61 protein-coding genes (2 of these 61 running past the window's edge) are annotated in these 55,858 nt (G+C 50.0%); 23 read left to right on the top strand and 38 right to left on the bottom strand.

Features of this window, described 5'->3' with window-relative positions; genetic code table 11:
- The 3 genes in view from ctaD to CWI84_RS03310 are tightly spaced (at most 12 nt apart) and all read left to right on the top strand, a layout consistent with a single transcriptional unit that may run on beyond the window.
- Nucleotides 1-279: the end of a cytochrome c oxidase subunit I gene (ctaD, locus tag CWI84_RS03320; RefSeq protein ID WP_126841152.1), read on the top strand. The gene continues 1,311 nt to the left of window position 1, outside the view; 279 of the gene's 1,590 nt are visible here — the last part of the coding sequence; its start codon lies off the left edge, out of view; the stop codon is at nt 277-279.
- A 5-nt stretch (nt 280-284) separates the two neighbouring features.
- Complete coding sequence (locus CWI84_RS03315) at nt 285-851, top strand: cytochrome c oxidase assembly protein (RefSeq protein WP_126841151.1); 567 nt, start codon at nt 285-287, stop codon at nt 849-851.
- Nucleotides 852-863: 12 nt separating this feature from the next.
- Entirely contained in the window at nt 864-1,739 is an 876-nt protein-coding gene (locus CWI84_RS03310; protein ID WP_126841150.1) for a cytochrome c oxidase subunit 3, read from the top strand.
- Nucleotides 1,740-1,758: 19 nt separating this feature from the next.
- On the opposite strand, the gene CWI84_RS03305 is transcribed toward CWI84_RS03310, so the two are convergent.
- Nucleotides 1,759-1,974: a DUF2909 domain-containing protein gene (locus CWI84_RS03305; RefSeq protein WP_126841149.1), complete on the bottom strand. Its 216-nt coding sequence runs from the start codon at nt 1,972-1,974 to the stop codon at nt 1,759-1,761.
- Between CWI84_RS03305 and CWI84_RS03300 the strand changes: the two genes are divergently transcribed.
- Genes CWI84_RS03300 through CWI84_RS03280 form a run of 5 tightly spaced genes read left to right on the top strand, consistent with a single transcriptional unit; the run spans nt 1,952 to nt 5,778 of the window.
- Nucleotides 1,952-2,689, top strand: coding sequence for an SURF1 family protein (locus tag CWI84_RS03300; protein ID WP_126841148.1), 738 nt, complete (start codon nt 1,952-1,954; stop codon nt 2,687-2,689). The genes CWI84_RS03305 and CWI84_RS03300 overlap by 23 nt on opposite strands.
- Entirely contained in the window at nt 2,686-3,228 is a 543-nt protein-coding gene (locus tag CWI84_RS03295; protein ID WP_126841147.1) for a hypothetical protein, read from the top strand. The genes CWI84_RS03300 and CWI84_RS03295 overlap by 4 nt, the downstream gene beginning before the upstream one ends.
- Nucleotides 3,229-3,237: 9 nt before the next feature.
- Complete coding sequence (locus tag CWI84_RS03290) at nt 3,238-4,230, top strand: COX15/CtaA family protein (RefSeq protein WP_126841146.1); 993 nt, start codon at nt 3,238-3,240, stop codon at nt 4,228-4,230.
- A 12-nt stretch (nt 4,231-4,242) separates the two neighbouring features.
- On the top strand, nt 4,243-5,148 hold the full coding sequence (gene cyoE, locus CWI84_RS03285; RefSeq protein WP_126841145.1) for a heme o synthase: 906 nt from the start codon (nt 4,243-4,245) through the stop codon (nt 5,146-5,148).
- Between the two features lie 12 nt (nt 5,149-5,160).
- Complete coding sequence (locus CWI84_RS03280) at nt 5,161-5,778, top strand: SCO family protein (RefSeq protein ID WP_126841144.1); 618 nt, start codon at nt 5,161-5,163, stop codon at nt 5,776-5,778.
- Here the strand turns inward: CWI84_RS03280 and CWI84_RS03275 are convergent.
- Nucleotides 5,775-6,824: a polysaccharide deacetylase family protein gene (locus CWI84_RS03275; RefSeq protein WP_126841143.1), complete on the bottom strand. Its 1,050-nt coding sequence runs from the start codon at nt 6,822-6,824 to the stop codon at nt 5,775-5,777. The two genes, CWI84_RS03280 and CWI84_RS03275, sit on opposite strands and share 4 nt — an antisense overlap.
- 51 nt (nt 6,825-6,875) lie before the next feature.
- On the opposite strand from CWI84_RS03275, the gene CWI84_RS03270 reads away from it, so the two are divergent.
- On the top strand, nt 6,876-8,192 hold the full coding sequence (locus CWI84_RS03270) for an MATE family efflux transporter (RefSeq protein WP_126841142.1): 1,317 nt from the start codon (nt 6,876-6,878) through the stop codon (nt 8,190-8,192).
- 1 nt (nt 8,193) lies between these two features.
- Here CWI84_RS03270 and CWI84_RS03265 read toward each other — a convergent pair whose 3' ends face one another.
- From CWI84_RS03265 to CWI84_RS03255, 3 genes are all read right to left on the bottom strand, one after another.
- The gene (locus CWI84_RS03265; RefSeq protein WP_126841141.1) at nt 8,194-9,567 is read right to left on the bottom strand and encodes a DUF4397 domain-containing protein; all 1,374 of its coding nucleotides are present in this window, start codon (nt 9,565-9,567) and stop codon (nt 8,194-8,196) included.
- Nucleotides 9,568-9,686: 119 nt separating this feature from the next.
- Entirely contained in the window at nt 9,687-10,265 is a 579-nt protein-coding gene (gene nfuA / locus CWI84_RS03260; RefSeq protein ID WP_126841140.1) for a Fe-S biogenesis protein NfuA, read from the bottom strand.
- 99 nt (nt 10,266-10,364) lie between these two features.
- Nucleotides 10,365-11,048, bottom strand: coding sequence for a ComF family protein (locus CWI84_RS03255; RefSeq protein ID WP_126841139.1), 684 nt, complete (start codon nt 11,046-11,048; stop codon nt 10,365-10,367).
- Nucleotides 11,049-11,091: 43 nt separating this feature from the next.
- Here CWI84_RS03255 and bioH point away from each other — a divergent pair, with 43 nt between their 5' ends.
- Complete coding sequence (gene bioH, locus CWI84_RS03250; RefSeq protein WP_241968716.1) at nt 11,092-11,865, top strand: pimeloyl-ACP methyl ester esterase BioH; 774 nt, start codon at nt 11,092-11,094, stop codon at nt 11,863-11,865.
- Here the strand turns inward: bioH and mutM are convergent.
- Nucleotides 11,862-12,674: a bifunctional DNA-formamidopyrimidine glycosylase/DNA-(apurinic or apyrimidinic site) lyase gene (gene mutM / locus CWI84_RS03245; RefSeq protein ID WP_126841137.1), complete on the bottom strand. Its 813-nt coding sequence runs from the start codon at nt 12,672-12,674 to the stop codon at nt 11,862-11,864. The genes bioH and mutM overlap by 4 nt on opposite strands.
- Nucleotides 12,675-12,686: 12 nt before the next feature.
- Nucleotides 12,687-13,181 carry a hypothetical protein gene (locus tag CWI84_RS03240; protein ID WP_126841136.1) on the bottom strand — a complete coding sequence of 165 codons (495 nt, stop codon included), beginning with the start codon at nt 13,179-13,181 and terminating at the stop codon, nt 12,687-12,689.
- A 91-nt stretch (nt 13,182-13,272) separates the two neighbouring features.
- Between CWI84_RS03240 and CWI84_RS03235 the strand changes: the two genes are divergently transcribed.
- The gene (locus CWI84_RS03235; RefSeq protein ID WP_126841135.1) at nt 13,273-13,902 is read left to right on the top strand and encodes a 2OG-Fe(II) oxygenase; all 630 of its coding nucleotides are present in this window, start codon (nt 13,273-13,275) and stop codon (nt 13,900-13,902) included.
- Nucleotides 13,903-13,971: 69 nt separating this feature from the next.
- Here CWI84_RS03235 and rpmG read toward each other — a convergent pair whose 3' ends face one another.
- The 3 genes from rpmG to radC all read right to left on the bottom strand — a co-directional run bounded on the left by rpmG (nt 13,972) and on the right by radC (nt 15,242).
- The gene (gene rpmG, locus CWI84_RS03230) at nt 13,972-14,127 is read right to left on the bottom strand and encodes a 50S ribosomal protein L33 (protein ID WP_092592986.1); all 156 of its coding nucleotides are present in this window, start codon (nt 14,125-14,127) and stop codon (nt 13,972-13,974) included.
- 12 nt (nt 14,128-14,139) lie between these two features.
- Nucleotides 14,140-14,376: a 50S ribosomal protein L28 gene (gene rpmB / locus CWI84_RS03225; protein ID WP_126841134.1), complete on the bottom strand. Its 237-nt coding sequence runs from the start codon at nt 14,374-14,376 to the stop codon at nt 14,140-14,142.
- 191 nt (nt 14,377-14,567) lie between these two features.
- A complete protein-coding gene (gene radC, locus CWI84_RS03220; protein ID WP_126841133.1) occupies nt 14,568-15,242 on the bottom strand; it encodes a RadC family protein in 675 nt (224 codons plus the stop codon).
- A 102-nt stretch (nt 15,243-15,344) separates the two neighbouring features.
- On the opposite strand from radC, the gene coaBC reads away from it, so the two are divergent.
- The 3 genes from coaBC to slmA are packed head-to-tail and all read left to right on the top strand — an operon-like array spanning nt 15,345 to nt 17,646.
- Nucleotides 15,345-16,556: a bifunctional phosphopantothenoylcysteine decarboxylase/phosphopantothenate--cysteine ligase CoaBC gene (coaBC, locus tag CWI84_RS03215; protein ID WP_126841132.1), complete on the top strand. Its 1,212-nt coding sequence runs from the start codon at nt 15,345-15,347 to the stop codon at nt 16,554-16,556.
- 19 nt (nt 16,557-16,575) lie between these two features.
- Entirely contained in the window at nt 16,576-17,031 is a 456-nt protein-coding gene (gene dut / locus CWI84_RS03210) for a dUTP diphosphatase (protein WP_126841131.1), read from the top strand.
- Nucleotides 17,032-17,043: 12 nt separating this feature from the next.
- A complete protein-coding gene (gene slmA, locus CWI84_RS03205; protein WP_126841130.1) occupies nt 17,044-17,646 on the top strand; it encodes a nucleoid occlusion factor SlmA in 603 nt (200 codons plus the stop codon).
- A gap of 1 nt (nt 17,647) precedes the next feature.
- Here slmA and gpsA read toward each other — a convergent pair whose 3' ends face one another.
- From gpsA to CWI84_RS03190, 3 genes are read right to left on the bottom strand one after another with little or no spacing between them, the layout of a single operon-like run.
- Nucleotides 17,648-18,652: an NAD(P)H-dependent glycerol-3-phosphate dehydrogenase gene (gene gpsA / locus CWI84_RS03200; RefSeq protein ID WP_126841129.1), complete on the bottom strand. Its 1,005-nt coding sequence runs from the start codon at nt 18,650-18,652 to the stop codon at nt 17,648-17,650.
- A gap of 12 nt (nt 18,653-18,664) precedes the next feature.
- Nucleotides 18,665-19,168 carry a protein-export chaperone SecB gene (gene secB, locus CWI84_RS03195; RefSeq protein ID WP_126841128.1) on the bottom strand — a complete coding sequence of 168 codons (504 nt, stop codon included), beginning with the start codon at nt 19,166-19,168 and terminating at the stop codon, nt 18,665-18,667.
- A gap of 42 nt (nt 19,169-19,210) precedes the next feature.
- Entirely contained in the window at nt 19,211-19,639 is a 429-nt protein-coding gene (locus tag CWI84_RS03190; protein ID WP_126841127.1) for a rhodanese-like domain-containing protein, read from the bottom strand.
- A 161-nt stretch (nt 19,640-19,800) separates the two neighbouring features.
- Here CWI84_RS03190 and gpmI point away from each other — a divergent pair, with 161 nt between their 5' ends.
- Genes gpmI through CWI84_RS03175 form a run of 3 tightly spaced genes read left to right on the top strand, consistent with a single transcriptional unit; the run spans nt 19,801 to nt 23,251 of the window.
- A complete protein-coding gene (gene gpmI / locus CWI84_RS03185; RefSeq protein WP_126841126.1) occupies nt 19,801-21,339 on the top strand; it encodes a 2,3-bisphosphoglycerate-independent phosphoglycerate mutase in 1,539 nt (512 codons plus the stop codon).
- Between the two features lie 8 nt (nt 21,340-21,347).
- Nucleotides 21,348-22,487: a murein hydrolase activator EnvC family protein gene (locus CWI84_RS03180; protein WP_126841125.1), complete on the top strand. Its 1,140-nt coding sequence runs from the start codon at nt 21,348-21,350 to the stop codon at nt 22,485-22,487.
- Nucleotides 22,487-23,251, top strand: a complete 765-nt coding sequence (locus CWI84_RS03175; protein ID WP_126841124.1) for a divergent polysaccharide deacetylase family protein — start codon at nt 22,487-22,489, stop codon at nt 23,249-23,251. Before CWI84_RS03180 ends, CWI84_RS03175 begins: the two co-directional genes overlap by 1 nt.
- Here the strand turns inward: CWI84_RS03175 and CWI84_RS03170 are convergent.
- The 5 genes from CWI84_RS03170 to ftsY form a co-directional block, all read right to left on the bottom strand.
- Complete coding sequence (locus CWI84_RS03170; RefSeq protein WP_126841123.1) at nt 23,213-23,464, bottom strand: YkgJ family cysteine cluster protein; 252 nt, start codon at nt 23,462-23,464, stop codon at nt 23,213-23,215. The two genes, CWI84_RS03175 and CWI84_RS03170, sit on opposite strands and share 39 nt — an antisense overlap.
- A 2-nt stretch (nt 23,465-23,466) precedes the next feature.
- Nucleotides 23,467-24,327, bottom strand: a complete 861-nt coding sequence (gene rpoH / locus CWI84_RS03165; RefSeq protein ID WP_126841122.1) for an RNA polymerase sigma factor RpoH — start codon at nt 24,325-24,327, stop codon at nt 23,467-23,469.
- A 194-nt stretch (nt 24,328-24,521) separates the two neighbouring features.
- Nucleotides 24,522-25,511, bottom strand: coding sequence for a permease-like cell division protein FtsX (gene ftsX / locus CWI84_RS03160; RefSeq protein ID WP_126841121.1), 990 nt, complete (start codon nt 25,509-25,511; stop codon nt 24,522-24,524).
- Nucleotides 25,508-26,188, bottom strand: a complete 681-nt coding sequence (gene ftsE / locus CWI84_RS03155) for a cell division ATP-binding protein FtsE (protein WP_126841120.1) — start codon at nt 26,186-26,188, stop codon at nt 25,508-25,510. Before ftsE ends, ftsX begins: the two co-directional genes overlap by 4 nt.
- Complete coding sequence (gene ftsY, locus CWI84_RS03150; protein WP_126841119.1) at nt 26,185-27,366, bottom strand: signal recognition particle-docking protein FtsY; 1,182 nt, start codon at nt 27,364-27,366, stop codon at nt 26,185-26,187. Before ftsY ends, ftsE begins: the two co-directional genes overlap by 4 nt.
- Nucleotides 27,367-27,493: 127 nt before the next feature.
- On the opposite strand from ftsY, the gene rsmD reads away from it, so the two are divergent.
- Together rsmD and CWI84_RS03140 are read left to right on the top strand one after the other, a co-directional pair.
- Entirely contained in the window at nt 27,494-28,069 is a 576-nt protein-coding gene (gene rsmD, locus CWI84_RS03145; protein ID WP_126841118.1) for a 16S rRNA (guanine(966)-N(2))-methyltransferase RsmD, read from the top strand.
- Nucleotides 28,066-28,377 (top strand): DUF1145 domain-containing protein, encoded by a 312-nt coding sequence (locus CWI84_RS03140; protein ID WP_126841117.1) that lies wholly within the window; start codon nt 28,066-28,068, stop codon nt 28,375-28,377. The genes rsmD and CWI84_RS03140 overlap by 4 nt, the downstream gene beginning before the upstream one ends.
- Here the strand turns inward: CWI84_RS03140 and CWI84_RS03135 are convergent.
- Together CWI84_RS03135 and CWI84_RS03130 are read right to left on the bottom strand one after the other, a co-directional pair.
- Nucleotides 28,325-28,933 carry a YjaG family protein gene (locus CWI84_RS03135; protein WP_126841116.1) on the bottom strand — a complete coding sequence of 203 codons (609 nt, stop codon included), beginning with the start codon at nt 28,931-28,933 and terminating at the stop codon, nt 28,325-28,327. The two genes, CWI84_RS03140 and CWI84_RS03135, sit on opposite strands and share 53 nt — an antisense overlap.
- Nucleotides 28,934-28,993: 60 nt before the next feature.
- Nucleotides 28,994-29,590: a YhgN family NAAT transporter gene (locus tag CWI84_RS03130; protein WP_126841115.1), complete on the bottom strand. Its 597-nt coding sequence runs from the start codon at nt 29,588-29,590 to the stop codon at nt 28,994-28,996.
- Nucleotides 29,591-29,674: 84 nt separating this feature from the next.
- Here CWI84_RS03130 and CWI84_RS03125 point away from each other — a divergent pair, with 84 nt between their 5' ends.
- Entirely contained in the window at nt 29,675-30,625 is a 951-nt protein-coding gene (locus CWI84_RS03125) for a threonine ammonia-lyase (RefSeq protein ID WP_126841114.1), read from the top strand.
- Here the strand turns inward: CWI84_RS03125 and CWI84_RS03120 are convergent.
- The 4 genes from CWI84_RS03120 to CWI84_RS03105 form a co-directional block, all read right to left on the bottom strand.
- Nucleotides 30,607-31,029, bottom strand: coding sequence for a VOC family protein (locus CWI84_RS03120; protein WP_126841113.1), 423 nt, complete (start codon nt 31,027-31,029; stop codon nt 30,607-30,609). The two genes, CWI84_RS03125 and CWI84_RS03120, sit on opposite strands and share 19 nt — an antisense overlap.
- Nucleotides 31,030-31,044: 15 nt before the next feature.
- On the bottom strand, nt 31,045-31,260 hold the full coding sequence (locus CWI84_RS03115) for a hypothetical protein (RefSeq protein WP_126841112.1): 216 nt from the start codon (nt 31,258-31,260) through the stop codon (nt 31,045-31,047).
- Between the two features lie 177 nt (nt 31,261-31,437).
- Entirely contained in the window at nt 31,438-32,601 is a 1,164-nt protein-coding gene (locus tag CWI84_RS03110) for a cystathionine gamma-synthase (protein WP_126841111.1), read from the bottom strand.
- Nucleotides 32,602-32,630: 29 nt separating this feature from the next.
- Nucleotides 32,631-33,596 carry a PLP-dependent cysteine synthase family protein gene (locus CWI84_RS03105; RefSeq protein WP_126841110.1) on the bottom strand — a complete coding sequence of 322 codons (966 nt, stop codon included), beginning with the start codon at nt 33,594-33,596 and terminating at the stop codon, nt 32,631-32,633.
- A 124-nt stretch (nt 33,597-33,720) separates the two neighbouring features.
- Here CWI84_RS03105 and ltaE point away from each other — a divergent pair, with 124 nt between their 5' ends.
- Nucleotides 33,721-34,740: a low-specificity L-threonine aldolase gene (gene ltaE / locus CWI84_RS03100; protein ID WP_126841109.1), complete on the top strand. Its 1,020-nt coding sequence runs from the start codon at nt 33,721-33,723 to the stop codon at nt 34,738-34,740.
- Nucleotides 34,741-34,744: 4 nt separating this feature from the next.
- Here the strand turns inward: ltaE and CWI84_RS03095 are convergent, their stop codons facing one another.
- The 6 genes from CWI84_RS03095 to CWI84_RS03070 all read right to left on the bottom strand — a co-directional run bounded on the left by CWI84_RS03095 (nt 34,745) and on the right by CWI84_RS03070 (nt 41,436).
- Nucleotides 34,745-36,295 carry a YifB family Mg chelatase-like AAA ATPase gene (locus CWI84_RS03095; protein ID WP_126841108.1) on the bottom strand — a complete coding sequence of 517 codons (1,551 nt, stop codon included), beginning with the start codon at nt 36,293-36,295 and terminating at the stop codon, nt 34,745-34,747.
- A 70-nt stretch (nt 36,296-36,365) separates the two neighbouring features.
- Nucleotides 36,366-37,409, bottom strand: coding sequence for a PepSY-associated TM helix domain-containing protein (locus CWI84_RS03090; RefSeq protein ID WP_157980989.1), 1,044 nt, complete (start codon nt 37,407-37,409; stop codon nt 36,366-36,368).
- Nucleotides 37,403-39,490: a TonB-dependent receptor gene (locus CWI84_RS03085; RefSeq protein ID WP_126841106.1), complete on the bottom strand. Its 2,088-nt coding sequence runs from the start codon at nt 39,488-39,490 to the stop codon at nt 37,403-37,405. Before CWI84_RS03085 ends, CWI84_RS03090 begins: the two co-directional genes overlap by 7 nt.
- A gap of 68 nt (nt 39,491-39,558) precedes the next feature.
- The gene (locus tag CWI84_RS03080) at nt 39,559-40,299 is read right to left on the bottom strand and encodes a ferredoxin--NADP reductase (protein ID WP_126841105.1); all 741 of its coding nucleotides are present in this window, start codon (nt 40,297-40,299) and stop codon (nt 39,559-39,561) included.
- Between the two features lie 22 nt (nt 40,300-40,321).
- Complete coding sequence (gene dkgB, locus CWI84_RS03075) at nt 40,322-41,122, bottom strand: 2,5-didehydrogluconate reductase DkgB (protein WP_126841104.1); 801 nt, start codon at nt 41,120-41,122, stop codon at nt 40,322-40,324.
- A gap of 53 nt (nt 41,123-41,175) precedes the next feature.
- Nucleotides 41,176-41,436: an accessory factor UbiK family protein gene (locus tag CWI84_RS03070; RefSeq protein WP_126841103.1), complete on the bottom strand. Its 261-nt coding sequence runs from the start codon at nt 41,434-41,436 to the stop codon at nt 41,176-41,178.
- Nucleotides 41,437-41,527: 91 nt separating this feature from the next.
- Here CWI84_RS03070 and rep point away from each other — a divergent pair, with 91 nt between their 5' ends.
- A complete protein-coding gene (gene rep / locus CWI84_RS03065; RefSeq protein ID WP_126841102.1) occupies nt 41,528-43,555 on the top strand; it encodes a DNA helicase Rep in 2,028 nt (675 codons plus the stop codon).
- Between the two features lie 10 nt (nt 43,556-43,565).
- Here rep and CWI84_RS03060 read toward each other — a convergent pair whose 3' ends face one another.
- Together CWI84_RS03060 and CWI84_RS03055 are read right to left on the bottom strand one after the other, a co-directional pair.
- Entirely contained in the window at nt 43,566-46,169 is a 2,604-nt protein-coding gene (locus CWI84_RS03060) for a bifunctional diguanylate cyclase/phosphodiesterase (RefSeq protein ID WP_126841101.1), read from the bottom strand.
- Between the two features lie 202 nt (nt 46,170-46,371).
- A complete protein-coding gene (locus CWI84_RS03055; protein WP_241968715.1) occupies nt 46,372-46,806 on the bottom strand; it encodes a c-type cytochrome in 435 nt (144 codons plus the stop codon).
- Between the two features lie 83 nt (nt 46,807-46,889).
- On the opposite strand from CWI84_RS03055, the gene dinB reads away from it, so the two are divergent.
- Nucleotides 46,890-47,960 (top strand): DNA polymerase IV, encoded by a 1,071-nt coding sequence (gene dinB, locus CWI84_RS03050; protein ID WP_126841100.1) that lies wholly within the window; start codon nt 46,890-46,892, stop codon nt 47,958-47,960.
- Nucleotides 47,961-47,964: 4 nt separating this feature from the next.
- Here dinB and CWI84_RS03045 read toward each other — a convergent pair whose 3' ends face one another.
- From CWI84_RS03045 to CWI84_RS03020, 6 genes are all read right to left on the bottom strand, one after another.
- Entirely contained in the window at nt 47,965-48,399 is a 435-nt protein-coding gene (locus CWI84_RS03045) for a DUF4399 domain-containing protein (RefSeq protein ID WP_126841099.1), read from the bottom strand.
- Between the two features lie 61 nt (nt 48,400-48,460).
- A complete protein-coding gene (locus tag CWI84_RS03040) occupies nt 48,461-50,353 on the bottom strand; it encodes a methyl-accepting chemotaxis protein (RefSeq protein ID WP_126841098.1) in 1,893 nt (630 codons plus the stop codon).
- 76 nt (nt 50,354-50,429) lie between these two features.
- Nucleotides 50,430-51,797: a TrkH family potassium uptake protein gene (locus CWI84_RS03035; RefSeq protein WP_126841097.1), complete on the bottom strand. Its 1,368-nt coding sequence runs from the start codon at nt 51,795-51,797 to the stop codon at nt 50,430-50,432.
- A gap of 17 nt (nt 51,798-51,814) precedes the next feature.
- Nucleotides 51,815-52,468 (bottom strand): potassium channel family protein, encoded by a 654-nt coding sequence (locus tag CWI84_RS03030; protein ID WP_126841096.1) that lies wholly within the window; start codon nt 52,466-52,468, stop codon nt 51,815-51,817.
- A gap of 15 nt (nt 52,469-52,483) precedes the next feature.
- Complete coding sequence (locus CWI84_RS03025) at nt 52,484-55,198, bottom strand: bifunctional diguanylate cyclase/phosphodiesterase (protein WP_126841095.1); 2,715 nt, start codon at nt 55,196-55,198, stop codon at nt 52,484-52,486.
- Nucleotides 55,199-55,285: 87 nt separating this feature from the next.
- A protein-coding gene (locus CWI84_RS03020) for a YebC/PmpR family DNA-binding transcriptional regulator (protein ID WP_126841094.1) crosses the window boundary here: on the bottom strand, nt 55,286-55,858 show its 3' portion. 150 nt of this gene lie beyond the right edge of the window; only the last 573 of its 723 coding nucleotides appear in the window; its start codon lies off the right edge, out of view — the gene reads right to left on this strand; its stop codon occupies nt 55,286-55,288.

The raw sequence follows: 55,858 nt of genomic DNA, 5'->3' as shown, positions 1-55,858 counted from the left end.
GTACTGTTTTTCCCAATGCACTTTGTTGGCTTAGCCGGCATGCCTCGCCGAATTCCGGATTACTCGGTCCAGTTCGCTGATATCAACCAAATTGTCAGTATCGGCGGATTTGCCTTCGGCCTGTCACAACTCATCTTCCTTTGGGTCGTTATTAAATGCGCCCGAGGCGGTGAGAAGGCGGCAGCAAAACCGTGGGAAGGTGCGGAAGGTTTGGAATGGACTATCCCATCACCAGCGCCTTATCACACTTTTGAAAAGCCACCTAAAATCGAAGGCTAAACGTTATGGCGCAGCAATCAAATAACCGTAAGATCATCTTCCGCCTGCTACTGGGTGTAGCAGGCATGTTTGCCTTCGGATTTGCGCTGGTGCCGCTGTATAACGCCTTCTGTGATGCAACGGGCTTCAATGGTCGAACGAAAAATGAGGCGGTTGCCTACACCGCGAGTCATGTAGACAAATCGCGAACCGTAACCGTGCAGTTCCTCACACATAATGCCAAAGGGATGCCTTGGCAGTTTAAGCCTGATATTAAAGAGGTGCATGTTCATCCAGGAGAAGTGAAGTTGGTCACCTTTTACGCGGCCAACCCGACTGCTAGGCGAATGGTGGCTCAGGCTGTACCATCGATTGCCCCAGCAGAGGCATCGCTCTATTTAAATAAAATTGAATGTTTCTGCTTCAATCAGCAGCCTTTGGCAGCAAACACCGATGCCGAAATGCCGGTGCAATTTTATTTAGACCCAGAAATTCCAGAACATATCACTACCTTAACCCTGTCATACACGCTGTATGATATGACAGCCGATGCAAACGCTACCACGGTAGCGCAGACGACAACATCAGAATAAGGAAACGTCGTTATGGCAGAAAATTCAAAATATTACGTTCCAGCCTCAAGCCCCTGGCCAATTATGGGCGCTATTGGTCTTGGTTTGATTGCGTTCGGTGCTGGGCACACCGTGTTAGATGTCACGAAAAACACTGACGGTTATGGCAGCAATATTTTAACCGCCGGCATATTAGTCATTTTGGTCATGCTGTTCGGTTGGTTTCGCGACCAAATAAATGAATCCATGTCGGGTAAGTTTAACCAGCAGCTCGGGCGCTCTTATCGGCAAGGAATGAGCTGGTTTATCTTCTCTGAGGTGATGTTCTTCGCCGCCTTCTTCGGTGCTTTGTTCTATGCCCGCAACGTCGCTGTACCTTGGTTAGCTGGGGCAAGCAACAACGCGATGACCCACAGTGTGTTATGGCCTGAATTTGTTGCGCAATGGCCACTGGTAGAAACGCCTGGCGGTACTACTACGGAAGCGATGGGTTGGTACGGATTGCCGGCAATCAACACCGTATTGTTGTTACTTAGTTCGGTGACCTGCCACATGGCGCATATTGCCCTAGAGAATAATCGCCGTGGGCGGTTAAAACTGTTCCTGGGCGCTACCATTTTATTGGGTGGTGGCTTTTTATTCCTACAAGGGTCTGAATATATCCATGCCTACCAAGAGCTTGGCCTGACTTTGCAGTCTGGGGTATACGGCAATACCTTTTTCCTGCTTACGGGTTTTCACGGTATGCACGTAACGTTAGGAACACTGATGCTGATCATCATGTTCTTACGCATCATGAAAGGACACTTTACGCCGCAAAGCCATTTCGCCTTTCAAGCAACAAGCTGGTATTGGCACTTTGTTGATGTGGTTTGGGTGTGCTTATTCGTGTTCGTTTACGTGTTATAGAAAATGGCAATCCCCGCTCTTAGTAGGGGCGGGGATGCAATGGTAAAAAGCCAGTACTGGCAGCAATTAATAGGAGAATTAACACAATTGCTGAAATCATAACTCGCCGACCTAAATAACGAGACATCGGCGGCTTATTGGGATCGTTCCGTAGCATAGAAAATAGTGCGCGAAATAAATTAACCACCATAAAAAGCAGTAGCGCGACAATAATGACTTTAAACAGAATTAACATAGCGGTTCCTTTTATTGCGACAGCAATTACTTTGCTCGCAATCGTCGTACTGGTCAAGTTAGGCTTTTGGCAGCTCGATCGTGCGCACCAAAAGCAGCAACTGTTTGCCGATTTCGAGCACGCCTCGCAACAACAACCTGAAAGTCTTACCTCGCTTGAACAGCCGCAACGTTATCAGTCAGTTGCAGTCTCTGGACACTTCGACCCCACGCATTATTTGTTACTCGATAATCAAATTTTCAAAAGCCAGGTCGGTTATCAAGTGATCGGTGTCTTTACCCCAGACGTTGGCAACCAGAAGCTGTTGGTCAATTTAGGCTGGGTGGCTGCTCCCGCGTCACGCCAGCAGCTCCCGCAAGTAACCATTCCATCGCAACAAATGCAAATCAGTGGTTACGCTTATTCGCCTAGCGACAACGTATTTGCCAAACAAGTTATTCAGTTTGCCGGTAAGCCTTGGCCACAACGGATACAAAAATTGGACATTCCGTCGTTGCAAAAGCAGCTCCAACAACCCTTAGCCGCATGGGTGTTGTTGCTGGATCAGCAATATCCTTGGGCTTGGCCGCGGGAGTGGCGTCCACAGGTTATGCCTGCAAGCCGACATCAAGCTTATGCCATACAGTGGTTTTCTTTAGCCGCTGCATGCGCCATTATCTATATTCTTGCATTACGAAAATATTATTTTAAAAAACAACAAGAGGGGTCGGAATGAGCTCCCGTAAAAGCGCACGCATCGCCATGCTTAGTGTTATTGGCATATTTATCCTGCCTGCCGTATTGGCGTGGTTTTTTCTCAATCAACACTGGTATGCTGCGAAAACCAATAAAGGCAAACTGCTGGATCCGCCAGTCACACTGGCAACGGCTGAGGCAGCCTCCCTTCCAGAAGGCTGGCGAGTGGTGTATTTACAACCCGAGCAATGCACCACCGCATGCCAAAATACATGGTACACCCTGCACCAACTCGACGTTGCACTCGGAAAAGAGAGTGATCGGCTCACTCCTGTCGTGGTTAGTCGCAGCGATACGCACGCGCTCGCAGAGCAGTTCTCTAATGTCACAGCATTGAATAATACGGCGCTGGCCAGCCGTCTTGGGGATATCGCTAACATGCCATTGGTCGTCATCGATCCACTGAATAACGTTATTCTTAGCTACCCCATTCATGCCGATAAACAAGCCATGATATTGGAAGGCAAAAATCTCCTAAGCGATATTCGCAGGCTCTTGAAATTATCTAAGGTTGGGTGAGGACCGCTTATGAAAACATTGGTTAAACTAAGTCTCGTTCTCGCCTTTTGCGTTATCGTACTGGGCGCTTATACGCGGCTGACAGATTCCGGACTGGGCTGCCCAGACTGGCCCGGTTGCTATGGTTACATGAGTGTCCCAAGCCAGCAGCAACATGTTGAGGAAGCGCAATTACGCTTCCCAGACAACCCCATTGAACACCACAAAGCTTGGAGCGAAATGATACACCGCTATTTTGCTGGTAGCTTAGGCCTGCTGATTGCGATTATCGCTTTGTTGTCATGGCGTAAGGCTATGCGAGCAAATGCTCTACAACGGCAACCATGGAAATTACCGACAGTGCTGTTAGCGCTGGTGCTATTTCAGGCCGCATTGGGGATGTGGACCGTCACTCTCAATCTGCAGCCACTGGTAGTGATGGGCCATTTACTTGGCGGCTTTACCACGTTCTCGCTGCTGTATTTACTCCATCTGCGCCTCAGCGACTATCGCTTAGCCGGTGGAGATCCCTATTTACGCAAGTATCGTGGCTTAGCAGCCCTGACTCTGGTCGTGGTCTTCGGCCAAATTGCCCTAGGCGGTTGGGTGGCAGCTAATTATGCCGCGCTGGCTTGCACAGAATTACCTTTTTGTGAGGGTAATTGGTGGCAGCAATTGGACATTAGCGGTGCCTTTAGTGTGCCGACAGCAGAGTCGTACCAATACGGAACCCATGATTACGGCGAGCGCATGACGATGCACATTGCCCACCGAATCGGCGCTATTATCACTACCCTGCTGGTGTTAACACTGGTAATAAAATCATGGCGTCATGCAATATCTCAGTATTTCCGTCAGCGGCTCTTATTGATCACGCTATTAATTTTATTGCAGGTCAGTTTAGGCATCAGTAATGTGTTATTGAGTTTACCTTTGCCTATCGCCGTCGCCCACAACGCTGTAGCCGCGCTATTGCTGCTGTCGCTGGTCGGGCTCAACTACAACCTTTCACGCAAGGCCTAACTGGAGGTGAACATGCTATCGACAGTATTGGCAAAAGTTCAAAGTGCTAATCCACGCGCAGCAACCTGGCGCGACTATCTTGTTCTCACTAAACCACGAGTGGTTGCCTTGCTGCTAGTCACTGCATTGGTGGGTATGTGCTTGGCATCACCGCAATGGATTGCTTGGCAAGTATTGGTTCCCGGCCTTGCCGGCATCGGTTTAATGTCTGCTTCTGCGGCCGCCGTGAATCATCTTGTTGATCGCCATATTGATGCCCGCATGGCACGCACCTTACGTCGACCATTGCCACAGGGCACACTTTCGCCATTGCGCGTGTTAGTGTTCGCCGCCACCATTGGTAGTATCGGCTTCGCCTGCTTAATGATTTGGGTGAATGCGCTCACTGCTTGGTTAACCTTGGCCAGTATGGTCGGTTATGCAGTGGTTTATACCATGTTCTTAAAACGCGCAACGCCGCAAAATATCGTGATTGGTGGTCTGGCTGGGGCAGCGCCACCGTTGCTGGGCTGGACGGCGGTAACGAATCATATCGACCCAATCGCGATTTTATTGGTGATGATTATCTTTACCTGGACACCCCCTCACTTTTGGGCGCTCGCGGTTCACCGGCAAAAAGATTATGCCAAAGCTGAAGTACCGATGTTACCCGTCACCCATGGTATAGACTTTACCAAGACCTGTATTCTGCTCTACACCATCTTGTTGTTTGTTGTGTGTTTGCTGCCGTACCTTGTAGGCGCTGCGGGTTGGATATACCTAACGGGTGTATCGCTGCTTAATGCTGTTTTCTTGGGTTACGCATGGAAATTAAAGTTTGCGCCAGAGAAGAAAACCGCGTTTAACATGTTTGCCTTTTCGATTTGGCATTTACTAGCACTGTTTATTCTCTTACTTGTTGATCACTACGTGTTGTAAAAGGAGATCACTATGCGCCGCGTTATCGCCGCTGTCGTTGCCTTGTTAGCTATTGCTGCAGGGCTTTTGGCTTACCAATGGTATCCGACGGAGAAGCCAAAGGCGCTGGTCTACGAACCACCGCGAGCACTTTCGCCGTTCAGCTTGGAAGGGACGTTCAAAGATCAGGTGACTAACGACGATCTGAAAGGCCAATGGACCTTGTTATTCACTGGCTACACCTATTGCCCAGACGTCTGCCCCACTACTTTGGCACAGCTCACTTCCATTATTCCGCAATTGGCGCTGCAAACCGAAACCCCGATCAAAGTGTGGATGATTTCGGTCGACCCACAACGCGATACTGTGGATCGTTTAAAAGAATACACCAGCTATTTTGGCAAGCATGTCGAAGGCGTAAGGGCTGACCATAAGGCGTTGTACCCATTCGTTCGCGAGCTCGGCTTGATGTATTCGATCCCCGACCCTGACGCCACCGATTATTTAGTCAATCATAGTGGCGCCATTATTCTGGTGAACCCAGAAGGGAAGCGAGTAGCGATATTTAACCCGCACCCGCAAGAAGGTGAGCTGCCCATCGTGAATATGGACCAATTGATTAACGATTTTGGTTTGATTGTTAACCGTTAATCTGGCCAAGAACCGTCGGTGTCTGGGCGTATCAGTGCGACCGAATGCCAGAAGTAACCGCCATCCGGTGCTGGCGCCGTGCAGTTTATACGTGAACGCCCTAGTGGAATTTCACGGCTGGGACTAACGCTGAAGCTATGATCATCTTGCCACTCAGGTTTCAGCATTTCGCTACCTGCGTAGCATCGCAACCAATATTGGCTCACTTGGTGATCTTTCGCTAACCGCAGGCGAATGGTTGGGCGTGCGTTAGCATGGCTTAATAGGGGATCTTGCGGTTGTTGCGCGACCACTGGCATGGCATGCGTCTGTAATTTAACCTTCAGGGTATCAATACTGGCATACTTACCTGACGCCGGATAACGCGGAATCGCTTGCCGATCGCTCCATTGACTCCACACCCCTGATTGTTGCCCAAAGCTGATATAGCCCCACTGTTCGAGGAGCTGCTCAAGCGCCGTATCGTATTCGCCGTAAGGGTAGGCAAACATCTTCGCTTTACTACCGGAGATGTGCTTTGCAATAGACGCCTGCGCACCGTTGATATCCTCGTCCATGCGCGCCTGCCACTGCGCTGCCGTTTCACCGGCCTGACGACGAATTAAGTGGGCATGTGACTGGCCATGATTAACAATGGTTGCGCCGTTTTGGCTTAAGCGGTCAAGTGTATCCCACCCCATATAGAAGCCCTGATGTTGCTCCAGCAGGTCTGGATTGACAAAAATGGCGTAGGGCATATTAAATTTTTGCAGCAACGGCACTGCGTTGTCGGCAACATTCTGGTAGCCATCGTCAAAGGTAATCACGACGGCTTTAGCCGGTAACGGTTGCTGTTGCTCGAGTGCTTGGTACGCCTGTTCAATGGCAATGACTTGGTAATCGTTATCACGCAGGTACTGCAGGTGTTCGGCAAACTGTTCAGGACTGATCGACGTTACCGCTGGCGTATCAGTACTCACGTGATGATATTGCAATACCACCACATCGTTGGCATACGCTGCTGGCACAAGCAACAACATCATAATAACGCTAATCAACCGACCCATTTAATTGTTCCTCTGTTACACTCGCGTGAGACCATTCTAACAGGAGTCAGCATGAAGCGGTTATTTGGATTTGCGGTTGTCGACCATCGCCATGTTTTTGCGATTGCACTGCCAATGATTATCTCCAATATCGCTGCGCCATTGCTTGGACTCGTCGACACCGCAATTATTGGGCACCTGCCTGAGACCCAATACTTAAGTGCAGTCGCTATTGGGGCGATGGTAATCAATGTGCTGTATTTTCTCGCGGTATTCTTACGCATGGCCACTACTGGCTTTATTGCCCAAGCCTACGGTGCTGGACAATTACGTCAACAACAGCGCTATGTCGTTCACGGCTTAACAATAGCTGCAGTGTTTGGGGTGCTGCTGATTGCATTGCAACCACTGATTATTACTCTCGCTTTTTGGTTGGTCAGCCCTAGCCCAGCACTGGCAAAGCTTGCCCAAGACTACCTGAATATTCGATTGCTTGCCGCTCCTGCGGCACTCGCCAACTTAGTGATTTTAGGCGCACTGTTGGGGCGCCAGCAAAGTCGTTCAGCGATGTTATTGGTGATCATTACCAATGCGGTCAATGTACTCCTTGACGTGGTGCTCATTATTGGACTCAACTGGAACGTGCGCGGCGCGGCATGGGCGTCGATGTGGGCCGAGTGGCTCACTTGTTGCGTCGGGGTCTTATGGTTGTTCCGTAGCCTTAAACTGCATTGGCGAACGCTTCCCAGCTTGAGCCTGAGCTTATTTAAACAAGTGCTGGGGGTAAATGGCGATATTTTTATTCGCAGTTTGGTGCTGCAGTTGTGCATGGCAACGATGACCGGTTATGCCACCCGGTTTGGCGAAACCATGGTTGCCGTGAATGCTGTACTGATGCAGTTTTTATTGCTCATATCGCTGGGCTTAGACGGTATCGCTTATGCCGTAGAAGCACTCGCGGGACAAGCTAAAGGACAAAATCGCCCAGACAGAATTCGTTACTGGTGTAGAATTACTTTACTTTGGTCGCTATTATTCGCCTGCTGCTATGCAGCAATATTTAGCATTGCCGGCGAGCAGATCATCCGGCTACTAACGGACTTGCCGGCGGTTATTGAGCAGGCCGTTGAATATCTTCCATGGATCATGGTGTTGCCAATTATTGCTCACTGGAGTTATTGGTTTGACGGCGTGTACATTGGCTTGTCGCTCAGCAACGGCATGCGCAATACCATGCTGGCAGCAGGACTACTCGGATTTCTTCCCACTTGGTGGCTGACCCAAAGCTGGGGAAATCATGGTTTGTGGGCTGCGCTGACGGTATTTCTTGCCATGCGCGGTATCAGCCAAGCCCTTTGGCTGTTACCGCGCTGGCAACGTTCATTTTAACTTATTGAAAATCATCCAATAACATCAGTTGTGGTGGTAGACCACCGCCATCAGCATCGACTGCAACGGCGGTATAAATGCCACCGGCTTCCAGTGTGATCGGCCCTACAGGTCCGATAGCGGCAGTGTCTGTGCCGGCTGCCGTAACGGTTACGTAGTAATCACCTGGGGTGACTTGAAAAGTACCGGTAGAGACTATGGCGGCTGGGTCAAATGCTACCCCGGCAAATGCTGGGGTCGCGTCGCTGATGTCCGCTGTTTCAGTTAAGTAAATATCGACCTCGCCCGCTGAAGGGGAAGCATGCACAATTTGAAGCTGTGCCGCGGTAGCGATAGCGCGCGTAGTTTCTGGTAACACCTGTAACGTCAAACTGCTGTCTCCAACTGCGCCGACAGCGTAAACACTGTACTGTCCAGCAAGCTCTGTGGTAACAGCGACATCGTTCAATACGGTAGCGCCACCAGCGGCCGCGACATCAACCAGGTGGTCTCCGGCAGCGATATTGACATATGCTGTAGCATTCTTGAACGCGAGGTTAGTGACCGCAGCCGAGGCGGCGTTATCCAGCGTTACATCAACATTAGGTGCGTCTGCTGAGGCATGCGCCACACGGATATCAGAACCTGAATTAGCATCGGGCACGGTAACGCTAGCATCGCCGTCGGCGACGAGTAAGGTCAACGGCGAGTCACCTGCGGCAGTATTATTGGTTGCGGCCACGACATAGTCGCCACCATCCGCTAAGCTCAACGTACCGGAATCATAGATGGCGGTTTGTTCACCGGCCAACGTCACACGAACGCGGTAATCGCCCGCGGTCACCTCAGTGGGTGCCAAATATTCCGAAAACGACAATGTTGCCACCGGGGCGGCATCCGCTAATGCAGTGTCTGGTTGGGTTAAATAAACGTCAACCATTGGCTGATTATAAGCCGCATGGACGACCTGCAAACGGGCGTTGCCTGCGGTTACGTCGGTCACATCCGAAGAAATGATTAGTGGTTCTAATGAGGCATCAGCGACCTGCCCAGCAGCAAAAATTTCGTAACGCTTATTCGCTTCAAAGGTTAAATCGGCTGGACCGATAACGGTACTTGTCGATTGGTCTGGAAGGATGGCATCTACGCTGATGGAGTAGGTACCAGGCGCCGTCTCGAGTAGCGCCGTTGACTGCTGGTAAGCGGCATCCTCAACCAATGTTTGCTCACCCGCAGAGACATTGACGTTAGGGGCATCAGATGATGTATGATGAATGCGAATGTAACTATTCGCAGTGGTCTCCATATCATTGTCGTCATTACCATCAAACCAGTTGCAGGCTGATAATGACAGCGCCGATAGTGTAATAATTGAAAGTTTCGTGATCCCTTTCATGATAAACCTCTTCAGTATTAGTAATGGGCAATTACCGATACGCGAGAGAAAATGCAAAGGGATCACACTTTATTAACAACTAAGTGTAAAAATCACGCAAAGTTGTATAACCTAAAATGCTAGTAGTAAGAGTGCTCACCGCGTTCATGTTCAGTAACATCCCGAACACCTTTGAGCTCACCATCAAAGCGCGTTAACAACTCTTTTTCAATGCCTTCTTTCAATGTTACGTCGACCATGCTGCAGCCGTTACAGCCGCCACCAAATTGCAGTATCGCGTAACCGTCATCGGTAATTTGGTTTACCATAACTTGACCGCCATGATTCGCCAACTGTGGATTAATTTCGGCTTGAATCACGTACTCTACCCGCTCAATCAGCGGTGCGTCGTCGGCTACCTTACGTGCTTTCGCATTTGGCGCTTTAAGGGTTAACTGCGAACCCAACTCTTGTTCTTCAAAATCGATGGCCGCATCTTCCAGAAAAGGCGCGCTGCCAGAGTCAATAACGGCGTCAAAACCGTTGAAAGGTAGACGTTCATCATCAGGTTCAATAGCGTCTGGCGGACAGTAAGAAACACCACACTCTGCATTCGGCATACCGGGATTTACCACGAATACACGAATGTTTGTGCCCTCTGGCTGCTCTGCCAGCAACTTACGGAAATGTCCTTGTGCCGCTTCAGAAATACGAATCATAGCCTACCACCTCAATATTCACATCGACTCAACGCAGAGCCGAACTGTATACTTGACTAAATTACTAGGGTATATATTAACGCATTTTCATTCCGCATGCTAGCAACGCTTTGTCGGTGCGGTATAACACACAGTCCATACCGACACCGCTATTGCGCCCTTCGCTCTCACCGCGGCAACAGCGGCTGCAGCCGTCGCCCCAGTGGTCAACACATCATCCAAGATGGCAACGCGATGGCCTGCGCATGAAATACGGCAATAGATGCTGCGGTGCGCTGCCAGTGAACGTTGCGTCGCTGACAGTTGATGCTGAGGTCGCTCCTCCCGCAACCGCCGCAACCCTGCTCGACGATAGGGTACGCTAACAAGCCGCTCCAGTTCTTGAGCAATAAGGCCAATATGATGGTAGCCGCGCCGATACCAACGCTTAAGACTCATTGGCATTGCCAACAACATGGTTGGCCAAGCTTCAGCTTCTCGCCGATAGCTCGCTTGTAACTGCGCTGCCAATAAATAGGCTAACGGCTTAGCCAACTGTCGGGCGTGACGAAACTTATACTGTGCAATAAGGTCGGCCGTGAGCGGCTGATACCAAAGCGCCGCGTAATAGCTATCGATGTCATCTAAATGAGCCACTAGTCGCCTTGCATTTGCTGGATACAGCCGCGGCAACGCCTGCAAGCAGTCAGCACAAAAACCCAGTTCTGTGTACACCGTGGTCCCACAACACCAACATTGTCCGGCGCCAAGACGATTGGCAAACTGCGATAAGGTCGCTAACATGCTCGCTCCAATAGTGCCTGTAAAGATAAAGAGCAAAAGTATAGTGACTATTTACCGCCACACTCAGGGTCAAGGCGAGACCGTTGTTGTACTCCATGGCTGGGGATTAAATCATCAGGTTTGGCAGCCAATAATGGCGCCGTTAGCCGAATCTCATCAGCTCATCGCCATCGACTTACCCGGCTTTGGCCGCAGTGATTGGCCCACTGGTAAAGCGATATCTTTCGCCAACATGGTGGCGTTGGTCAGTGCCGAAATACCCGCTGGTGCTCACCTCATTGGTTGGTCGCTCGGCGGCTTAATTGCCTCAGCGATAGCATTACAGCAGCCGCGGAACATTGCCTCTTTAACCACTATAGCCTCGTCCCCGAAGTTTCAAGCGGATGAGCAATGGCCAGGCATTGATAGTAAGGTACTGGACAACTTTCATCTGCAACTGCAGCGCAGTTACGACAAAACCATAGAACGTTTTTTAGCGATTCAAGCAATGGGCGATGAGCATGCCAGAGCACAGGTGAAATGGCTCAAACCGTTGGTTTTAGAACAACCAGAACCTAACTTAACAGTATTAGACCAGGCGCTCGACTGGCTGGCCGACGTGGATCTACGAGCGCAACTACCTAATATCTCAGTGCCTTTGCTGCGCTACTATGGTCGCTTAGATTCACTGGTCCCGAATCGGGCGATTGCGGAGATTGATAAGTTGGTTCCGAAATCGGCTAAGCATGTCGATCCCCAGGCATCGCATGCACCGTTCATTTCTGACCCGCAGCAATTTATTGACCGTTGGTTAGCGTTCACTAACCCAACCCGTTAGCGCTGGCAACTAGGGCAGTACACGGTTGTGCGCTGCCCGAGACGAATTTCCTTTAATCGGGTTTTGCATACCATGCACTGTTTTCCACCGCGCCCGTATACCTGCAATTGTTGGGCAAAGTAGCCGGGGCTGCCATCAACTTGGGTAAAGTCTTTAAGGGTGGTTCCGCCGACTCGAATGGCCTCTGCCAACACCTGCTTAATAATAGGGACTAAGCGTTGGTAGCGCGCAAGACTCACCTTCCCAGCCGCTCGCTTCGGATGAATTCCGGCCTTGAACAGTGATTCGTTGGCGTAGATGTTACCCACCCCAACCACGTTGTGATTGTCCATAATGAAAGTCTTGATAGCCTGTGTCTTGCCCCGCGAACGCTGATAAAGCTGGTCCGCGGTAAAATACTGACTGAGTGGTTCAGGCCCCAAATTGGCCAGCAACGGATGCGCTGACAAATCGTCGTCAGCAAATAGCAACGCACCAAAGCGGCGCGGATCATTCAGCCTCAAACACTGACCGCTTTCGAATACGATTTCGATATGGTCGTGTTTCACGCGCGGCGTATTAACCGGCACTACCCGCAGCTTACCTGACATTCCCAAATGCAGAATCAAACTGCCAACGGGGGTTTTTAGCAGTAAATATTTAGCTCGTCGCTCAACCCGTTGTAACCGCTGTTGCTCAACATTGTGAACGCTGACCGGTACCGGCCAGCGTAGCTGTCCATTAAGTACCTGCACTGCGGTAATTTTTTGCCCTTCAATATGTGGCGAAATTCCTAATCGGCTAACTTCGACTTCTGGTAATTCTGGCATCGTGCACCTGCGTTATTGCCCTAACAATTGACTGATATCGGCGGATAAAATGGTATAGGCTTGTTGTTGACGTGGTAACCATATCACCGGGTGTTCAGCTTGAAAAAGTGTGACTTTTACTGGCGCTTGCTCAGCAAAGCGCAGTTCAACATCAGTAATTCTAGCGCCCACTTTTTCCGTTTTGGTGATAGAAAGATTAAGCCAATGCTGCGCAAGATTTTGCGCAGCTTGCTGTGAAACCGAGCAGGGAGCCTGACACACCCAACCCTGCGGTGAATTCAGATATACGCGATCGGCAATCCGAATTTGTTGCAGCCGCACATCGCTCGGCATTAATTGCATCGGCTCCAATTGCTCGGCCTGTTGCGAGACTTTTTGCACGTTTCCCGGCGCGATCACGTAAAACACCACCATCAGCAATAAAATGGCGTAAACCAAAATATTATTCCACGCTCTTTGGCTTAGAGTGATTCCAAAGAAGCGTCGTTTTTCGTCGATTTTTACCATCTGCCAACCTAATAAAAGCAGTTGTCGATAACCTAAGAATACCCTATATTCGCGGCTCGGAAAAAATATCCTGATTTGAGCACATTTCCCCATGGTCACTGCTGAACTTCATCGCCATATCGCTGACGAGTTAGCCAACAATGGTTACGCCATCATTGACGACTTCCTTGAGCATGAACAGGCATTGGGGTTACATCAGTACGCCCTGTCATTAGCCGATCAACACTGGCACCAAGCCGCTATCGGGAGAGCAGAACAACAAGCCATTAATACTATGGTACGGCGCGATCGGATCCTTTGGCTATCGCCGACACAACCCATTGAAGCAGCCTATTTGGCACGTATGAATGCACTCAAACTGGCATTGAATCGTGAGCTATTCATGGGACTATTTGATTACGAATGCCACCTTGCCCACTACCCCAGCGGCGCATTTTATAAAAAGCACCTTGATGCATTCGTTGGCCGTAGTAATCGAGTGCTCAGTACGGTGGCTTATCTCAACCCTGAATGGCACGACAATGATGGAGGGGCGCTTGTTATTTATGACGACCGAGATCAGGTACTGCAGCGAGTGACGCCAAAATTGGGGCGCTTAGTGATTTTTCTAAGCACCCAGTTTGTGCATGAAGTCGAACGCTCGTTTCGCGACCGCTTCAGTGTCACTGGCTGGTTCAGGGTCAATGCTAGCGTCTCAGGCATTGTTGATCCGCCACGTTAAACCCATCGGTAAATTTCAAGCAATAAAAAACCCGGCAAAAGCCGGGTTTTTCGATTCCATTCAGCGAAATTATTTAATTTTCGCTTCTTTGAAGATCACGTGTTTACGAACCACTGGGTCGTACTTTTTGATCTCCATCTTTTCTGGCATGTTGCGCTTATTTTTATCAGTTGTATAAAAATAACCGGTACCAGCAGATGATACTAAACGAATCTTATCGCGCATGATTGCCCTTCCTTACACCTTTTCGCCACGGCTGCGAAGATCCGCAAGCACTGTGTCGATACCTTTCTTATCAATGATACGCATTCCTTTAGTAGAAATACGCAATTTCACCCAACGCTTTTCACTCTCTACCCAAAAGCGGTGAGTTTGCAGGTTTGGCAGGAAGCGACGTTTGGTCGCGTTGTTTGCGTGCGAGCGGTTGTTACCGACTACCGGACGCTTTCCTGTAACTTGGCATACTCGTGACATGTCTTTACTCCAAAATTATTCAAGCTCGCCTGTCGCCCAACTTGGCCTTGCCTTGAAATCCGAGGGCGCATTTTATACAGCAAACCAGCCCGCTAATCAAGCCATTGCGGCGTTTTTTTGATCGCTTCTGATCAATTCGCGGCAATTTTACGCGAAACTGCGTCGTCACGCCAGCCTTATTATCCGTGGTTTTACAATAATCCGCGCTCGGCAAATGAGACGGGATCGCCAGATCCCACAATAAAGTGGTCTAGCAACATCACATCCACTAACGCTAGTGCTTTTTTTAAGCGCTCAGTGACGCGTTGGTCAGCCTGGCTGGGTTCCGCCACACCAGACGGATGGTTATGGGCCAATATCACTGCGGCAGCATTATATTGCATGACTTGTTTTAATACCTCGCGCGGATAAACGGGCGCGGCATTGATGGTGCCCGAAAACAGCTCTTGGTAATGAATCAAACGATGCTGACTGTCGAGTAACAGAATCGCGAATACTTCGCGCGGCTGATGGCGTAATTGCGTGGTGAGATAATCACGCACCATTTTCGGCTCGGTGAAGCCTTCGGAGCGAGTTAGTTGCCATTTCAAGTAACGCCGTGAGAGCTCTAGCACTACGTGCAATTGGTTAACTCTGGCGGGGCCAATGCCGGCATGCTTCATCAGCCTCTCAGCACTCGCCGTGAGTAAGCCTCCAAGACCATCAAAACTGGTCAGCAGCTCCCGGCAAAGTGTGAGAACGTCAGCTTTGCGGTTCCCGGTACCAAGCAAAATGGCCAGCAACTCGGCATCACTTAACGCAGCGCTTCCCTGTTGTTGCAGCTTCTCTCGAGGTCGTTCCGTTGCCGGCCAATCACGTATAGTCATTCTTGCGCCATCCTTTGCTAGGCTAAACCGTCAGTATAGCTGGCGGCTACCCTGAACGGCGCGCTCGTGTTATCTTTACGTTGTCTTGACATAGAGGTTGCTATGAGCCATTTAGCGAACAAAAATATCGTCTTAGGAGTGACTGGAGGCATCGCTGCCTACAAAACACCTGAGTTGGTGCGTCGGTTAAAAGAGCAAGGCGCCAATGTCCGCGTAGTATTAACTCGCGGCGGCCAAGCATTTGTTTCGGAGCTAAGCTTACAAGCGGTGTCAGCAAATCCGGTCAGCACTGACTTATTGGATCCGACAGCCGAAGCCGCGATGGGCCACATTGAATTGGCCAAGTGGGCGGACATCATTATGATTGCCCCAGCAACCGCTAACAACCTAGCAAAACTCGCGGTCGGCATCGCCGATGACCTGCTCAGCACTATCGTGCTTGCAACAACCGCTCCCATTGCCGTTGCTCCAGCGATGAATCAGCAAATGTGGGCGGCAACCGTTGTCCAGCAAAACTTGCAAACATTGCGCCAACGAAATGTGCATATCATTGGTCCTGACAGCGGTTCGCAAGCCTGCGGCGATGTAGGGGCTGGGCGCATGCCAGATCCTTTAGACTTAGTGGCCGCAGCGGTGCAGATATTAGCTCCTAGCCCACAGTTACTTGCTAATAAGCAGGTTGTGATTACCGCGGGTCCGACTCGTGAGCCACTCGACCCGGTGCGTTATCTCAGCAATCGGAGCTCCGGAAAGATGGGTTATGCGCTCGCCAGTGCTGCAGCCGCAGCAGGCGCCTCGGTCACATTGGTCAGTGGCCCAACCCAGCTAACGACGCCAGCTGGGGTCGATAGAATTGATGTAAACACTGCCACGGAGATGTTAGACGCCTGTCAGCGAGTGAGCGCCAAAGCGGATATTTTTATTGGCTGTGCCGCGATCTCAGATTATCGCGCGGCGGCGGTGGCAACGGAAAAGATGAAAAAATCCGAAGACAGCGACGCGTTGTCACTGACCTTAGTCAAGAATCCCGACGTTATTGCCACCATCGCTAAGACCTATCCGCAGCTATTTTGCGTCGGTTTCGCGGCAGAGACGCAACACCTCAAAGACTATGCTCAGCGCAAACTCAAAGACAAGAATTTACAGCTCATTATTGCCAACGATGTCGCCGGCAATAAGGCCTTCGATCAAGACCAAAACAGCGTTACGGCCTACTGGCATGAGGGTGAAAAGGTTTTTCCCGAGCAACCTAAACGGCAACTCGCCGACGGCTTAATCGCGCTTATCAGTCAACTATTTAATCACGCTAACTAGGATGGAAAAGTAAGCACCTATGACCACCATTCAGATGAAAGTTTTAGATCCGCGGATTGGCAGTGAAATCCCACTGCCAGAGTATGCAACAACTGGCTCAGCAGGTATGGACCTGCGTGCCTGTATCGACACCAAAATAACTATCGCACCAGGCCAATGCGAGCTAGTTGGTACCGGAATCGCCATCCATATTGCCGATCCAGGTTTGGCCGCGACGTTATTACCACGGTCTGGACTTGGCCATAAACATGGATTGGTATTGGGTAACTTGGTCGGCTTGATCGATTCAGATTACCAAGGAGAACTTAAGATCTCTGTTTGGAACCGGAGTGAGAAACCTTACACCATCGAGCCCGGTGAGCGTATTGCACAAATGGTCATCGTGCCAGTAGTGCAGGCACAACTGCAACAGGTAGAAGAATTTAGCGCAACTGATCGTGGCGAAGGTGGCTTCGGCCATTCGGGAAGCCAATAAGGACACTTAGGTATGACACAGCAAAAACGTAATCGCCGTGAGGATATCCTACAATGTTTGGCAGCAATGCTTGAAACCGCACCTGGAGAGCGCATTACCACGGCCAAACTTGCCGCCAATGTCGGTGTTTCTGAGGCCGCTCTGTACCGTCACTTCCCCTCAAAAGCGCGGATGTTCGAGGGTTTAATTGAATTTGTTGAAGAAGCGCTGCTTTCACGTATTAACCGCATCATGGACGAAGAAAAGCACACCATCACTCGCTGCCAAATGGTGCTGCAGCTATTGCTGACGTTTGCCGAGCGTAATCCCGGAATCACTCGTATTATGACTGGCGATGCGTTAATGGGTGAGCAACAGCGTCTACGCAGCCGCATGGTGAACTTATTTGAAAAAATCGAAGCGCAATTGAAGCAAGTATTACGCGAGCGCCGTATTCGAGAAAACCGTGGCTTTGCGATTGATGAGGGCGTGCTAGCTAACCTTATTCTTTCTTATGCGGAAGGAAAAATTGCGCAGTTTGTACGTTCTGACTTTCAGCGTAAGCCGACCGCACTATTCGCGGAGCAATGGCAAGCGATTGAACAACAGTTATTAGCAGAGCCTGAGGTCGCTTAGGTTACTCTGTGGTTTTAGCCCGACTCAACAAGTCGATCGCGGCTTGTTGAGGGGCTTTACCCTCATACAAAACCTTGTAGATTTGTTCGCTAATCGGCATCTCAACGCCGTGTCGGTGAGCAAGCGCAACCACTTCCTTAGTATTGCGATAGCCCTCAACGGCTTGACCAATATCGGCCAGTGCTTGTTCTACCGATTTACCTTGCCCCAGCGCTAAACCAAAGCGACGATTACGAGATTGGTTATCGGTACAGGTAAGGATTAAGTCGCCGAGTCCCGCCATACCAGTGAAGGTATCGCGCCCTGCCCCCAACTGCAGACCCAACCGCGTCAACTCCGCCAGTCCGCGAGTAATCAGTGCGGTTCGGGCATTAGCACCAAACCCAATACCATCAGCCATTCCAGCGCCAATGGCAATCACGTTTTTGACGGCACCACCGAGTTGCACGCCGATAAAGTCATTATTGGTGTATACACGAAACGACCGTTCGCAATGCAGCATTTCGGAAAGTTCATCAACGAACTGATTATCGGTGGACGACATCGATATAGCGGTTGGCAGCCCTTGCGCCATTTCTTTGGCAAATGTCGGTCCCGAGAGGACCGCGAGCGGATGTTTATGACCCAGAATATCTTCCGCGACTTCGTATAACAGACGCCCAGTTTCTGGTTCTAAACCCTTGGTTGCCCACGCCACTCGCGCTGAATCGGTAAGTAACGGTTTAATATCCGTCAATACTTTTGAAAACGCGTGGCTTGGCACCACAACAACAATGTTTTTGACATCTTTGACGGCAGCAGCGAGGTCGCTGGTGACCGTCAAGCATGGTGGAAATTCGCAGCCTGGAAGGTAATGCGCATTTTGCCGCTGTTGTTGCATTTGTTTCGCTTGCTCTGCATCCCTCGCCCACAGTACCGTTTGATGGTTTTTTCGGGCAAAACACAAAGCAAGGGCGGTCCCATAAGAGCCCGCCCCCAGAATGGTTACATCTGCTGATGTTGCCATAAAAATGCTAACTTACGCGTCTGCTTGCGCTTTTGCGTCAGCTTCCGCTTGCGCGTTTTGTTGTTCGACATGACGCGCAAAAATCGCATCGAAGTTAACTGGCGCTAGGTTAAGCTGTGGGAAAGTAGAGCGCGTTACCATATTCGCGACGCACTCACGAGCGTATGGGAACAACAAGTTAGGGCAATAGGCACCTAACATGTGCGCACGCTGGTTATCAGGAATTTCACTGCCGATAGTGAAAATACCTGCTTGTTGCACTTCGCACAGGAAAGCAACTTCTTCACCAATTTTGTTCGTTACAGTCAAACGCAGAACGACCTCATAAACGCTGTCTTCAAGCGCTTTATGTTCAACGTTCAAATCAAGACTGATTTCTGGTTTCCACTCTTTACGGAAAATTTCTGGCGCATTTGGGGTCTCGAATGACACGTCTTTGGTGTATACACGTTGAATGGCGAAACCCACTTGTTGTTCGTTGTTCGCTGCACCGTTAGTTTGCTGTTCGTCAGCCATGATCCTACTTCCTATAATTTGTTGCGATAGTTTTACTGTTAGTTATTTTTGAGTGACGGGTAACTTTTCGCTACGCCAGCCATTCATGCCACCTTCGAGGATGGCAACTTGGGTATAGCCCTGTTGCAAAAGTTGCGTGGCCGACGCTTTTGCCGACATTCCTGTTGCACAGACTAATACAATGGGGGCGTCTTTGAAGTTTTCAATAGACCCCAATTGGTTTTCTTTGATTTGCTCCGCACTGACTTGTTTAGCGCCGTGAATATGGCCTTTGCGAAACTCGTCTGTGGAACGCAAATCAACAAACACACCATCACCACGATTGACCCAGACCGTCGCCTGTTGTGGCGACAATACTTGGTATCCTTGCTTTGCAGAGCGCATCCAAACTGCGATCAGCATGATCAGCAATGCCACCCACAAAATACTCATGAATAAGTGGCGGCTAGCAAACTCTAACAAGGCGTCCATTTTTACCCTCTGTGGTCATTTCGATTTTTGGAGATGTGGGGCATGAGTATACCGACCCGAGCGCGAGTTTCCAGCAAAAAATATGGTGGATGCGAGTAATCCGCAAATGCAGTAAACTAACGGGCAAACAGAATCCATCAGTGAGCAATATCGAGGTTGTCATGAGCATGCGGAAAAAACCATTAGTTTTGTTGATCTTAGATGGCTGGGGCCACAGAGAAGCTGCTGCTGATAATGCTATCACTGCAGCCAACACACCGGTTATGGATAAGTTGTGGAACGACTACCCGCATAGCTTAGTCGACGGTTCAGGAATGGCTGTGGGCTTGCCACAGGGACAAATGGGCAACTCTGAAGTTGGCCATGTTAACCTTGGTGCGGGACGTGTGGTTTATCAAGATTTCACGCGCATTAGTAAAGCCATCGAAGACCGCAGCTTCTTCGACAATGAGGTGCTCACCGGTGCGGTGGATAGTGCCTCTCACTCGCAGGCAGCAGTTCATATCATGGGACTACTTTCCCCTGGCGGTGTACACAGCCATGAAGACCACATTATTGCAATGCTCGAGCTTGCTGCCGAGCGGGGTGCGAAAGCCATATACTTGCATGCGTTCTTGGATGGTCGCGATACGCCGCCACGTTCAGCGCGAGCCAGCATTGAGCGCATTGAAGCAGTCTTTGCACGGCTCGGCGTTGGCCGCTTTGCGACAATCTGTGGGCGCTTTTATGCGATGGATCGTGACAACCGATGGGAACGAATCGAAGCCGCTTATAATGCCATCGTTCATGGACAAGCGGAGCAGCACAACGATAGTGCGCTGGACGCCCTAGCCAATGCCTACGAACACGATCAAAGCGATGAGTTTGTGCAACCGACAATTATTGGCGACGCCGTGCAGGTCAATGACCAAGATGCCGTAATATTTATGAATTTCCGCGCTGATCGCGCTCGACAAATGACCAAAGCGTTTATTAATAAAAACTTCGACGGTTTCGACCGGGGTCGCACACCAAAACTCGCGCGCTTCGTCATGCTCACGCAATATGCCGCCGAACTCGCCGCTCCCGTTGCCTTTCCTCCGGAACCATTAACCAATGTTTTTGGTGAATGGCTGGCAAAAGAAAACAAAACTCAATTACGTATTTCAGAAACCGAAAAATATGCGCACGTCACATTTTTCTTTAGTGGCGGTCGTGAAGACGAGTTTGCCGGCGAAAAACGTGTCCTTATCCCCTCGCCGAAGGTCAAAACCTACGACCAAAAGCCAGAGATGAGCTCGGTTGAACTGACTGATGCCATTGTTGAGGCAATAGACTCCGGTGAATACGACGTCATTATCGCCAATTACCCGAATGGCGACATGGTTGGCCATACAGGCAACTTTGCTGCCGCAGTGAAAGCCTGCGAAGCAGTCGATACCGCTGTCGGGCGCGTCGTCGAGGCGGCTCAACGGGTGGGTGGCGAATGCCTCATCACCGCTGACCACGGCAATGCAGAACAGATGAGTGACAATGCAACAGGACAATCACACACCGCACATACCAGCGAGCCAGTGCCGTTCATTTATGTCGGACGTCCAGCGCAAGCTCGAGACGGGATTTTATCTGACGTAGCGCCCACGATGTTACACTTGATGGGTTTACCGCAACCGCAAGAGATGACCGGTAAGCCGCTGATGCAATTGCGCGATAAGGGTTAACAGAACTCATGCGGCAGCTATTGGCGCTGGCCATCTTGTGTAGTTGCAGTGCGCTATTCAGCACTGCCAATGCGCAACAAACTGAGCAAGACAAAGCGGCGACAGAACAGCAATTAGCAGCAATCAAGGCGGCGATTGCTGAGCGCCAGCAGGCAATTGATGCCCGTGAAGCTACACTATCAACCGCCGAACAAGCGCTGCGAAAACTCGAACTTGAGACTGCTCACGCGGCGGCCGCCTTAGCCAAAACACAACGCCAATATAAAGCGATAAGCGACAAAATTGACCAGTTAGCGCAGCAGCAACAGAAATTGCTTAAGCAACAAAAGCAACAAGCTGAGTTGTTGAAGAAACAGGTCTCTAGCGCTTACCAGAATGGTTCCAGTGACTTCCTTAAAATGCTGCTAAATCAACAAGATCCTGCTGATATCGAGAGGATGCTAGGCTACTATCGTTACCTCAACGATGCACGAATGGAAAAATTAGCAGCAATAAAAAAGACCCAACAACAACTGTCTTCCGTAGCCGAGCAATTGGCACAGCAGCAACAGGCTTTGAACCGAGTTGCCGACCAACAACAACAGCAACAACAACAGTTAAAGCAAAAGCAAAACCAACAAGAACAGCGGCTTGCGCAACTGCAAGCACAACAAAAATCTGACAAACAACAACTGCAAGAGTTACAACAGAACCAACAACAGCTTGAGCAGGTATTAGCCGCTATTGTGGCAGCACTGAAAAATGATGTGCAGCTAACCGGTTTAAAACGTCAGCGAGGACGTTTACCGCATCCGACCGATGGCCGTATTCAAAAACTGTTCGGAAAGTCGCGCCAGGGTCCGGTTGATTGGAAAGGTATCGTCATAGCCGGTGAAAATGGCCAACCGGTGACCAGTATTGCCGACGGCCGGGTGCTTTATGCTGACTGGCTACGCGGTTTTGGGTTAGTGATTGTGGTGGATCATGGTGAAGGCTACATGAGCCTATACGGCCATAACCAAGCCATATTGAAGGCTCCTGGCGAAATGGTTCACCAAGGGGAAACCATCGCGTTGATGGGGCAAAGCGGAGGACGCAACAGTCCTGCGTTATATTTTGAAATTCGCTACCGCGGTAACGCCGTGAATCCCTCGTCTTGGTTGCGCTAATGTTACGTACAGTATTACTTTTCAGCCTGCTTTTTTGCGCCACAGTGGTTCACGCAAGCCCAGCAAAACTGGCGATTGTCATAGACGATATTGGCAATCATCGCGCTGACTTGCGCTGGACTGAATTACCCGGCGATCTGACCTTTGCCATCTTGCCTTACACGCCGTTTGCTCACGCCTTTGCAATAAAAGCGCATTTTAGTCGTAAAGAAGTATTACTTCATATGCCGATGGAAGCCGTGCACGGTAATCGTTTAGGACCCGGTGCAATCACTATGGATATGTCGGCGCAACAAATTAAGTTAACCCTGACTCGCGCATTGGAAAGTTTGCCCTACGTCTCTGGCATGAACAATCATATGGGCAGTGAATTCACCCAACATACTCTTTCAATGCAAGCGGTAATGGAAACACTGCAGAATAAGCAGTTATTCTTTTTAGACAGCCGCACGTCGGCCAAAACCATCGCCGAAGATATGGCAAAGCTCTATGGTGTGCCGACCACTCGGCGAAATGTGTTTTTAGACAATCAACGTGACTCGCGCTCACTGCAACGGCAGTTCGATCGAGCACTAGAAATCGCTAAACAGCGTGGACATGCGGTACTTATTGGGCATCCTTACCCAGAAACGCTCAGCTTTCTTCAGCAAGCACTGCCGCAACTGAATAATAGCGATATCGAACTGGTGTATGCCTCCCGTCTCAGCCGTATCGCTGAACCAGGCTCAAGTGGTCTGTTGCTCCAACCGCGTCAACAAAATTAACCCCTGCTCACGGCTGTCACCACAGCTATCTTCGCTCGCATCAAATTGCTCGCACACTTTCGGTCGTGAGGGTAAACCGAATAGCGCACACAAGTGATCATCAGTTAAATGAACGCAATGCACTCCGGCAGGTTTACCGTGCGGCATATCGGGGATTGGGGAGGAAATTGAGGGCGCGATGCAACACGCACCGCACCCTACTCGACATTGCATCTTTAGCTCATTGCTGAGCGAAGCTTTTTCATCGCATTTTGTTCAAGCTGGCGAACGCGCTCAGCGGATACTTGGTATTTTTCCGCAAGGTCTTGCAAGGTGGCTTTATTGTCACCTAACCAACGCGATTGCACGATGTCTTGGCTGCGTTCATCAAGCGCTTTCAGTGCGCCAAGAAGACGGGTCTGATTATACTGCTCGTAATCTTCTTGTTCGATTTCTTGCGCCAAGTCAGAACGCTTGTCTTCCAAATACATCGCGGGTGAATAGTTTTGCCCTTCACGCGCATCGTCGTCGTCTGAACTCAACTCAAATGCTTGGTCATGGGCGCTCATCCGCGCTTCCATTTCCATCACTTCGGACGGACTCACACCGAGCTCATCCGCGACAGTATTGACTTCGTCTTGGCTGAACCAACCCAGACGCTTTTTCATTTTGCGCAAGTTAAAAAACAGCTTACGTTGTGCTTTTGTGGTTGCGACTTTAACTACGCGCCAATTGCGCAACACGTATTCATGAATCTCTGCTTTAATCCAATGTACCGCAAACGATACCAAGCGCACGCCGACCGAGGGGTCGAAGCGTTTTACCGCTTTCATTAAACCAATATTGCCTTCTTGGATTAAATCCGCTTGCGGCAAGCCATAACCCGAGTATGAACGGGCAACGTGCACCACAAAGCGCAAGTGCGACATGATCAGCTCTTTCGCTGATGACAAGTCCCCTTCGTCATGGAGTTTGTGCGCTAGCTCTTTTTCGCGCTCAGCACTCAACATTGGGATGCGGTTTACTGACTGAATATAGCCTTCCAGTCCGCCCCCTTGAGGCACGGATAATGCGACGCTTTGTAATTCAGTGCTCATAAAATACCTCTAACTAAAACCGACACGACATTGACCCAAAATGCACCCAAAAGTTCCCGAAAAGGCGTGCTTAAGAGATAGATGCCTGACCCTTGAGTGTACCAAAATCACTGTCGCTGACAAGAGCCGATCGGAAAAATGATCACAGTGATCTCAGGCTAGCTTGTTTACGTGACAATTTGATGAATGGATGACTAACTCGGTTCTATCATTTTAATGTGGCGACGCACCGCTAGAAACGAACCCAGCAAACCTAAACCGATGGCAAACGCCCACACCACAAGCATTTCCGATAAGGTTAAGCCGGCTAAGTTGAATTGTGATTGGTACAGGTCAGTCACTCTCGTGACCGCGCCTTCAATCCACCACAGTAACAACGATGTCGCACACCACGCGATGACACCGCCGACAAAGCCATACCACATGCCGGTATAAAGGAACGGACGCTGGATAAAGGACGCCGTTGCACCCACCAACTTCATCACGATAATTTCGTCTTTTTTACTCAATATATTAAGCCGAATGGTATTGCTGACAATGAGTACAACAGCTAAACACAACAGCAACGCCAAACCACCGAGAATATCCTGCGCCAATCCTAACAAGGCGTGTAAACGGGTCAGCCATTGCACATCCAGTTTGCCGTAGGCGACTTCCGGATTCTGTTCTAATTCAAACAACAGTCGCTTAGCCGCTTCGGAACTGCGAAATTGTTGCGCCGGGGTGACCAGCAATACATCCGGTAACGGGTTGCTATCTAGTGCGTCTAACGCTTCACCAAACCCCGATTTTTCCCGAAACTCTTGTAATGCCGCGGCTTTGTCTACCCATTCAACAGCGGCTATCTTTTTGTTTAAACGCAGTGTTTGCTGCAGTGTTTGTACCGCTGCGGGTTTGACGCCATCGCGGATAAACACAGTGATTTGTGACGCTTGTTGCCACTCAGCGCTGATGCTTTGCGTATTCTTAACCAGCACATACAGCGTTGTTGGCAAGGTTAAACTTAAGCCCAACACCGCCATGGTCATAAATGAGGCAAATGGATTTCGGGTGAGTTCACCTAAACTGGCGACGCCTTGCTGAACGTGGTGCACCCAATACATAACAAAGCGCCGTGCAGGAGAAAGTTTTAACCGCTGCGAGGCGCCTTTTTCGATCTCCCGATTACGGAACAACAAACTCATGGCTGCGCCTCCGGCTGTAAACCGTCGTCAATCAGCCGTCCCTCACGCAGCGTCAGCGTGCGGTAGCGTAAACGCGCAATCAGTCCGAGATCGTGAGTGGCAATTAACACTGAAACACCCACTTGGTTAAAGGCTTCGAATAGCCGAATAATTTCCATCGATAATTTTGGATCGAGATTTCCGGTCGGCTCATCGGCTAGGAGTATTGGCGGCTTAGTGACCACCGCTCGGGCAATGCCCACGCGCTGCTGTTCACCACCAGACAACATGGTTGGATAGTGTCGCACTTTATCCAGTAACCCCACCTTATCTAAGGCCGCATGCACGCGCTTGCGTGCCTCCTGCACACTGTAACCCTCAATAATCAGCGGCAAGGCCACATTGTCGAACACAGTTTTATCCATCAACAATCGATGGTCTTGAAAGATCATTCCGATATCACGGCGCACATAGGGTACTTGTGAGGCGCTCATTTTGCGCAAGTCGTGGCCGTTGATGAGCACGCGGCCCGTTGTCGGCCGCTCCATTAAACTGATCAGTTTGAGCAAGGTACTTTTACCCGCACCTGAATGGCCGGTTAAAAAAGCCATCTCGCCAGGCTTTACCTGGAAATTCACCTGACTTAAGGCTTGGTGGCCGCCAGGGTAGGTCTTACTGACTTGTTCAAACTGAATCATTGCCGTGACTCTTCAGCGTTTTCGGATGCTGTAGCTACGGTACGTTGAAATAGCGCCTGAATAAAGTCTTTCGCTATGAATGGGCGTAAATCGTCTAGTTGTTCACCCACGCCAATATACCGGATTGGAATACCAAATTGGTCAGCTACGGCGAAGATAACGCCACCTTTGGCGGTACCGTCGAGTTTGCTCATCACGATACCGCTAACACCTACCGCCTCGGTAAATAGCTTCGCCTGACTGATGGCGTTTTGCCCTGTACCTGCATCAAGTGTAAGCATCACCTCGTGCGGCGCTTCAGGATCGAGCTTTTTCATCACCCGAACGATCTTCTTCAGCTCTTCCATTAGATTGGCTTTATTCTGCAAACGCCCCGCAGTATCCGCAATCAACACATCGATACCACGGGCTTTTGCTGCCTCAACCGCATCATAAACCACCGACGCACTGTCAGCACCGGTGTGTTGTGCTACCACTGGAATATCGTTGCGTTCACCCCAAACCTGCAATTGCTCTACCGCCGCGGCACGGAAGGTATCCCCCGCCGCTAGCATCACCGACTTACCCTGTTGTTTAAATTGCTTTGCCAACTTACCGATGGTGGTGGTTTTACCCACGCCATTAACACCAGCCATCAAGATTACGTATGGCTTCTTGCTGGTATCAATTTCCAGCGGCCGGTCGACCGGAGCAAGGATTTCACTCAGTTGTTGTTGCAACAAATCGTACAGCGCTTCGGCATCTTGCAATTGCTTACGGTCAGCTTGATCCACTAAATTGTCGATAATTTTTTGCGTGGTTTGCACACCCATATCGGCCATTAGCAATTGCGTTTCTAATTCTTCAAACAGCTCATAATCGATTTTTTTACCACGGAAGATACCGAATAGTCCGCTACCGATAGAACCTGACGTCTTTTTCAGCCCATCGCTAAGTCGTTGCCAAAATCCTTTTTTAGGCGTGCGTTGCTGCGCCTCATTACCCGCACTCTCTGCCGTTACCTGAGCACAGGCCTCGGCGGCATCCGGTGCCGATGGGCTTTGCGGTACTGCGGTTTCATGCTCCGCGGGCGCGTGCTCCGGGGCTTGTTCGTCAGCCTGTTGTTGCTGCTGTTGCGGCTTCTCGTCTTTCTCTGACTTATCTTTGCCGAACCACGAAAACAATGAACCTTTTGCCATAACTGCTTACCTTGGAACTGTGCTGATAGAATCGCTACAATAGCGGCATCTGATATTGACCGCGTAGTTTAGCATGCTGATGGAAAGCTGACGACACTGCGGCTAACCTGCAAGAGGATTCTCATTCGTGGCCAAACCTAGCCATACTGGAACAGGGAAATTTCGCATTATTGCTGGCCAATGGCGCGGCCGGAAATTTCCCATCGCTGACGCCGAGGGCCTGAGGCCGACCACTGACCGAGTGCGCGAAACGGTGTTTAATTGGTTACAGCCGGTGGTTGTGGACAGCCAATGCTTGGATTTGTTTGCCGGTAGCGGTAGTTTGGGGTTTGAAGCCGCCTCTCGCGGCGCCAAATTTGTGACCTTTATCGAAAAACAGAGTGCCGTTGCGAGGCAGTTACAACGCAATATTCAAACGCTGGGAGAACCCCAATTGCAGGCGATTGAAGCAGACGCGTTGCAATGGCTACAGCATACGCCAGCAGCACCCTATTCACTGATATTCCTTGACCCGCCGTTTCAACAACAGTTATTGATGCCCGCTATCGAACTCTTGCAACAGCCTGGCTACACTGAGCCAGGCTCCTATATTTACATTGAACACGAAAAAGGTTTAGCGTTGGCATTACCACCGCACTGGCAAATTCTGAAAGATAAAACCTTTGGTCAAGTACAATCAACACTTATTGAGGTGACAGAATGAAATATGTGGTTTGGACTGGGAAGGCCATTTTCACCCTGATTTGGTTGGCGTTATTCATTACCCTGTTCGCTATGCAATCGGGACAATTACCTGCCAGCCCGCAAGCCCAAGGATTGTTGTGGTTGCTACTCGCGGTGATTGTGGTCATGCACCTACTGCTACTGATGGTGTTTTTAGGGGTACTGAAATCCCAGGTGCATTGGCGTAGCCAAGATATTTGGCACATTATGGCCTTTGGAGTGTTTGCTTGGTTGGCTATTCTTCAGCGTCCAGCGCAAGCCCCACGTTCGACACCCCCTCGTCAGTAACCATCTGCCGAACCATGCTCACTACCGGTTGGCTGATTTGCGGCTGCGACGCAAGAAAGTCGATAATCGCCAACTGGATATCAATCTCGTACTGCGTTAATTCGTGTTCGCGTAACAGTTGTGGCAGTTGCTCAGCATCAATGTGTTCACCCTCGGTTAACTCAATAAACTTGGCGACACTGGCTTGAGACACTTTCGCGACATCAACCAAGGCATTGGCATTGTTATCCATTAAGCCCTGCAATAACGTACTGAGCGCGGTGCAGGCATCCATTGCCGGATAGACCCCAAGCATGTCGTGGCCGTGTTCGCTCGGTGTAACATCATCCACCTTTTCTTGCCAGCGGCTAAAGTTCACCTTGCAAGCACGCGGCGCGGCAATCCAATCCCAACAGGCATTCAGCGCACTTTGTAACGGTTTTGGATCGCCAAAGCCAGTGAGGTGGTGAAAGAGTTGATAGTTTGGCAGCATCCGCTCGCACAAATACAGGGCAAGCACCACTTGGTGTTCCCAGGCGAGTTCACGTATCTGTTGAAAAGTATTTCTGCGCGTCATACCGCTCTCACATGCTTTAGGACTATTGGCTATTGTAACGCACTGCGAAGCGCACGCCCACTAACCAGTCGTGTGTTGTAGGTAAGAAGCGATACCGTCCAAGAACATTTGTACTGAAATCATCACCAGCACCATGCCCATCAGGCGTTCCATTGCGGTAATACCGCGCTCGCCCAGTAGCCGATGAAACAGGTTACTGAATAGCAGTATAGACGCGGACAAAGCCCAAGCGCCGATGAGCGCAATGGTCCAATCCAGCATTCGCCCCGGGCTTTGATTAGACAGCAGTAACAGCGCCGCTAAAATCGAGGGGCCGGAGATCAACGGTATTGCTAGCGGCACAATAAAGGGCTCTTCACCCATTGCTAAGCCAATGACTCCGCCCGGTTGCGGGAAAATCATCCGTAGCGCAATAATAAACAGAATGATACCACCGGCAATGCTGACCGCTTCCTGTTTGAGGTTTAAGAAGCCGAGAATGGACGTACCGGCGTAGAGGAATAGCAGCATAATCGCCAAAGCGATAACTAACTCGCGGATAAGAACAATTCGCCGCCGTTTAGCATCGATATTGCGTAAGATCGACAAAAATATGGGTAAATTACCCAACGGGTCCATAATCAAAAAAAGTGTAACGGCTGCCGACCAAGTATCCATTCGCGTTGCTGCACTGCGTCTGTCTGTAGATGTCTGCTAACATACCGTTGCCACTAAAAAAACACAAATACTATGGAGCTCAGCATGGACGATGTCACCCCAACCAGCGTGGATGTCTTCGACGCCCTTAAACGGATATCCTCATACGTGGTTGAGACGCCGTGTGTGCGCAACCGCGTGCTCGACCAAGCCGCGGGTTGTGAGCTGTATTTCAAGTGCGAAAATCTACAAACCGTGGGCGCATTTAAATTCCGCGGCGCATGTAACGCCGTGCTCAAACTCACGCCTGAACAGCGGGCTCGTGGTGTCTTCACCGTTTCATCAGGAAACCACGGCGCAGCCCTAGCGGAAGTCGGGCGTCAACTCGGTATTCCGGTGACTGTGGGCGTTCCACGCAACGCACCCAGTATTAAACAAGACAATATTCGCCGCGGCGGCGCGACCATCGAATGGCTAGAACCGGGAATGGCTGCACGGGAAGCATTCACGCAACGCTTTCAACAACAAACGGGGCAAACCTTTATTCCACCTTACGATCATCCTGACATTATCGCTGGACAAGGAACCGCGATGTTGGAGTTTGGCCGCCAAATCGAAGGTCTAGATACCATCGTTGCTCCGCTTGGCGGCGGTGGCTTGTTGTCGGGCACTTGCCTCGCTGCACAGGCCTTAAATGGGCAAACGGTATTCGGTGCCGAGCCTGAATTAGCACGGGATGCCTACGATTCTTTACGGTTGGGCGAGCGCCAGCCAGCATTACCGCCAGCAAGCGTCTGTGATGGCTTACTGACACAGCTAGGTAAGCACCCGTTTGCGATATTGCAGAACAATGTCGCAGGTGTGCTTCTGGTCAGTGACGACGAGGTGCTCGCGGCAATGCAAAGCTTGGTCGCCGCGCTTAAGTTAGTCATTGAACCTTCGGCCGCTATCACTTATGCCGCGGTATTAAAATATCCAGAGCACTTCCGAGGCAAACGGGTGGGGATTATTTTAAGTGGTGGTAATACTGACCGCGTTCAGGTCGCGAAAATGTGATCATCACTGGCAAATGCTTTGAATTCTAAGGCGTTGCCACATAAATCATAGAAAAACATGGTGGCTTGCTCGCCAGGCTGACCAGCAAAGCGCACATAAGGCTCAATCACAAACGGTACCTCGGCGGCACGTAACTTAGCTGCCAAGGAATCCCAATCAGCACGTTGCAAAATTACGCCAAAATGCGGTACCGGGACAGCATGACCATCGACTGCGTTCTGGTGCTTTTGCCCCGCAATGTCTGGCGCTAAATGGGTCACAAACTGGTGACCGAAGAAGTTCCAATCAATCCAGTGGTCACTGCTGCGGCCTTGTGAAAGGCCCATAATTTCACCGTAAAACGCTCTGGCATTCGCCAACGATGAAACTGGGATAGCAAGATGAAAAGGGCGAACTGCCGACATCTATCGCCCCTATTATTACGGTAAGATTTTCGCTGCAATGGTTTGTGGAGAACGACGCCACAAACGCCACGCAATGGCTAGCATAACAAGGGCCCAATTTAACGGCGGCACCAAGCCTGCAAACAACACCGCTAACAGATTCCATAATGGCTTATTCTGATATTGCCCTGCCAATACATAGAAAATTAGCGTGGCCACGAGTCCCTGCAAAACTAGGAGGCTCAGTAGCATAGTCTTTTCCTTCTATTGCTTATCGTTGTTCTGATTTTTTCAGCGTATTAAGACTACCCAATTATGACGAAACTGTAAAATTTTGTTTAGCTATCTGATTTTTATGAATAAATATGTGATTTTGAGGAAGGCTGAAGGAAAAAAGGAGCACCGGGCGGTGCTCCTTGAGTCGATTATTTAGGCATTTAATGCCTGATCAAGGTCGGCTTTTAGGTCATCTAAATCTTCGATGCCTACCGAGACACGAACAAAATTATCTAAAATACCGAGCTTCTCACGATTCTCTTTAGGTACTGACGCATGGGTCATAATCGCAGGGTGTTCAATCAATGACTCAACGCCCCCTAAGCTCTCTGCAAGCGCAAAGATCTCGACGTTTTCTAAGAATCGGCGCGCTTTAGCGAGGTCCCCTTTAAGCAAGATAGAAATCATCCCGCCAAAGCCGGTCATCTGGCGTTTCGCCAACTCGTGTTGTGGATGGCTGGTTAAGCCTGGATAAATGACCTTTTCCACTTGTGGATGCTGTTCCAACCACTGCGCCAAATCAAGCGCTGCTTGGTTGTGATGTTGCATCCGTAACGCTAAGGTTTTCACACCCCGTAACGCTAAGTAGCTATCAAATGGCCCAGCGACCGCGCCGACAGAGTTTTGTAAGAACAGCATTTGCTCTACCAACTCGTCGTTATCGCCGACTACCGCCATACCGCCAACCATGTCTGAATGACCATTCAGGTATTTCGTCGCAGAGTGCATTACGATATCAGCTCCCAGCGCTAACGGTTGCTGATTAAATGGTGTGGCGAAGGTGTTGTCCACCACCACAATAATACCTTTCGGTTTTGCCAACTTCACAATCGCTTCGATGTCGACCAACTTCAGCATCGGGTTACTTGGCGTTTCGACCCAAATCATCCGCGTCTCATCAGTCATCGCCGCTTCAACAGCGGCAATATCGGCTAGGTCGATATAATCGAATTTCAGCCCTGCCGAGCGCTTGCGAACTTTATCGAACAAGCGGAAGCTACCACCATATAAATCGTCCATGGCGATCACGTGATCACCGTGGTCGAGCAACTCTAAAATGGTTGAGGTCGCCGCCATGCCTGAGGCAAACGCTAACCCTTGCTTACCACCCTCAAGGTTGGCAACGGCACGTTCCCAAGCAAAACGCGTGGGGTTGTGCGAGCGAGAGTATTCAAAGCCTTTGTGCTCACCAGGGCTTTCTTGCGCGTATGTAGAGCTGGTAAAAATTGGCGGCATAACCGCACCCGTTACCGGTTCTGGCGATTGCCCACCATGAATGGTGCGCGTGGCAAATTTCAAATGCTTGTTATCAGCCATAACAACATGACTCCTTACAATATTTTTGATTACAGCAGATCTTGAGAGCGCATCCACTCATCATTGAATAATTTTGATAGATAGCGATTGCCGGTATCACAAGCTAGCGTTACGACACGTTTTGCTTCTGTTTGCTCACGGCAGTAGCGTAATGCCGCAGCGATTAAATAGCCGCTGGATGATCCCACCATAATACCTTCTTGCTTGAGCACTTCGCGGGCGGTGTTGAAACCTTCTTTGTCATCGATGGCGTAAGCCTTATTAGCCAGTTTGATTTCACAAATCTTGGGCACGAAATCTTCACCAATGCCCTCTGCTAACCAGCTCCCAGCTTCGACTTCTTCATTACGGTTAATCAGTGGTTCTAGGATCGATCCCGCAGGGTCAGCAAGAACCAAGTCGACCTCACTGTTCTGTTCACGCAGGTAACGGCCAATGCCGGTTAAGGTGCCACCTGAGCCCACGCCACAGACGAACGCATCTAGGTTGCCGTCCATTTGCTGCCAAATTTCTGGGCCGGTGCTGTTGTAATGCGCTTCTACGTTTGCCGCATTTTCAAATTGGTTAACGTAAAAGTAGCCATTTTCTTCGGCTAACCGCGCCGCCATATCTTGATAATATTCCGGGTGACCTTTTTGCACATCTGAGCGCGTCATCACCACTTCTGCACCCATCGCGCGCAGGTTATTTACCTTTTCTTGGCTCATTTTGTCGGGCATGACGATTTTCAGTGGGTAGCCTTTGCTGCTTGCCACCAACGCTAAACCTAAACCGGTATTACCGGCGGTGGCTTCAATAATGGTGTCACCGGGCTTCAGTTTACCTTCCGCTTCGGCAGCGGCGATCATCTCCACCGCAATGCGGTCTTTGATCGAACCGCCCGGGTTGGCCAGTTCCAATTTCAAATACAACTCACATGGACCGGTATCCATGTTCGAGACTTTTAACATTGGCGTGTTGCCAACCATTGCTAGTACGTTTTGGTAAACATTCATAAGCGTTTCGCTTCTTTTGCTGATTCGCGGATTAATGCACGGTATTATCACTGATACTAGGGGGTTACCACAACCGCAATGCCTATAACAATCTGTTTGGCTTAATAACCAATTGGAGTTAACCATGTTAGATCTACGCAGTGACACCGTAACCAAGCCCACCGCGGCAATGCGTGAAGCGATGGCAAAAGCCGAAGTGGGTGATGATGTTTACGGAGAAGACCCGAGCATTAATGCACTTGAACAAAAGGTCGCTGCGCTATTGGGAAAACCTGCGGCGATTCTATGCAGTAGCGGCACTCAAAGTAATTTATTAGGGTTACTGAGCCACTGCCGCAATGGCGAAGAATATTTGGTGGGTCAGGAATACCATACCTACCGTTACGAAGCCGGCGGTGCTGCGGTGCTCGGCGGCATCGTTCCGCAACCCTTCGAGGTCAACAACGATGGTACCCTAGACTTAGCGCTAGTAGAAAAACGGATAAAGCCCAATGACCCGCATTTTCCTATCAGTCGACTATTGGCGCTAGAAAATACACATACCGGTAAAGTGATGCCGAATCACTTTATCCAACAAGCGCGAGTGTTAGCAGACCGTCGTGGTTTATCACTACATTTAGATGGCGCACGGCTCGCCAATGCTGCAGTCGCCAGTGATCGCACAATGGCTGAACTCGCCGCACCATTCGATTCGGTTTCATTGTGCTGTTCAAAAGGCTTGGGGGCGCCAGTCGGATCGCTTCTTGCGGGCTCAGAGGCATTGATCGGTCGTGCCAGACGCTGGCGGAAAATGGTCGGTGGCGGAATGCGTCAAGCCGGAATTATTGCCGCAGGCATCAATTACGCACTCGATAATCATTTCCAACGTTTAGCCGAAGACCATGACAACGCACGTTGGTTAGCAGACGCATTGCAACACGCCTGCAGTGACAACGCGGATATTCGCGTCGACGCTGCACAAACCAATATGGTGTACGTGCATTTTAGCCATGCCGAACATGCCGCTAACGTCAGCCAACAACTGGCACAACAAGGCATCAAAGTACCGGCGAGCGCCACCATGCGCTTAGTCTTCCACTTGGATATCCCAGCCAGTGAATTGGAGCGCCTACGCGATGCTTTTGTTGCAGCGGTAAAGGGCTAACACCCTAGCCGCCCTGCAACTGTTGCAGTAGTCGGTCAAGGGCGCGGTAACTCATGGCTTCGGCTAAATGTTTGCGAGCAATCTGAGGTTGTTGTTCTAAGTCCGCAAGGGTGCGGGCTAAGCGTAATATCCGATGGTAGGCACGGTGGGACAGCGTCAGACGTTCCAGCGCCTTAACCAGAAACGCTTGGTCGTCTTCGCTGAGGGGGCAATATTGGTGCATTTGTTTGGGCTTTAGTTCGCTATTAAGACACCCCTGACGGGAAATTTGTCGCTGTCGTGCCTGCTTCACACTTTCCCGCAACATCGCGCTAGTCATCAGCGCTTGCGACGGCTTCGCAGAAACATTGATTTGCTTCAACGCGTCCATATCGCGCGGTACCATCACCTGCAAATCAATGCGATCAAGTAGCGGCCCCGAGAGTTTGTTCAGGTAGCGCAAAATTTGCTCTGGTGTCGAACGGCAACTAGCAATATTGCCGTCGAATAGACCACAGGGTGAGGGATTTAGCGCGCCGACCAATTGAAAATTTGCCGGGAACTGAACTTGATGCGCCGCGCGACTAATCGTTACACTGCCAGACTCTAGCGGCTCGCGTAACGAGTCCAACACATGACGAGAAAACTCCGGCAGTTCATCTAAAAATAAAATGCCTTGGTGCGCTAACGAGATTTCTCCCGGTTGGGGTGGAGAGCCCCCTCCAACCAGCGCCGCCGCCGAACAACTATGATGTGGAGCTCGCAGCGCCGACCCTAGCGACGGCGATGTCCAGTCGATGGCGTGCTGCTGCGACGATATCGAACGGATCGCCGTCAGTTCTAATAGCTGTTGCTCGGATAATTCCGGCAATAGGCCCTGCAGGCGCTGCGCCAGCATGGTTTTACCGGTGCCCGGCGGGCCCACAAATAAAATATGGTGACGACCCGCGGCGGCAATCAGCAATGCGCGTTTTGCCTGTTGCTGGCCAACGACATCAGCAATATCGTTACTACAGTCTTCGGCTGCTGGTGGCTGGTAAGGTCCAACGTCACGCAGCGAGGCATCACCGTGAAGGCTCTCGAATAGACTGACTAGGTCCGGCACCAATTGGCATTGCTGCTGCTTTAAAATGCTGGCTTCCTGCTCATTCTGTACGGGAATATAAGCGCAATGTCCGGCATCGCGGCACGCCATTAACGCCGGAAATAAGCCGCTAACCGGTCGCAATTCTGCATTGAGTGCCAGTTCACCATAAAATTCGGCTTTATCGATGGTATTTTCGGGGATTTGCCCCGATGCCACCAACACCCCTATCGCAATCGCTAGATCATACCGAGCGCCTTGTTTGGGAATATCTGCGGGTGCCAGATTAACGGTAATATTGGTTGCCATGGGGAATTCAAAACCCGCATTGATCAGCGCAGTTTTCACCCGGTTTCTGGCTTCCCGAACCGTAGTCTCCGGCATGCCAACAATGGTAAAGGCGGGCATGCCCCGCGCCAAATCCACTTCTACACTCACTAAAGGCGCTTCGATCCCTCGCAACGCACGGGTAAATACCGTTGCCAAAGCCATGGCTCTCTCCACTACGAAAAGCCCTTAGCTTTAGTGATTTACGCCAAAATAGCGTGCCGACGAGAACGCATTAGGATGCCCGAGATCGGCGGCAAAGCCACCAAAACCAAACCCCGGAAACGGCTAAATAGAGCAATGCCAGAGCCGTGACCACTAATAGCGTGAGTAACGCCCCGCCACCAACACTGGCAATGTGCAACGGATAAAATGTTTGGAAGATTTGATAACCACGATCCTGCTTTAAGGCATTTTGTAGTTGAACACTGTGCGTTGTAGGAAAGCGGAGATAACTGCGCCCGTTTGGGTGCCATTCTTGCGGCAGTTTAAGGCGTAAATCACCACGGGTTAGGCTAGCTAACCGTGGCTTTGCCGAAGGCAATAACTCTGCCGCTAATCCCAATTTTTGCTGCCAAGTTTGGGGTACACGGGTAACGCTTACCGTTTCGATGTAGGGTTCGCTGGTCTCGGAAAACACCACTTGTAAGCCACTGATAAAGGTGCTGCTAAAAAAGAAGCCCATTCCGGTCACCAGCGCTAGCAATATGCCCGGTAAAGCGAGGGCACCGAAGGTACGGTGACTTTGCCATAGGGTCGCGCGCCATAAGCGGCTACCGGGCTTACTCCAGCGAATAGCAAAGTGGCGCAGACTCCAGCGCCGCGGCCACCAACGAATCAGCCCCGTTAGTAATAGCACTAAAGTGAGTAACGAAAATGCTTGCATTGGCAGGTCGCCGTTGTCACCTAACGCTAAGTGGTAGTGCAATTGTACCAACCAGTCCAGCCAATCGCCTAAATGTTCACGGGTTAGGAGTAAGCGACCGTTAGCATCAAAATAACGGTAATTGCCCTCGGCACTCACAATCTCTATCCATGGCCGCGCCGCGTCAGGAAAGTACGCATAGGAGCCAGACTGTTGGTCAAACACCTTTGCCGCCTGCTCGACCGTTGGCACTTCAGCAAGCTGCAATTGCGGATATTGCCATTGCAGTAATGAGGTTTTAAACAATAACGCACCGCCGGTGACCGCCATCAACGCTAACCACAGCGCCAACAGCAAGCCTAACCAGCGGTGTATTGTGGCGCTCAGTGAACGCCCAAGCGAGCGTGTTACCACGCGTATTGCCAATTCACACTGACAACGCGTCCACGCCCAGCAAAGTTGCGAGAATCGTTGCCTGCCGTTTGGGCGTAGTAGGTGAAGTAGAATTTATCGGTTAGGTTTTCTATCCCCACGGTAAATTCCCCGTAGTTAGCGGTCTCGATAAGCGCGGTCAAATCCCACGTGCTATAACCGTCAAAGTCATTGGCGCCCATTGTGCCGTCATTAAACGCGCGGCTAAACAACTTATTCCACTGTAAACGGGTACCGATACGGTCGCTCCATTGTTGGTTCCAATAGATGTTCATGCGTTCAGGCGCAATGTTCTGACCGCTTAGATCCGTGTCCACTTTACCGTCGGCGTTACTGTCGTATTCGCCATCAGTATTGGCATAATTAAAGCCAACATCCGCATTCGTTGCCAATGCATAACGACCACTCGCTTCAATACCATTAATTTCGGTACGTTCACGTTTTACGCTGTAAATACCATCGGCATCGGCTTGCAGCCGCGAACCCAAATCTGAGTCAGATTCGAAGTAACTGAGCGACAATTGGCCCAGATTACCATGGTACTCGATGCCAACTTCGCGGTTGTCGGCTAACACTGGTTGCAGATTCAGAAAGCTCTCGACGCTCTGATTCGGCTGATTAATACCACGCAGTACGCGGCCGATGTCAGCCATACTGAAACCTTCCGAATAACTTGCGAACACACGCCAGTTGTCAGTTAACTGATAAACCGCACCAACATTACTCAACAACTCATTAAATGAGGGCTCGCCCCCTTCGACGAATTGACTACCGTAAGACGCTAAGGTTGTGAAATCACCAACCTTTAGTTGGCCATATTCGTAGCGCAAACCTGCACTCAGGGTTAGTCCATTTTGCTGGTAACGGGCTTGTAGATAGGGTGCCCAGTTATCAAACTCGGTTTCTGGTACCCACTTACGCCCGGACTGCGCCAGTTCCTGGTAGGTACTGTCGTTCAAGTAATCGATACCTGTCGATATATCAACCGGGGTACCCACAACGTCGCGCCAGCTAAGCGTTAGGCGCGAACCATACTTTTGCGAGTCGTTGCGAGACTGGTCAAAGAAGTTATCCGGCAAGGCGGGATCTTGGAAGGTCGCGTAAGTTCCACCACCATACAATGCCGAAAAGTCTTGTAAGAATAATTGCCACGTTAGTTCGGCATGTAAAATATCGCGGTTTTGATAAGTCGCGCTGGCCGTAGTCACACGGTTTTCAGCCGCATCGCCAGGCACCGGCTGCTCAATGGAAATAGTCGGCTCGCCCGCAGCGCGGTCGCCACCAAAAGCGTTATAGTCGCCGTTACCCTGGATATCGTAATGATTAACCATAACTTGCAATTGCTGAGTGCTATCGAGCATAAACTGCAATTTGGCAAATACGTCAAAACTGCCGCTATCCATGGTATCGCCTTGGGTACTGTCGATACCTACAAGGTCACCATTACCGTCAACGTACATCCCGTTTTCACGCAGATGAGCGCCGATCAACATATTCCAGTCTTGCGCTTGGTGACGAAACAGATAGCCAGCGTGGTAGCTTAACCCTGTCGAGGTTTCACTGGTTGGCGCTGAAACACCCGCCGAGACTTCGTTCTGTTGGCCTCGCGCAGCGGATTTAGTGACGATATTAATAATCCCGCCGCTGGCGCCCATGCCTTGAATAGCACTGGCGCCATGAATCACTTCAACCCGCTCTATTAACATCGGGTCAATGGTATTTGCATCACGCGAGCCATTCCGCAATGGATTGGATTGTGGGACGCCATCAATCAGGTATAACGGTTCCCGCCCTCGCAGTGATTCACCGGCACTGGTCATCTTCTGCCGAGAGGGCGAAAAGCTGGGCAATAAGTTACCCAAAATATCTGATAGCGAGTTCGCCACGCTTAACTGACGGCGCAAACTTTCGCCGTCTATCACGGTAACGGTAGAGGGAATACTAGCCGCCGTTTCATCGGTGCGCGACGCGGTAATGGTCAGGGTTTCATCGACTGCTGCCTGCTGCGCAAACGCCGGCGCAGTAGCTGCGATTAACAGTAAAGCAAGATAGGTCTTTTTCATCATTAACTCATTACAGGAGGTGAATTCCTGTAATGATAATGATTATTATTTGTAGATCAACCGTTATTTTACCAGTATTGCTCCGCGGTCACTTGTCCGGGCTTACGCCTTAGATTTTTTTTCAACCCCATACTGTCCAATAACGCCTTACAGTCTCTGATCATGTCTGGGTTACCACACAGCATAACCTGCGACTTATCGTCAAACGCTTGCCCTACTGATTGCTGCAATTCGCCCGTCTCAATCAACTGAGGGATACGGCCTTTTAGTATTCCGGGCACTTGCTCTCGCGACACCACTGGCTGGTAAACTAATTGCTCCGGATGCTGTTGCTGCCAAGCTTCAATTTTTGCTTGATACGCCAAGTCTTCCGCATGCCTAACCGCGTGCACTAAAACAATCTTATTGAAACGCCGCCAAGGCGCGTCCGTAGACAAAATAGACAAATAGGGACCGATGCCCGTTCCGGTCGATAACAGCCACAACGTGTCACCGTCAGGAATTTCATCTAACACAAAGAACCCGCTGGGTGGCTGGCTGACTTCGACTTCGTCACCAGGTTGTAACTTGTCTAGCGACGGCGACAGTAAGCCGTCTTCGACGCGCGTAACAAGAAAGTCTAATACTGATTCATGTGGCCCATTAACCAACGAATAGGCTCGTTGGATACGTTGCTCTTCCCCTTGCAGGCCTAGCCGCACGAACTGGCCTGCAGTAAAGGGGAAGTGTTCGGTTACGACGCGGAGACTAAATAAGGTGTCATTCCACCGATAATTTTCTACGACTTTCCCTGTTAGCCACTGCGCCATGGTTACTCCTTTCTGCTGTTATTTACTCGTCCCAATCGGGAGCGAAATCTGGATCGACAATACGGTCGTTACGATCAAGTTTATCTATCGCGACGACCTCATCTTCTGACAACGATAATTGCTGTGCCTTAAAGTTGCTATGCAAATGCGACACTTTCGTGGTTGACGGAATAACCACGCGGTTATGGTGCATCAGCCATGCTAACGCGACTTGCGCAGCCGAGGCATCATGGTCTGCGGCAATACGCTTAATCGTCGCATCCTCCATAACCTTGCCCACGGCCAATGGCATATAGGCGGTTACGCTAATATCATGTTGGTCGCAAAAATCGCACACTTTCTGGTTTTGTAAAAACGGATGCAATTCAATTTGGTTTGTCGCAATATTATCTGCACCGACATGGTCAATGCTCTGTTGCATCAGCTGGGTGGTGAAGTTCGATACGCCAAAATGACCAATCAGCTTCTGCTCTCGCGCCTCCATTAACGCATCCAAACTTTCCTTGAGCGGCACACCGTCGGGTGACGGCCAATGGATAAGCGCCATATCAATAGTGTCGACTTGCAAATTATCACGGCTTTGCTTTAACGAGTCGAGCACGTCTTGATGCTTAAGTTTTTCGTACCATACCTTGGTGGTTACCCAATAATCATCGCGAGCAACAGACGTCGTGGCTAATGCTTTGCCAATGTCTGCTTCATTTTCATAGAACTGTGCGGTATCAATGTGACGGTAGCCAGTGTCCAAGGCTTCCTCCACCAAGTCGGTGATTTGCTGACCTTTGATACGGAACGTCCCAAACCCTAATTGCGGAAATAACATACAACCTCCTTTTTTGCCTTTGCTATTTCCTACGCCGCGGCGCCCTTATCCGTTCAATCTACATCGCGACTCGGCTTTTGTGCTCGCTCTAATGCGTCAAGTTTGGCTTCCAACGCAGTCACTCGCTCACGTAGCTTGAGCACCATTTGTTGCTGCACATCCATCTCTTCGCGAGTCACCAGGTCGAGTTTACTGAATTGCTGTTGCAAAACTTGTTTCACTTTTCCCTCTACGTTGCCTGCGGCTTCTTTCATCTGCGCTGGAATCGCATCACTAATTTGTTTGGCCAACTCTTCAAACTTCTTACTATCCATGGTTTGCCCTCTACTTAACGGTTGTTGTCGTTTAGCTTAGCAAGAGTTTCAGGTAAAATCTCGATTCCTCACCACTAATAGAAGGTTTGCCATGCAACTTAACCCTCGACAAAACGAAGCGGTACGCTATGTGTCGGGTCCTCTATTAGTTTTGGCCGGCGCGGGTAGCGGCAAGACTCGTGTGATCACAGAAAAAATAGCTTACCTGATTCGCGAGCGGCAAATGAAGCCACGCCAAATTGCGGCGGTAACCTTCACCAATAAAGCCGCTCGAGAGATGAAGGAACGGGTTGCACAAACCATGGGTCGACAACAGACTCGAGGGTTAACGGTTTGTACCTTCCACACCCTGGGGTTAAACATGTTGCGCCGCGAACTCAGTGCCGCAGGCTTAAAGCCGGGGTTTTCGCTATTCGACGACCAAGATACCTTCGCGCTGTTAAAAGCGCTGACTGAAGACGTGCTCGACGGCGACAAAGATCGTATCAAGCGTATTCAATTTCAACTTGGCCATTGGAAAAATGCGATGCTGAGCGCCGAGCAGGCATTACAGCAAGCAACCAATGAAGAAGAGCAGTATGCTGCTACCGTGTATGGCGATTACCAACGCCAACTCAGCGCATGTAATGCGGTGGATTTTGATGACCTCATCCGAATTCCCACGCTGCTGTTGGCACAAAACCAAACGGTCCGAGAGCGCTGGCAGAAAAAATTTCACTATTTGCTGGTCGATGAATATCAAGATACCAACACCAGCCAATATCAATTGGTGAAGCTATTGGTTGGTGAACGCGCAACCTTTACCGTGGTTGGCGATGATGACCAGTCTATCTACTCCTGGCGCGGCGCGCAGCCACAAAATTTGGCACTGCTACAGCAAGACTTTCCCCGCCTTAAGGTGATTAAACTCGAGCAAAACTACCGCTCGCATGGGCGCATTTTGAAAGCCGCCAACATCCTGATAGAAAACAACCCCCACGTATTTGATAAGCGGCTTTTCTCAGAAATGGAATATGGCGCACCACTCTCGGTGATATACGGTCGCAACGAGGAAAACGAGGCAGAACGGGTCGTCGCAGAAATCTTGCGGCATCGCTTTTTACGTAAAACGCCCTACCACCATTTTGCGATTTTGTACCGCGGCAATCACCAATCGCGGGTGTTTGAGAAAGCGTTACTGAGTAACCGTATTCCGTATCGTGTCACCGGTGGCCAATCATTCTTCGCACGAGCAGAAATCAAGGATGTAATGGCGTACTTGCGGCTGGTGGTTAATCCCAATGACGACACCGCTTGGTTACGTATTATTAATGTGCCAAAACGCGGTATCGGACCGCAAACAGTGGAGCGGATTGGGCTACTGGCCCAGCAGCACCAAGTCAGTTTATACAATGCCTGCCTGCTGCCACAGTTAACCACGCAGCTTGGTGAGCGCACGCGCAAACACGTTGAAGCGTTCACCATGATGGTCGAACACCATCGTCGTTTAAGCCAGTCTAGCGATCCTGCCGATGCCATTGAGGCTGTTCGCAGTCTATTGCAGGAAAGTGGCTACGAAGACTGGTTATTTGAGACCAGCCCGTCGGCGAAAGCGGCGGAAATGCGGGTAAAAAATATTCATGAGCTGCACCGCTGGGTGTCAGACATGCTTAAGGGCGATGAAGAACACCCTGCAATGACGCTCGAACAAGCGGTTAATCGCTTGGCTTTGCGCGATTTGATGTCGCGTCAAGAACAACAGGAAGCTGTTGACGAAGTCCAGTTAATGACCCTGCATGCCTCCAAGGGGCTGGAGTTCCCACACGTGTTTTTAGTGGGGATGGAAGAAGGCCTACTTCCGCATCAGAGCAGTATCGATGAGGGCAGTGTCGAAGAAGAGCGACGTTTAGCTTACGTGGGTATTACCCGTGCACAACAACAGTTAGTGTTCACTATGGCGAAAGAGCGCCGTCAATTTGGTGAGTTGCTTCGCCCGGAACCGAGCCGTTTTCTATTTGAGTTACCGCAAGACGATGTTGAATGGGAATCGGATAAAGCGGCCCCTAGCTCCCAGGAGCGCGAAGAAAAAACCGCACAGGGTTTGTCGATGCTGAGAAATGTGTTGAACAAGCCAGAATAATACGGCGTTGTCAGGCAGACACTTTGCGTTTTCGAGTGAGTTCTGCCAGCGGCTTAACGCCATCAAGGTAGCGGCCTTGACCGGTTTTCACACCCAGCTCTTTGACCAACTCCAGTTGCTGAGCAGACTCAATACCTTCAGCAAAAATGTTGATGCCCAAATCATCGCATAAGGTTACCACGTGACGTAACATTGCCTGCGCGCGCTCACTCGTGACTAAGCGACCCACGTACTGGTGATCGAGCTTAAGAATATCGAACGGATAGTTGTAGATGAATTGCAATGGCCCGGAACCGCGACCAAAGTCATCGATGGCGAGATTAAAACCTTTGTTTGATAAGGTGCGGAGGCTTGCGAGCACTCGCCGACCATCGTAAATTAATGCAATTTCGTTAAATTCAAAGACTAACTGCTGCGGTCTTACCCCTGCTTCTTTAACGATTTGCTCAATCTTCCGCAAATAACCACTTTTCAGCAGGTGGCGCACCGATAAATTGATGTGAAACAGTGGGAAGCTCTCGTTCCGCTTACTTTGTTGCACAATAAATTCACACGACTTGCGCAAAGCGAACCGGTCGAGTTCTAGAATAATTCCCGACTTTTCTGCCAGTTGCATAAAATCGACGGGTAACAGCTTTTGACCATGCTGGTTCCAACGCAACAAGCCCTCGTAACCCATAACCTGACGCGTTTGCAGGTCAACAATAGGCTGCGCATGTAGCTCGAATTCTTCGTCAAAACGCGCATGCCGTAATGCGGTTTCTTTCTTAATCGACTCCACTAAGCCATCGTGAATACTTGAGTCAAAAATGACGTAACGACCACGGCCCAAGTTTTTCGCTTGGTACATGGCAGCATCGGCGTCGCGCAGTAAACGGTCGGCGGTATCCACTGGCTCGCTGCAATCTGCAATCCCAATACTTGCGCCCGAGTAATATTCTCGCCCTTCAAGCTGGAAGGGTTCCGCCATTGTCCGAATAATTCGGCCGGCGACTTCTTTCGCGTCATCGAGTTCTTCAATGGTGTCTAATAACACCACAAACTCATCACCGCCCAAGCGCGCCAGCATATCGTTTTCACGAATACAGCGGCCCAGGCGTTGGCTCACTTCCAATAAGAACTTGTCACCTACAGAATGCCCGAGGGTATCGTTAATATTTTTAAAGCGGTCTAAATCGATAAACAGCACCGCAAAGTGATGATCGTTATGGCGACGATGGTGCGCTACAGCTTGCTGTAGGCGCTCTGTGAACATTGCCCGATTCGGTAATCCAGTCAGCGAATCGTGGTGTGCATCGTGGAACAAGCGCGCTTCAATTTTCTTCCGTCGTTCGATCTCACCCACTAGCTCTTCGGTGCGTTCGCTGACTTTTTTCTCGAGGAAAGCGTTCACGCGCTGAATCTCGTCCGCCGCTCGCTTACGCTCGATCGCCACAGCGACATGCTGGGAAACGAAGTTAAGGAGTTCTAAATCTTCAGATTTGTACAAGAACGCGTCGTCATAGGTTTGCACCGCAATAACCCCAATAACCTCTTCATCGACGATCAGCGGTGATGCCAACCATTGCAACGCAGTGCGACCATGCTTTGCGCTGAGTTCAACTTCATGTTGCTGAATCAGTCGCTGGCGTTGTGCTTCATCGACAAAAATCGGCTCACCAGAACGAATAACGTATTCCGTTAGGCCTTTACCGAGCCGACGCGGCTCTGCAGCTTGTTCCATTTCGTCGACATGATAAGGGAAGTAAATTTGTTTTCTGTCGTCGGACAGTAATGCCACGTAAAAGTTATCGGCGTGCAATAGGTGGCCAATTTCCTCATGTAAACTACGGTAAAACGCGCGCATGTTCTCCGAGGTATTGGTGAGCTCTGAAATTGCGAACAACACAGACATCTGTTGTTCCGCCTTTTCACGCACAGTAATTTCTTTCATCAAACTTTCGTTGGCATGTCGCAATTCAGCAGTCTGATGGTCAATTTCCGCTTGCATCAGCTCGCGTTGGCGCAAACGCTCTAAGGCATTGACAACGTGCTGAGAAACGAAGGTGAGCAGTTCCTTGTCGCTCTCATCGTAACGCACCTGCTCGTTGTAACTCTGCACCACCATTGCACCAATAACATGGTCGCCAGCGATCAACGGCACGCCTAACCAGTCAACTGGAGCGGCGCCCATTTCTTCTACTTCGCCTTGTTGCTTTAATTCTTCAAACGCTTTTGGAGTGCAAAGTAGCGAACGACCGCTGCGAATGACGTAACCGGTCAGGCCACGGCTCAACGTTTCCATGGGGATTTGTTCAAACATCGACATTTCATCGTACTCATCGACGAAATAGACGAAGTTCACCACGTCACTCTGGACATCGTATAAACAAATATAGAAATTTTTAGCGAACATTAGCTCGCCGATAATGGCATGAACCGAGGAATAAAAATTATCCATCTGACGCGCGGACGCCGCCAGCTCACTGATTCTAAACAGCGCCTTTTGGACGACTTCGGCAGAACGATACTTCAACGTCAAACGCTTGAGACGATCAACCACTTTACTTAAGCGTTGATTCTCAAGTTTTAATGTTGTCGATTCACTGACCTTTGATGACTGCCTATCGGCCATCAGAGAGCGTCCCCCAATGGTGAATACCTAGATTATTCACTCAGATGAATGTTACAAATTCGTTATGAGGGATAGTATACTCCCAATTTAAGATGATTGAAAAGCAACCAATCACTTTCTGTACAAATTTTCCCAAAAAGTCTTCAGAAAACGCAACAAAAAAGGCCGCTAAAAAGCGGCCTTTTCATTGCATTTCAAAAGCTTAAAGACCTTTGGTCATAAACTCAATTGCACTCTTAATTTCGTCTTTTGAACAGTCACCACAGGTGCCTTTGGGTGGCATTGCGTTGTAGCCGTTCCAAGCGTGCGTTAACAATGTATCAATACCTTGGGCCAGACGCGGTTTCCAAGCCTCTTCCGAGCCTTTCTTCGGTGCGCCTAAAACACCAGAACCGTGGCAGTTAACACAGAAAGAGCCGTAGACGTCCTCTCCGGAACGTGGGCCACTGCTGCCGGCATTACCAGCATCGGCTTGTTGTTCGCCGGCGACATAAACTTTTGCGAGCGGTTTAATACGGTCAGCAATTGCCTCTTTTGACATTGCTTGCTGCACCGGTGCGGCGTTAGCAGCCACTGTAAACAATGCGATCAACGTCGCCACAACCACGTTTTTCGTTAATACTGTCAGTGTTTTCACTTGAATCTCCTACAGGTAACTGGTGATATAGCACGCCCAGTAAGCGGAACGATTATAACCACAAATGGCGAAAGGATAAACTGTTGTCGGAGTCTCCTCGAAAAATAGCGTTGCTTGATCTTGACGCCTTCTTTGCTGCTGCTGAAGTTTTGCGCGATCCGAGCTTAGCGCAGCGTCCGTTTGCGGTCGGTGGTGGCGAAAATCGTGGCGTGGTGGCGACCGCTAACTATTTAGCCCGGCAATTTGGTGTGCATAGCGCAATGCCGGGAAGCCAGGCCAAACGATTGTGTCCAGAGCTGCTGTTTGTCCGTCCTGACCACGGTTATTATCGGCAATTATCGTCTCAGGTTTTACAAGTGCTACAGCAGGTCACCGAGACTATCGAGCCCGCCTCAATTGATGAATTTTATCTCGACCTTACCGACAATCAGCACTATCAGGGTAGCGCAACCCGCACCATGAGCGCCATTAGAGACCAACTTCGTGAGCTGGGTCTATCCGCCTCTGCGGGCATCTCCAACCAAAAAATGGTTGCCAAAATTGCCAGTGAAGAACGCAAGCCTGACGGTCAATTCGTCGTTCCACCCGAGCAAGTGTTGACCTATATCAGCCAACTTAGCTTAAAAAAAATTCCTGGGGTAGGACCAAAAAGCCAGCAGCGACTAGCGTTACATGGATTTCACAAAGGCCAAGATATTCAACAAGCAGAGATGGCCGCACTGCAAGACATCTTAGGTGAGAAAGCCGGGTACATTCTCCACCAACGCTGTTTGGGCATTGACCCACGGCAGGTCATTACCGAGCGTATTCGCAAAAGCGTTGGCGTCGAAGAAACGCTCTCAGCAGATATGCTTTCGAGTGAGACTGGGCAGCGCTTTTTATACGATGTGTTGTTACCGAAACTAAAGAAGCGGCTGAAAATAGACCGCTGGCAACAGCAGCCAATTCGCGCGCAAACGGTGAAGGTAAAATTTTCAGACTTCTCGCAAACCACTGCGTCAAAGGCCTGCAAAAGAGTATCTAGCGCATTATTTCATCAGTTATTGGGTGAAGCTTGGCAGCGGGGTAGTAAAAAGGGTGTAAGGCTCATCGGGGTCTCAGTGACACTACCGGACCCCGATGAAGACCGCCAACTCGAACTCGAGTTAGAGTAACGTCCTATTTCGCCTTCACTTCTACCGTAATCTTTTTCGACACTACAGCAGGTTTCAGTGGTACGTGTGACATATCACCCATTATCAACTGCAGTGTGTGTTTACCTGGCGATAGGGTTAGCGTGGTTTCGGTTTGGCCACCGCCAAAATGCATAACGTCTGAACCCATTGGCTGGTCCAGTGCCGGTAGTTCATCATGGTCAACCAGCAAATGATGATGACCCGTATTAGCCTTATCAATGCCAGCTGGGGCGACGCCCATGCCAGACAAACCGAATTTCACTGTAAAAGTTTCAGGCACCACTTCGCCATCCTGTGGTGAAATGATGTAAACGTTCGCATCAGCCGGAGCGGCTGTACGCGGCATATCTTGTGCCATTGACGATGCTGGAATCGCTGCTAATGCCAACAATACCGAACTGATTGCTATTGCTTTCATAATTGCCTCCATTTAATGAGTAGTGCTTTTAGCCTTACGCGTGCAAGCCGTAATTAGATTATTACGATAGTTTAAATCGACGGACTAACGTCTCTAACCGTTCAAACTCTTGCTGCAGACTCTCACACGCCTGCTTCGTTTGGCTAAGGTTAGCAACACTTTGCTCGTTCATGTGGCTAATGTCCAATATATCTTGATCTAACGACTTGATAACCGACGTTTGTTGCTCTGTTGCTGATGCCACAGAGTGATTCACACTGTCCATCTCTGCAATACCGGCATTCACCCGTTGCATTTGTTCATTCGCCTCATCCGCTGAGCTGACGCAGCGTTCACTGGTCTCACGGCTTTCTTGAATCACCGCAATAACCGACCGAGTTCCCTGTTCAAGCTGACCGATCATGGTTTCAATTTCATTCGCCGAATCTTGCGTCCGTTGCGCCAAGCCCCGTACTTCGTCGGCAACCACTGCAAAGCCGCGGCCGGCTTCTCCCGCACGCGCAGCTTCAATAGCTGCGTTCAACGCTAACAGGTTGGTTTGCTCAGTAATACCTTTAATCACTTCAAGAATCTGATTAATGTTCTGGGTGTTCTGGCTGAGTTCATTAATAACATCAGACGAAGATTCCATCCGCTGCGATAGCTGACTAATGGCTTCGTTATTTTTGTTCAAAGCATCACGACTTTGGTTCGACCAATGGCTGATATCCGATGCCTGTTGCGACGCCCGACTAGCATTCTGTGCTATTTCATTGGCACTGGCATTCAACTGGTTAATTGCGGTCGCAACACTATTGGTCTTGGCCGTTTGTTGGTCAGAAACCTGCAATGATGACTGGGTGGCGTTGACCATATTACTGACATTATGCTCTAACTTCTGGGCGGAATCGTTCACCTGTCCGATCGCCACATGGATCTTTTCAATAAACTGATTCATCCGCTTGGATAGCGTGCCGAATTCGTCATTCGACTCCACAGGCAAACGCTGCGTGAGGTCGCCCTCGCCGCTGGCCAAATCCGACACCGCAAGGTTTAATCGGATAAGCGGACGCATAAGGATTCTCAATAAAGCGGTTAATGCCACGACTACAGCGATCACCCCAACCACTAAATAAATCACCGCCATCCAGGCAAAGTTATCTACCTCTGCAAAGGCCTTGTCGCTATCTATCGCCACCGCAAGGTACCACTTTACCCCGTCAATGCCACGTATCGGCCGAAATGACACCATAAAGTCTTTATCATTGATCACGTAGTCGCGAAATTCGCTGGCGATGCTGGCGTCGCTACCAAGTACGCTATTGAGTCCCTTACCGACATTGTTCGCATCAGGGTGACTTAATACTTTGCCTTCGTCGTTAATTAAAAAGGCGTAACCAAGGCCCATAAAGTCGATATCGTTCACGATATTAGAAATCGTATCTAACATCATGTCACCACCGGCCACTCCGAGCAGACGGCTATCTTGGTACATTGGCACGACCGCCGAAATGGTTAGCTCGTTCGTCGTTACATCAATATAGGGTTCGGTATAGGTTGGTTTACGTTGGTCCAATGCGAGTTGGTACCAGGGACGCTGACGTGCGTCATAATCGGCGGGTAAATCAATCGAGGTATCGTCAAGAATGAAGGTGCCATCTGGCAGCCCAAGGTAAACGTTCTTGAACGAACCAGCTTGCTTTGCTTGCTGCACTCGAGTCAGCGCCATGTCGTGACCTTGGCTTGGCTGATAACTTTTTGCCGTGGCCTTAACAATCTGCATATGGCTGTTCAGCCAGTAAGCAATGTTCTCGGACACCGAATCGGACAATGCCTGCAATTGCCCCCGCAAATCGTCCTGCGTTTGCGTCCGCATCTGTACGAAGTTAGTAACGGTAAAAGCACCAAGAATCACCACCAGCAACAAAGATGCCGTGGCGATCACCTTTTGTGTGAAGGTGAACCGATTAAACATGACTCGCTGATCCCCAAATTATTATTATTCTTGTCATCGGCATATCGCCGCGAAGCTTGAGCTTTACAAAAACCCATCAGCCGACTTGTACATCCGTTTCCGGGTATCGAATAAAGCCTTTCTTCGGTGTTGCCAAAAAATACGCCAAGGTAATTGGGCCCACACGGCCAACAAACATCAATAACATAATCACCGATTGACTAAAGGTCGATAAGTCAGAGGTTATACCGCGAGATAATCCGACCGTACCAAACGCCGAAACCGCCTCAAAAACGATATCTAAAAATGGTAGATCATCGTTCGCTACCATAAGAAAGATGGCGCTGAATAACAGTGCCAATGAGATCAGTGCAACGGCCAAGGATTTCATCACTAATGATTGGGCCACGGTACGGCGCATAATAGTGACCCGCTCGTAACGCCGCAGAAACGCTCGCGTTGCTGCCCATAACACAATAAAGGTACCCAATTTAATGCCACCGCCAGTACTCATTGAACCAGCGCCAATGAACATCAACAACAAAGTGAACACCGCACTGCCATGGGTGAGTGCGCCGGTATCAACGGTATTAAATCCTGCGGTACGCGGCGTTACTGCTTGAAACCACGCCGCTAACGCTTGGTCGCCAAGCGTTAAGTGACCGAGCGTTGCCGGGTTGTCTTTCTCCAACCACCAATACACCGCGAAAGCAATCAGGTTTATCAGCAATGTGGCTAATAAAATAATTTTTGTGTAAACCGCCATGCGCTGCCAACGACGCTCGTCATAAATATTGACTAATACGCCAAAGCCGAGGCCACCAATAATGAACAACGCGGTTATCAACAACACCACAGGAACGCTGCCAACGTAACCCATTAGGCTGTCTGACCAAAGCGCAAAACCGGCATTGTTGAAGGCCGAAATGGTGTGGAATAACGCGTTAAACGCGGCGTCCGCGAAGCCCTGCTGCGGCCACCAGACAAGGGTTAATAGAATAATGCCAATAAGCTCTACTGTAACAGCGATCAGCAGCACCGCTTTTGCCGTGCTTCCAACTTTGCTCATGTTGGTTTGGTGCAGTGCTTCTTGGGCGACGATCTGCTCTCTAACAGAAATACGACCCCCTAGAGATAGCGCGGCAACCACCGCAAAGGTCATAAAACCTAATCCACCTAACTGAATCAGTCCGGCGATGATGAGCTGGCCCCAGTGGCTGAACTGCGTCGCGGTATCCACCACAATCAAGCCCGTTACAGTCACCGCGGACGTTGCGGTAAAGAAGCTTTCAAACCAGCTAATTGGCGATGTGGTAGCAAACGGTAACTTTAATAGGCAAGCGCCCAGCGCTATTAACAGAGCAAAACCGCCAGCGAGAACAAACGGAGGGCTGGCATTAATGACTCTGTGGGACGTGCGTGGGTGACGTCGAAATAGGTGAAAACCGGGTATCCACTGTCTCATAAGCCTAACAAGACCTACTACTCAAGCCGTTCGGCGATAGATTTCAAGGCTTTTAGGCTGCCGGCTAACACCAGCAGATCTTTGTGTTTTAGCACTAACTCATCTTGTGGCGAGGCAAATACTTGGTCCTTGCGTTTTACCAGTAAGGCGTGCAAGTGTTCTTCCTCGTCGCCAAGCACTGACTTCAGGGGTTCACCATCGAGGCTCTCAGACGCATCAACTTCCACAATAAACCAGTTATGGCCGAGCGCTAAATAATCATTCACCATTGGATAGTTGAGGGATTGTGCGATACGAATACCCATCTCTTCTTCGGGGTGGACAATCCGGTTTACCCCGAGTTTAGTGAGTATCATATGGTGCTCTTTGGAGGTGGCTTTCGCCCAAATTTCTTTTACCCCCATGTTTTTCAGGTGCAAAACGCACAACAAGCTCGCTTGTAAGTCCTCGCCTATTGCCACCAGCACCGCATCACACGACGCCAAGTTTAATTCTTTCAACGCCCGCTCGTCGGTAACATCAGCAATCGCCGAGTGCGTTAGGTCGTCGGCTAAGGCATCCACCAACTTGGCATCGTTATCTACGCCGATTACGGCGTGTCCGAGATTAAGCAACTCTAGCGACGCCTGGGCGCCAAATCGACCTAAGCCAATAATTGCAAACTGTGCCATCGACGATTCTCCCTGTTAATCACAAAGCGAGGAAACCGATTGCGCAATCTCCTCACACGCTGTCGCTGTTGGGCGGCCAAATAGGAAGCCCTGAAATATGCCGCAGCCTTGCTGCTGTAAAATTTCAAACTGCTCGGGGGTTTCTACCCCTTCAGCAACAACTTTTAATTCCAGTTGCCGCGCCATTGAAATGATGGTCTGTGTGAGTGAACGTTGGCTTTTCAACTGCGTGATTGACGCTACAAAAGCCCGATCGATCTTCAATTCATCCAGCGGCAATTGATACAAATAAGACAATGACGAATAGCCTGTACCAAAATCATCCAGCGATAATCTCACACCCATGCGTTTAATCTGTAACAACTTTTCACGAATTTCGTCGCGCTCATCCAATAGCATCGACTCCGTTAGTTCAAAAATAAGGCGTTCAGGGTCGCCCTGCAGCTCACTAACAGCTCGACGCACGGTCGGAACAAAGCTGGCGTCACGGAATTGTCGTGGACTGATATTTAACGATAACGTCCAACCACGTTTTTCCGAATCAGTCTGCCATTGATTGAGTTGCGCCACCCCTTGTTGAATGACCCAACGACCCATTGGCACGATTGCGCCGCTCTGTTCCGCCAGTGGAATAAATTCAGCTGGGGATACCATACCACGTTCAGGGTGGTGCCAGCGGAGCAACGCCTCGTGGCCGATAATATCGCCGTGACGATTCACTTGAGGTTGATATAACAGTTGTAATTGCTCACCGTGCTGCGTATCACGCAACGCTTGATCTAAATTGACCCGCTCTAAAACATGCGCTTGCATGCTGGAGTCAAAAAACCGAATCCCATTCTTGCCTTCAGCTTTTACCATCGCTAAAGCATTGGAGGCTTGCTGCACATAAAGTTCTGGGTCTTGTTCAGTATCGCCAAATAGGGTGATACCAACACTGATAGTTAGCTGGTGACGTTTGCCTGAAAACTCAAAAGGTTGTTCTAACGCCTCGCAGATTTTCTCGGCAATGCGCTCACATTGCTCGGCTGCTCTATCGATGTTCTGGTCAAGATCGGTCGCAACAATAGCAAATTCATCAGAAGCAATTCGCGCGACCGTATCATGGCTGCGCATAATGCCTTGTAACCGTTGCGCTGCCTGTAACAACAGTTCGTCGCCACTTTGATGGCCAAAGGTATCGTTAACAGCATGAAAATCATCGAAATCGATCATCACGATAGCGCCGTAATTACGCCGCCGGCGAGCGACTTTCTGCTGGTGCTGGAGGCGTTCAATAATCAGTTGCCGATTCGGTAACTCCGTCAAACTGTCATAAAATGCTAAATGCTGAATATGCTGTTCGGTTTCCATCCGCTCAGTAATATCGGTAACGACCCCGTTCAATATTCGCCGCCCTTGCTCATCGGCCTCACTCGACTGCGACTGGATAGAGAACCAACGTAACTGACCATTAATGACAAAGCGTCCCTGCCAGTTGAACGGTTGGCGGTTTTTCAGGGCAAATTCTTGGGCGCGATAAAAATCAGGAATATCATCCTCGTGGAGACAATCATTCAGCGTGTTGATGTCATCGACAATGGCTTGTGGATCGGCCGCAAAAAGGCTCGCCATGCGTTCGCTAACATAAAACATTTCAATACTGCCATCGCAGTGAACATAGGCTTGATAGACGCCAACCGGAATGACCCGAGTGAGTTCATCATACTGTGCCAACGCGCCTTTAAGCTTTTGTTGCGCTCGTTCGGTATGGGTATTAGAAACGTACAAACTGTTCCGAGCACGCCAGTAAATACCCGCCAATAACAGTAAGCTCAATAATAAGAAGACCAGCGGTAAGGCAAGTTTATTGGCCCAATGCTGCCAAAGGATTTGTTCCGGAAAGGTCACCACCGCCGTCATTGCATAATCAGCAATGCGGTTCACATAAACAAAATGGTCAGTATAGGTACCCACATCTAGTTGACGCTGATGTTCGTAGAGTGCTCCGGGCTTTTCAGTGAGCTGCCGTAGGTGCTCTGAAACTGGCTCTCCATACATTCGTTGTAATGCCGCTTGGCGGTTTTCACGAGGGATTGGGAAGTAATAGTTGAGATAACCGTCATCGCGAACCAACGCAATCGCAAAGCCTTCTGGTAAGCCGCTATCAGCCCAAGGGATAGATTGATTATCCAGCCGGATGCCTGCCCCTAAGACGGCAACCACTCGACCATTTTCATCGAGCATGGGTTCGCGCACTGGAATAATCCATTCCTCAGTGGTCGGCAAATAATAGGGCCGCCCAACGGCGAATGTTTTGCTGGCAACCACTTGTTGAAAGCTTTCAAAAGAGCGTTCATCAAACTCTTTTAAATTAGGAAGATTCTGGGTTCGTTCGCTCGATGCCCGCATTTGCCCAGAGGTATCAGTTAAGGCTATAGCAGCAATTTCATCAGCACTGGCACGAATATTCGCCAAATACGTCTGCGCTCGTTGCGGGTTTTTCAGCGCGTCAATCAGTCGTAGGTGCTCGTTAGTCTGCCGCAAAATCACGTGATATGCCTGCATCGCACTTTTTACACTTTGCTCTAACCGTTGACTAATGACACTGGAGCGGCGAGCCAAGTCATCGCGAGATTGTGAGTAGGTATACCAAGCCGTAGCAAGGGTCATGACAATCATTATTGCCACGATTAACCAAGCAAATTCCTGCAGGATTTTTGCGTTATTTTTGGTTCCACGTTCGGCCATTCCGAACTCCCTGGAGCTACTTTAGAACTGCCATCCTAGCAATTTTTCACGAGAAAGGAAGCCACGCCGTGAGGCGTGGCGAATATCTTAGTCCGCGAGTTCTGCGTTGTGGTAAATATTCTGTACGTCGTCACAGTCGTTTAGCATATCCATGAACCGCTCAAACATTGCCACATCATCACCACTCACTGCGGTTGTCATTTGTGGCACAAACTGAATATCGTCGGTATCAAAATCAATGCCTTCAATTTCGCTAGTCAGCGCTTGCCGTGCTTTTGCGTATTCGTCATGGGGCACGAAAACCGTGACCATGCCGTGCTCTGATTCGATCTCAGAAACATCGACATCGGCTTCCATCAAAGCCTCTAAAACGGCGTCTTCGTCGTCGTGAGCGAAACTGAAAATGCCGCAGTGATCGAACATATGCGAGACACTGCCTTGAGCGCCAATTTTGGCGTTGGTTTTGGTAAAGCAATTACGCACTTCACCAAAAGTACGGTTGGGATTATCCGTTAGGCATTCCACAATAACCATACAGTTGCCTGGACCGAAGCCTTCATAACGCGCCGGAGAAAAGTCCTCACCTGCACCTCCAGTCGCCTTTTCAATTGCCTTTTCAACAACATGTGATGGCACTTGGTCTTTCTTTGCACGCTCAAT

Source organism: Idiomarina tyrosinivorans, from assembly GCF_003987475.1.
GTDB lineage: Bacteria > Pseudomonadota > Gammaproteobacteria > Enterobacterales > Alteromonadaceae > Idiomarina > Idiomarina tyrosinivorans.
Note: the sequence above shows the minus strand (reverse complement) of the source record. Positions and strands in the feature narration are given on the sequence as shown.

Bases quoted from the DNA above. Each gene is read 5' to 3' on its own strand.
- CWI84_RS03315 (WP_126841151.1), top strand. From the start codon at position 285: ATGGCGCAGCAATCAAATAACCGTAAGATCATCTTCCGCCTGCTACTG.
- CWI84_RS03310 (WP_126841150.1), top strand. From the start codon at position 864: ATGGCAGAAAATTCAAAATATTACGTTCCAGCCTCAAGCCCCTGGCCA.
- CWI84_RS03300 (WP_126841148.1), top strand. From the start codon at position 1,952: ATGACTTTAAACAGAATTAACATAGCGGTTCCTTTTATTGCGACAGCA.
- CWI84_RS03305 (WP_126841149.1), bottom strand. From the start codon at position 1,974: ATGTTAATTCTGTTTAAAGTCATTATTGTCGCGCTACTGCTTTTTATG.
- CWI84_RS03295 (WP_126841147.1), top strand. From the start codon at position 2,686: ATGAGCTCCCGTAAAAGCGCACGCATCGCCATGCTTAGTGTTATTGGC.
- CWI84_RS03290 (WP_126841146.1), top strand. From the start codon at position 3,238: ATGAAAACATTGGTTAAACTAAGTCTCGTTCTCGCCTTTTGCGTTATC.
- cyoE (WP_126841145.1), top strand. From the start codon at position 4,243: ATGCTATCGACAGTATTGGCAAAAGTTCAAAGTGCTAATCCACGCGCA.
- CWI84_RS03280 (WP_126841144.1), top strand. From the start codon at position 5,161: ATGCGCCGCGTTATCGCCGCTGTCGTTGCCTTGTTAGCTATTGCTGCA.
- CWI84_RS03275 (WP_126841143.1), bottom strand. From the start codon at position 6,824: ATGGGTCGGTTGATTAGCGTTATTATGATGTTGTTGCTTGTGCCAGCA.
- CWI84_RS03270 (WP_126841142.1), top strand. From the start codon at position 6,876: ATGAAGCGGTTATTTGGATTTGCGGTTGTCGACCATCGCCATGTTTTT.
- CWI84_RS03265 (WP_126841141.1), bottom strand. From the start codon at position 9,567: ATGAAAGGGATCACGAAACTTTCAATTATTACACTATCGGCGCTGTCA.
- nfuA (WP_126841140.1), bottom strand. From the start codon at position 10,265: ATGATTCGTATTTCTGAAGCGGCACAAGGACATTTCCGTAAGTTGCTG.
- CWI84_RS03255 (WP_126841139.1), bottom strand. From the start codon at position 11,048: ATGTTAGCGACCTTATCGCAGTTTGCCAATCGTCTTGGCGCCGGACAA.
- mutM (WP_126841137.1), bottom strand. From the start codon at position 12,674: ATGCCAGAATTACCAGAAGTCGAAGTTAGCCGATTAGGAATTTCGCCA.
- CWI84_RS03240 (WP_126841136.1), bottom strand. From the start codon at position 13,181: ATGGTAAAAATCGACGAAAAACGACGCTTCTTTGGAATCACTCTAAGC.
- CWI84_RS03235 (WP_126841135.1), top strand. From the start codon at position 13,273: ATGGTCACTGCTGAACTTCATCGCCATATCGCTGACGAGTTAGCCAAC.
- rpmG (WP_092592986.1), bottom strand. From the start codon at position 14,127: ATGCGCGATAAGATTCGTTTAGTATCATCTGCTGGTACCGGTTATTTT.
- rpmB (WP_126841134.1), bottom strand. From the start codon at position 14,376: ATGTCACGAGTATGCCAAGTTACAGGAAAGCGTCCGGTAGTCGGTAAC.
- radC (WP_126841133.1), bottom strand. From the start codon at position 15,242: ATGACTATACGTGATTGGCCGGCAACGGAACGACCTCGAGAGAAGCTG.
- coaBC (WP_126841132.1), top strand. From the start codon at position 15,345: ATGAGCCATTTAGCGAACAAAAATATCGTCTTAGGAGTGACTGGAGGC.
- dut (WP_126841131.1), top strand. From the start codon at position 16,576: ATGACCACCATTCAGATGAAAGTTTTAGATCCGCGGATTGGCAGTGAA.
- slmA (WP_126841130.1), top strand. From the start codon at position 17,044: ATGACACAGCAAAAACGTAATCGCCGTGAGGATATCCTACAATGTTTG.
- gpsA (WP_126841129.1), bottom strand. From the start codon at position 18,652: ATGGCAACATCAGCAGATGTAACCATTCTGGGGGCGGGCTCTTATGGG.
- secB (WP_126841128.1), bottom strand. From the start codon at position 19,168: ATGGCTGACGAACAGCAAACTAACGGTGCAGCGAACAACGAACAACAA.
- CWI84_RS03190 (WP_126841127.1), bottom strand. From the start codon at position 19,639: ATGGACGCCTTGTTAGAGTTTGCTAGCCGCCACTTATTCATGAGTATT.
- gpmI (WP_126841126.1), top strand. From the start codon at position 19,801: ATGAGCATGCGGAAAAAACCATTAGTTTTGTTGATCTTAGATGGCTGG.
- CWI84_RS03180 (WP_126841125.1), top strand. From the start codon at position 21,348: ATGCGGCAGCTATTGGCGCTGGCCATCTTGTGTAGTTGCAGTGCGCTA.
- CWI84_RS03175 (WP_126841124.1), top strand. From the start codon at position 22,487: ATGTTACGTACAGTATTACTTTTCAGCCTGCTTTTTTGCGCCACAGTG.
- CWI84_RS03170 (WP_126841123.1), bottom strand. From the start codon at position 23,464: ATGCAATGTCGAGTAGGGTGCGGTGCGTGTTGCATCGCGCCCTCAATT.
- rpoH (WP_126841122.1), bottom strand. From the start codon at position 24,327: ATGAGCACTGAATTACAAAGCGTCGCATTATCCGTGCCTCAAGGGGGC.
- ftsX (WP_126841121.1), bottom strand. From the start codon at position 25,511: ATGAGTTTGTTGTTCCGTAATCGGGAGATCGAAAAAGGCGCCTCGCAG.
- ftsE (WP_126841120.1), bottom strand. From the start codon at position 26,188: ATGATTCAGTTTGAACAAGTCAGTAAGACCTACCCTGGCGGCCACCAA.
- ftsY (WP_126841119.1), bottom strand. From the start codon at position 27,366: ATGGCAAAAGGTTCATTGTTTTCGTGGTTCGGCAAAGATAAGTCAGAG.
- CWI84_RS03140 (WP_126841117.1), top strand. From the start codon at position 28,066: ATGAAATATGTGGTTTGGACTGGGAAGGCCATTTTCACCCTGATTTGG.
- CWI84_RS03135 (WP_126841116.1), bottom strand. From the start codon at position 28,933: ATGACGCGCAGAAATACTTTTCAACAGATACGTGAACTCGCCTGGGAA.
- CWI84_RS03130 (WP_126841115.1), bottom strand. From the start codon at position 29,590: ATGGATACTTGGTCGGCAGCCGTTACACTTTTTTTGATTATGGACCCG.
- CWI84_RS03125 (WP_126841114.1), top strand. From the start codon at position 29,675: ATGGACGATGTCACCCCAACCAGCGTGGATGTCTTCGACGCCCTTAAA.
- CWI84_RS03120 (WP_126841113.1), bottom strand. From the start codon at position 31,029: ATGTCGGCAGTTCGCCCTTTTCATCTTGCTATCCCAGTTTCATCGTTG.
- CWI84_RS03115 (WP_126841112.1), bottom strand. From the start codon at position 31,260: ATGCTACTGAGCCTCCTAGTTTTGCAGGGACTCGTGGCCACGCTAATT.
- CWI84_RS03110 (WP_126841111.1), bottom strand. From the start codon at position 32,601: ATGGCTGATAACAAGCATTTGAAATTTGCCACGCGCACCATTCATGGT.
- CWI84_RS03105 (WP_126841110.1), bottom strand. From the start codon at position 33,596: ATGAATGTTTACCAAAACGTACTAGCAATGGTTGGCAACACGCCAATG.
- ltaE (WP_126841109.1), top strand. From the start codon at position 33,721: ATGTTAGATCTACGCAGTGACACCGTAACCAAGCCCACCGCGGCAATG.
- CWI84_RS03095 (WP_126841108.1), bottom strand. From the start codon at position 36,295: ATGGCTTTGGCAACGGTATTTACCCGTGCGTTGCGAGGGATCGAAGCG.
- CWI84_RS03085 (WP_126841106.1), bottom strand. From the start codon at position 39,490: ATGAAAAAGACCTATCTTGCTTTACTGTTAATCGCAGCTACTGCGCCG.
- CWI84_RS03080 (WP_126841105.1), bottom strand. From the start codon at position 40,299: ATGGCGCAGTGGCTAACAGGGAAAGTCGTAGAAAATTATCGGTGGAAT.
- dkgB (WP_126841104.1), bottom strand. From the start codon at position 41,122: ATGTTATTTCCGCAATTAGGGTTTGGGACGTTCCGTATCAAAGGTCAG.
- CWI84_RS03070 (WP_126841103.1), bottom strand. From the start codon at position 41,436: ATGGATAGTAAGAAGTTTGAAGAGTTGGCCAAACAAATTAGTGATGCG.
- rep (WP_126841102.1), top strand. From the start codon at position 41,528: ATGCAACTTAACCCTCGACAAAACGAAGCGGTACGCTATGTGTCGGGT.
- CWI84_RS03060 (WP_126841101.1), bottom strand. From the start codon at position 46,169: ATGGCCGATAGGCAGTCATCAAAGGTCAGTGAATCGACAACATTAAAA.
- CWI84_RS03045 (WP_126841099.1), bottom strand. From the start codon at position 48,399: ATGAAAGCAATAGCAATCAGTTCGGTATTGTTGGCATTAGCAGCGATT.
- CWI84_RS03040 (WP_126841098.1), bottom strand. From the start codon at position 50,353: ATGTTTAATCGGTTCACCTTCACACAAAAGGTGATCGCCACGGCATCT.
- CWI84_RS03035 (WP_126841097.1), bottom strand. From the start codon at position 51,797: ATGAGACAGTGGATACCCGGTTTTCACCTATTTCGACGTCACCCACGC.
- CWI84_RS03030 (WP_126841096.1), bottom strand. From the start codon at position 52,468: ATGGCACAGTTTGCAATTATTGGCTTAGGTCGATTTGGCGCCCAGGCG.
- CWI84_RS03025 (WP_126841095.1), bottom strand. From the start codon at position 55,198: ATGGCCGAACGTGGAACCAAAAATAACGCAAAAATCCTGCAGGAATTT.